The sequence below is a fragment of the Stenotrophomonas sp. YJH_SMC_91 genome, assembly GCF_059368495.1.
Window position 1 is genome coordinate 1 of the sequence record NZ_JCAFRT010000020.1, and the last position, 56,246, is coordinate 56,246.

At 66.8% G+C, this 56,246-nt stretch carries 51 protein-coding genes (1 of these 51 running past the window's edge); 21 read left to right on the forward strand and 30 right to left on the reverse strand.

Going from position 1 to position 56,246, the window contains the following annotated elements; all coding sequences use genetic code 11:
* Positions 1-302 precede the first annotated feature (302 nt).
* Complete coding sequence (locus AC5P5X_RS18350) at positions 303-2,075, reverse strand: EAL domain-containing protein (RefSeq protein WP_495216022.1); 1,773 nt, start codon at positions 2,073-2,075, stop codon at positions 303-305.
* A gap of 4 nt (positions 2,076-2,079) precedes the next feature.
* Positions 2,080-4,182: a sensor histidine kinase gene (locus AC5P5X_RS18355; RefSeq protein WP_495216023.1), complete on the reverse strand. Its 2,103-nt coding sequence runs from the start codon at positions 4,180-4,182 to the stop codon at positions 2,080-2,082.
* A 131-nt stretch (positions 4,183-4,313) separates the two neighbouring features.
* On the opposite strand from AC5P5X_RS18355, the gene AC5P5X_RS18360 reads away from it, so the two are divergent.
* Positions 4,314-7,073 carry a bifunctional diguanylate cyclase/phosphodiesterase gene (locus AC5P5X_RS18360; protein WP_495216024.1) on the forward strand — a complete coding sequence of 920 codons (2,760 nt, stop codon included), beginning with the start codon at positions 4,314-4,316 and terminating at the stop codon, positions 7,071-7,073.
* Positions 7,074-7,215: 142 nt separating this feature from the next.
* Here the strand turns inward: AC5P5X_RS18360 and AC5P5X_RS18365 are convergent, their stop codons facing one another.
* The 7 genes from AC5P5X_RS18365 to AC5P5X_RS18395 all read right to left on the reverse strand — a co-directional run bounded on the left by AC5P5X_RS18365 (position 7,216) and on the right by AC5P5X_RS18395 (position 12,211).
* Positions 7,216-7,722: a hypothetical protein gene (locus AC5P5X_RS18365; RefSeq protein WP_005413277.1), complete on the reverse strand. Its 507-nt coding sequence runs from the start codon at positions 7,720-7,722 to the stop codon at positions 7,216-7,218.
* A gap of 137 nt (positions 7,723-7,859) precedes the next feature.
* Complete coding sequence (locus tag AC5P5X_RS18370; RefSeq protein ID WP_111189493.1) at positions 7,860-8,075, reverse strand: hypothetical protein; 216 nt, start codon at positions 8,073-8,075, stop codon at positions 7,860-7,862.
* Between the two features lie 98 nt (positions 8,076-8,173).
* Entirely contained in the window at positions 8,174-9,364 is a 1,191-nt protein-coding gene (locus tag AC5P5X_RS18375) for a methyl-accepting chemotaxis protein (RefSeq protein ID WP_005409587.1), read from the reverse strand.
* Between the two features lie 163 nt (positions 9,365-9,527).
* On the reverse strand, positions 9,528-10,142 hold the full coding sequence (gene hflD, locus AC5P5X_RS18380) for a high frequency lysogenization protein HflD (protein ID WP_005413279.1): 615 nt from the start codon (positions 10,140-10,142) through the stop codon (positions 9,528-9,530).
* On the reverse strand, positions 10,139-11,281 hold the full coding sequence (gene mnmA, locus AC5P5X_RS18385) for a tRNA 2-thiouridine(34) synthase MnmA (protein ID WP_180856049.1): 1,143 nt from the start codon (positions 11,279-11,281) through the stop codon (positions 10,139-10,141). Before mnmA ends, hflD begins: the two co-directional genes overlap by 4 nt.
* On the reverse strand, positions 11,278-11,739 hold the full coding sequence (locus AC5P5X_RS18390; protein WP_005409590.1) for an NUDIX hydrolase: 462 nt from the start codon (positions 11,737-11,739) through the stop codon (positions 11,278-11,280). The genes mnmA and AC5P5X_RS18390 overlap by 4 nt, the downstream gene beginning before the upstream one ends.
* Before the next feature lies 1 nt (position 11,740).
* Complete coding sequence (locus AC5P5X_RS18395) at positions 11,741-12,211, reverse strand: hypothetical protein (RefSeq protein ID WP_005409591.1); 471 nt, start codon at positions 12,209-12,211, stop codon at positions 11,741-11,743.
* 112 nt (positions 12,212-12,323) lie between these two features.
* Between AC5P5X_RS18395 and clpS the strand changes: the two genes are divergently transcribed.
* Complete coding sequence (gene clpS / locus AC5P5X_RS18400; protein ID WP_005409592.1) at positions 12,324-12,650, forward strand: ATP-dependent Clp protease adapter ClpS; 327 nt, start codon at positions 12,324-12,326, stop codon at positions 12,648-12,650.
* Positions 12,651-12,729: 79 nt separating this feature from the next.
* Here the strand turns inward: clpS and AC5P5X_RS18405 are convergent, their stop codons facing one another.
* Positions 12,730-13,542: an APH(6) family putative aminoglycoside O-phosphotransferase gene (locus tag AC5P5X_RS18405; protein WP_111189495.1), complete on the reverse strand. Its 813-nt coding sequence runs from the start codon at positions 13,540-13,542 to the stop codon at positions 12,730-12,732.
* A gap of 138 nt (positions 13,543-13,680) precedes the next feature.
* Between AC5P5X_RS18405 and clpA the strand changes: the two genes are divergently transcribed.
* A complete protein-coding gene (gene clpA, locus AC5P5X_RS18410) occupies positions 13,681-15,966 on the forward strand; it encodes an ATP-dependent Clp protease ATP-binding subunit ClpA (RefSeq protein WP_005409594.1) in 2,286 nt (761 codons plus the stop codon).
* A 78-nt stretch (positions 15,967-16,044) separates the two neighbouring features.
* On the opposite strand, the gene AC5P5X_RS18415 is transcribed toward clpA, so the two are convergent.
* The 3 genes from AC5P5X_RS18415 to aat all read right to left on the reverse strand — a co-directional run bounded on the left by AC5P5X_RS18415 (position 16,045) and on the right by aat (position 17,674).
* The gene (locus AC5P5X_RS18415; protein WP_032966709.1) at positions 16,045-16,428 is read right to left on the reverse strand and encodes a hypothetical protein; all 384 of its coding nucleotides are present in this window, start codon (positions 16,426-16,428) and stop codon (positions 16,045-16,047) included.
* Between the two features lie 200 nt (positions 16,429-16,628).
* On the reverse strand, positions 16,629-16,847 hold the full coding sequence (gene infA / locus AC5P5X_RS18420) for a translation initiation factor IF-1 (protein ID WP_005409596.1): 219 nt from the start codon (positions 16,845-16,847) through the stop codon (positions 16,629-16,631).
* A gap of 86 nt (positions 16,848-16,933) precedes the next feature.
* Positions 16,934-17,674: a leucyl/phenylalanyl-tRNA--protein transferase gene (aat, locus tag AC5P5X_RS18425; protein ID WP_032966047.1), complete on the reverse strand. Its 741-nt coding sequence runs from the start codon at positions 17,672-17,674 to the stop codon at positions 16,934-16,936.
* 72 nt (positions 17,675-17,746) lie between these two features.
* On the opposite strand from aat, the gene AC5P5X_RS18430 reads away from it, so the two are divergent.
* Positions 17,747-19,015, forward strand: a complete 1,269-nt coding sequence (locus AC5P5X_RS18430) for a hypothetical protein (protein WP_111189496.1) — start codon at positions 17,747-17,749, stop codon at positions 19,013-19,015.
* Positions 19,016-19,138: 123 nt separating this feature from the next.
* Here the strand turns inward: AC5P5X_RS18430 and AC5P5X_RS18435 are convergent, their stop codons facing one another.
* Both AC5P5X_RS18435 and trxB read right to left on the reverse strand, forming a co-directional pair.
* Positions 19,139-20,263: a GNAT family N-acetyltransferase gene (locus AC5P5X_RS18435; RefSeq protein WP_111189497.1), complete on the reverse strand. Its 1,125-nt coding sequence runs from the start codon at positions 20,261-20,263 to the stop codon at positions 19,139-19,141.
* A 102-nt stretch (positions 20,264-20,365) separates the two neighbouring features.
* Entirely contained in the window at positions 20,366-21,337 is a 972-nt protein-coding gene (gene trxB / locus AC5P5X_RS18440) for a thioredoxin-disulfide reductase (RefSeq protein WP_005409600.1), read from the reverse strand.
* Between the two features lie 233 nt (positions 21,338-21,570).
* Between trxB and AC5P5X_RS18445 the strand changes: the two genes are divergently transcribed.
* The 5 genes from AC5P5X_RS18445 to AC5P5X_RS18465 all read left to right on the forward strand — a co-directional run bounded on the left by AC5P5X_RS18445 (position 21,571) and on the right by AC5P5X_RS18465 (position 28,878).
* Positions 21,571-23,931: a DNA translocase FtsK gene (locus AC5P5X_RS18445; RefSeq protein WP_005413288.1), complete on the forward strand. Its 2,361-nt coding sequence runs from the start codon at positions 21,571-21,573 to the stop codon at positions 23,929-23,931.
* Positions 23,932-23,970: 39 nt separating this feature from the next.
* Positions 23,971-25,914, forward strand: coding sequence for a DUF3857 domain-containing protein (locus AC5P5X_RS18450; RefSeq protein WP_005409602.1), 1,944 nt, complete (start codon positions 23,971-23,973; stop codon positions 25,912-25,914).
* 111 nt (positions 25,915-26,025) lie between these two features.
* The gene (gene lolA / locus AC5P5X_RS18455; protein WP_024958744.1) at positions 26,026-26,664 is read left to right on the forward strand and encodes an outer membrane lipoprotein periplasmic chaperone LolA; all 639 of its coding nucleotides are present in this window, start codon (positions 26,026-26,028) and stop codon (positions 26,662-26,664) included.
* 364 nt (positions 26,665-27,028) lie between these two features.
* Complete coding sequence (locus AC5P5X_RS18460; protein WP_005413290.1) at positions 27,029-28,327, forward strand: replication-associated recombination protein A; 1,299 nt, start codon at positions 27,029-27,031, stop codon at positions 28,325-28,327.
* 161 nt (positions 28,328-28,488) lie between these two features.
* Complete coding sequence (locus tag AC5P5X_RS18465) at positions 28,489-28,878, forward strand: DUF805 domain-containing protein (protein ID WP_005413291.1); 390 nt, start codon at positions 28,489-28,491, stop codon at positions 28,876-28,878.
* A 73-nt stretch (positions 28,879-28,951) separates the two neighbouring features.
* On the opposite strand, the gene AC5P5X_RS18470 is transcribed toward AC5P5X_RS18465, so the two are convergent.
* On the reverse strand, positions 28,952-29,326 hold the full coding sequence (locus tag AC5P5X_RS18470; RefSeq protein WP_111189498.1) for a hypothetical protein: 375 nt from the start codon (positions 29,324-29,326) through the stop codon (positions 28,952-28,954).
* Positions 29,327-29,606: 280 nt separating this feature from the next.
* On the opposite strand from AC5P5X_RS18470, the gene AC5P5X_RS18475 reads away from it, so the two are divergent.
* The 9 genes from AC5P5X_RS18475 to AC5P5X_RS18515 all read left to right on the forward strand — a co-directional run bounded on the left by AC5P5X_RS18475 (position 29,607) and on the right by AC5P5X_RS18515 (position 39,758).
* On the forward strand, positions 29,607-30,635 hold the full coding sequence (locus AC5P5X_RS18475; RefSeq protein ID WP_111189499.1) for an alpha/beta hydrolase: 1,029 nt from the start codon (positions 29,607-29,609) through the stop codon (positions 30,633-30,635).
* Positions 30,636-30,757: 122 nt separating this feature from the next.
* Entirely contained in the window at positions 30,758-32,134 is a 1,377-nt protein-coding gene (locus tag AC5P5X_RS18480; protein ID WP_111189500.1) for a YncE family protein, read from the forward strand.
* Between the two features lie 51 nt (positions 32,135-32,185).
* Positions 32,186-33,235, forward strand: coding sequence for a heme/hemin ABC transporter substrate-binding protein (locus tag AC5P5X_RS18485; protein ID WP_044570091.1), 1,050 nt, complete (start codon positions 32,186-32,188; stop codon positions 33,233-33,235).
* Entirely contained in the window at positions 33,232-34,275 is a 1,044-nt protein-coding gene (locus AC5P5X_RS18490; protein WP_062606998.1) for a FecCD family ABC transporter permease, read from the forward strand. Before AC5P5X_RS18485 ends, AC5P5X_RS18490 begins: the two co-directional genes overlap by 4 nt.
* A complete protein-coding gene (locus AC5P5X_RS18495; protein ID WP_495216025.1) occupies positions 34,272-35,033 on the forward strand; it encodes a heme ABC transporter ATP-binding protein in 762 nt (253 codons plus the stop codon). Before AC5P5X_RS18490 ends, AC5P5X_RS18495 begins: the two co-directional genes overlap by 4 nt.
* 64 nt (positions 35,034-35,097) lie before the next feature.
* On the forward strand, positions 35,098-35,847 hold the full coding sequence (locus AC5P5X_RS18500) for a hypothetical protein (RefSeq protein ID WP_111189502.1): 750 nt from the start codon (positions 35,098-35,100) through the stop codon (positions 35,845-35,847).
* Positions 35,848-36,330: 483 nt separating this feature from the next.
* Positions 36,331-38,367, forward strand: a complete 2,037-nt coding sequence (fusA, locus tag AC5P5X_RS18505) for an elongation factor G (protein WP_111189804.1) — start codon at positions 36,331-36,333, stop codon at positions 38,365-38,367.
* A gap of 252 nt (positions 38,368-38,619) precedes the next feature.
* Entirely contained in the window at positions 38,620-38,892 is a 273-nt protein-coding gene (locus AC5P5X_RS18510; protein ID WP_005409616.1) for a hypothetical protein, read from the forward strand.
* A 110-nt stretch (positions 38,893-39,002) separates the two neighbouring features.
* Positions 39,003-39,758 carry a SapC family protein gene (locus tag AC5P5X_RS18515; RefSeq protein ID WP_005409617.1) on the forward strand — a complete coding sequence of 252 codons (756 nt, stop codon included), beginning with the start codon at positions 39,003-39,005 and terminating at the stop codon, positions 39,756-39,758.
* On the opposite strand, the gene AC5P5X_RS18520 is transcribed toward AC5P5X_RS18515, so the two are convergent.
* From AC5P5X_RS18520 to AC5P5X_RS18570, 11 genes are all read right to left on the reverse strand, one after another.
* Positions 39,759-42,065, reverse strand: a complete 2,307-nt coding sequence (locus AC5P5X_RS18520) for an ATP-binding protein (protein ID WP_111189803.1) — start codon at positions 42,063-42,065, stop codon at positions 39,759-39,761.
* Between the two features lie 2 nt (positions 42,066-42,067).
* Positions 42,068-42,814 carry a LuxR C-terminal-related transcriptional regulator gene (locus AC5P5X_RS18525; RefSeq protein WP_258391122.1) on the reverse strand — a complete coding sequence of 249 codons (747 nt, stop codon included), beginning with the start codon at positions 42,812-42,814 and terminating at the stop codon, positions 42,068-42,070.
* A gap of 33 nt (positions 42,815-42,847) precedes the next feature.
* Positions 42,848-43,381, reverse strand: a complete 534-nt coding sequence (locus tag AC5P5X_RS18530; RefSeq protein ID WP_111189801.1) for a lipocalin family protein — start codon at positions 43,379-43,381, stop codon at positions 42,848-42,850.
* Positions 43,382-43,389: 8 nt separating this feature from the next.
* Positions 43,390-44,463, reverse strand: coding sequence for an SAM-dependent methyltransferase (locus AC5P5X_RS18535; RefSeq protein ID WP_111189800.1), 1,074 nt, complete (start codon positions 44,461-44,463; stop codon positions 43,390-43,392).
* Positions 44,460-45,245: a DUF1295 domain-containing protein gene (locus tag AC5P5X_RS18540; protein WP_111189799.1), complete on the reverse strand. Its 786-nt coding sequence runs from the start codon at positions 45,243-45,245 to the stop codon at positions 44,460-44,462. The genes AC5P5X_RS18535 and AC5P5X_RS18540 overlap by 4 nt, the downstream gene beginning before the upstream one ends.
* Positions 45,242-45,787, reverse strand: coding sequence for a DUF2878 domain-containing protein (locus tag AC5P5X_RS18545; protein ID WP_049397271.1), 546 nt, complete (start codon positions 45,785-45,787; stop codon positions 45,242-45,244). The genes AC5P5X_RS18540 and AC5P5X_RS18545 overlap by 4 nt, the downstream gene beginning before the upstream one ends.
* 1 nt (position 45,788) lies before the next feature.
* Positions 45,789-47,048 (reverse strand): SAM-dependent methyltransferase, encoded by a 1,260-nt coding sequence (locus AC5P5X_RS18550; protein ID WP_012480156.1) that lies wholly within the window; start codon positions 47,046-47,048, stop codon positions 45,789-45,791.
* Positions 47,045-47,812, reverse strand: coding sequence for a DUF1365 domain-containing protein (locus AC5P5X_RS18555; RefSeq protein ID WP_012480157.1), 768 nt, complete (start codon positions 47,810-47,812; stop codon positions 47,045-47,047). Before AC5P5X_RS18555 ends, AC5P5X_RS18550 begins: the two co-directional genes overlap by 4 nt.
* Complete coding sequence (locus AC5P5X_RS18560; RefSeq protein ID WP_099473155.1) at positions 47,809-49,086, reverse strand: NAD(P)/FAD-dependent oxidoreductase; 1,278 nt, start codon at positions 49,084-49,086, stop codon at positions 47,809-47,811. Before AC5P5X_RS18560 ends, AC5P5X_RS18555 begins: the two co-directional genes overlap by 4 nt.
* A 1-nt stretch (position 49,087) precedes the next feature.
* Positions 49,088-50,038 carry an acyl-CoA desaturase gene (locus tag AC5P5X_RS18565; RefSeq protein ID WP_111189797.1) on the reverse strand — a complete coding sequence of 317 codons (951 nt, stop codon included), beginning with the start codon at positions 50,036-50,038 and terminating at the stop codon, positions 49,088-49,090.
* A gap of 80 nt (positions 50,039-50,118) precedes the next feature.
* Positions 50,119-50,886 carry a hypothetical protein gene (locus tag AC5P5X_RS18570; protein ID WP_111189796.1) on the reverse strand — a complete coding sequence of 256 codons (768 nt, stop codon included), beginning with the start codon at positions 50,884-50,886 and terminating at the stop codon, positions 50,119-50,121.
* Between the two features lie 134 nt (positions 50,887-51,020).
* Here AC5P5X_RS18570 and AC5P5X_RS18575 point away from each other — a divergent pair, with 134 nt between their 5' ends.
* From AC5P5X_RS18575 to AC5P5X_RS18585, 3 genes are read left to right on the forward strand one after another with little or no spacing between them, the layout of a single operon-like run.
* The gene (locus AC5P5X_RS18575) at positions 51,021-51,644 is read left to right on the forward strand and encodes a sigma-70 family RNA polymerase sigma factor (RefSeq protein ID WP_005409629.1); all 624 of its coding nucleotides are present in this window, start codon (positions 51,021-51,023) and stop codon (positions 51,642-51,644) included.
* Positions 51,641-52,315, forward strand: coding sequence for a ChrR family anti-sigma-E factor (locus AC5P5X_RS18580; RefSeq protein WP_495216026.1), 675 nt, complete (start codon positions 51,641-51,643; stop codon positions 52,313-52,315). The genes AC5P5X_RS18575 and AC5P5X_RS18580 overlap by 4 nt, the downstream gene beginning before the upstream one ends.
* An 11-nt stretch (positions 52,316-52,326) precedes the next feature.
* Positions 52,327-53,019 (forward strand): Rossmann-fold NAD(P)-binding domain-containing protein, encoded by a 693-nt coding sequence (locus AC5P5X_RS18585; RefSeq protein WP_099473174.1) that lies wholly within the window; start codon positions 52,327-52,329, stop codon positions 53,017-53,019.
* Between the two features lie 2 nt (positions 53,020-53,021).
* On the opposite strand, the gene AC5P5X_RS18590 is transcribed toward AC5P5X_RS18585, so the two are convergent.
* The 3 genes in view from AC5P5X_RS18590 to AC5P5X_RS18600 are tightly spaced (each overlapping or abutting the next) and all read right to left on the reverse strand, a layout consistent with a single transcriptional unit that may run on beyond the window.
* Positions 53,022-55,421, reverse strand: coding sequence for a response regulator (locus AC5P5X_RS18590; RefSeq protein ID WP_495216027.1), 2,400 nt, complete (start codon positions 55,419-55,421; stop codon positions 53,022-53,024).
* Complete coding sequence (locus AC5P5X_RS18595) at positions 55,414-55,881, reverse strand: response regulator (protein ID WP_495216028.1); 468 nt, start codon at positions 55,879-55,881, stop codon at positions 55,414-55,416. The genes AC5P5X_RS18590 and AC5P5X_RS18595 overlap by 8 nt, the downstream gene beginning before the upstream one ends.
* A protein-coding gene (locus AC5P5X_RS18600) for an ATP-binding protein (RefSeq protein WP_495216029.1) crosses the window boundary here: on the reverse strand, positions 55,878-56,246 show its 3' end. It continues 1,869 nt past the right edge of the window; only the last 369 of its 2,238 coding nucleotides appear in the window; its start codon lies beyond the right edge, outside the window; the stop codon is at positions 55,878-55,880. The genes AC5P5X_RS18595 and AC5P5X_RS18600 overlap by 4 nt, the downstream gene beginning before the upstream one ends.

The following is a 56,246-nucleotide window of genomic DNA, read 5'->3' on the forward strand; positions in this document are numbered from 1 at the left end:
CTTCGGGTAGTGCCGGCCGCTGGCCGGCAACCTCATTGAATCCAGCATCGAGAGCAGCCGGCCAGCGGCCGTCTCTACCAGGGCTTGTCCCCGGCCTGGATTCGCGCTTCGGGTAGTGCCGGCCGCTGGCCGGCAACCTCTTTGAACCAGGCATCGAGAGCAGCCGGCCAGCGGCCGGCTCTACCAGGGCTTGTCCCCGACCTGGGTTTGCGCTTCGGGTAGTGCCGGCCGCTGGCCGGCAACCCCTTTGAGCCAGGCATCGAGAGCAGCCGGCCAGCGGTCGGCTCTACCAGACGGGATCGTTACCGCAGCGGGCGATCCTCGCCGCCATCCCCGCTCTCGGCAGGCGCCGGACCGGCGTTGCTGCGACGCTGCTCCTCATAGGTGCGGAATGCCTGGTGGATGTGCTTGCGCAGCTCATCGTCGTTCCACGGTTTGGTCAGGAAGCGATAGATCGCGCCGCGGTTGATCGCGTCGGTCACCGTGTTCAGATCGGTGTAACCGGACAGCACCAGGCGGATCGTATCCGGGTACAGCATCTTCACCCGGCCCAGGAACTCGGTGCCGCTCATGTCGCTCATGCGCTGGTCGGACAGGATCACCTGCACGTCGTTGATCGCCAGCAGATCGAACGCATCGCGCACGTTGCCGGCGGCCAGAATGCGGTAGCCATCGCGGCGGAACAGGCGCACCAGCGATCGCAGCACGTTCTCCTCGTCGTCCAGCAGCAGCAGTGTGCGGTCCGGGCGGGTCTCGGCGAAGGCTTCCGGGCGCAGGTAGCGGCGGCGCAGGGTCATGCCGGCGGCATCGGCCGACATCGGTTCGCCGAACAGGTAGCCCTGGAACACGTCGCAGTCGTTGCGGCGCAGGAAGCCCAGCTGCGCCTGCGATTCCACGCCGTTGGCAATGACCGTCATGCCCAGCTGGTGGCCCATGGCGATGATCGCGCGTGCGATGGCTGCCTCGCGGTTGCCGGCTGGTGCACTCTTGATGAAACTGCGGTCGATCTTCAGCTTGTCCACCGGGTAACGCACCAGCGCACTGAGGCTGGAATCGCCGGTGCCGAAGTTGTCCAGGCTCAGGCTGACGCCTTCGTTGCGCAGGTTGGCCAGTGTCTCGTGCACGAAATTGACATTGTTGGTCAGCGCGCTTTCGTTGATCTCCAGCGTCAGCATCTGTGCCGGCACGCCCGCGGCCTGGATCAGGCCCATCACTTCAGCGAAGAAGTTCGGCCGCAGCAGCTGCAGGGTGGAGACATTCACGGCAATGGTGAAGTCGTCGAAGCCCTGGTCGCGCCACAGGCGGGCCTGCTTGAGCGCGCCTTCCAGCACCCAGGTGCCGATCTGCACGATGATGCCCAGCCGCTCGGCGGTGCGCATGAAGCGCTCCGGCACCAGCATGCCCAGCGTGGGGGACTGCCAGCGCAGCAGCGCCTCCATGCCCACCACATGGCCGTCGCGGGCACTGACCAGCGGCTGGTAGCGAAGTTTCAGCTCGCCGTTGGGGATCGCGTCGACGATCTGGCGCGCGATGATGCTCTCGCTGTGCGCGCTCGGCGGGGTATCCACTGCATGGATGCGCACCGCGTTTCCACCTTCGCGGGCCGCCTGGTACAGCGCATCCTCGGCGTGGTCGAGCAGTCGCGAGGCGTTACTGGCGTGTTCCGGGCACAGGCTCACCCCCAGCTTGCCAGTCATGAACAGCGTGTACGGCAGCACCGACAGGGGCAACTCCATCTGTTGCCGGATCTCCTCGGCGAAGTCCTCCGGCAGCGGCACGTCGGCGTTGCGCGGGACTGCGATCAGGAACTCGTCGCTGCCATGCCGCCACAGTTTGCCGCGACCCCGCAGGTAGGACTGCAGCCGCTGCGCCACCAGCACCAGCGCCTGGTCACCCACCTCGGCGCTCATGTTCTCGTTGACGGAAGCGAAGTGGTCGATGTCCACGTGCATCAGCATCAGCGCGGTGCCGCCGGAGGCCGCTTCGGCGACCATCGCCTGCAGCTCGGGGTTGCCGGCACCGAGGCGATCGGGTGCATCATCGATGCTGACCGGCGGCTGGTTGGGATTCCACATAGGCTCAGTATTCCGGTGACTCAACGGCGGCCATGCTGGCCGCCTGGTAGGGGAGGTGAACGTCGATCAGGGTGCCTTCGCCATGTGCGGACTCGATGCGCACATGGCCGCCGACACTCTGCGCGCGCTCGCGCATCACGATCAGACCCAGGCCGCGCGGGCCGTCCGGGTCGAAACCTTCGCCGTCGTCGCGGATCTGCAGGTGCAGGCTGCGCTTGCCGATGTCGCGCAGCTGCAGGTGTACCTGGCTCGCGCGCGCGTGCCGCAGCACGTTGGTCAGGCTCTCCTGTGCGATGCGGAAGCAGGCCTGTTCGATGCTGTTGTCGGGGCGATGCGGCAGGGGCTCGATCTCGGCCAGCAGCTCCACCTGCGAAGAACGGAACAGCACCCGTGCCTGCCAGCTGAGGGCCGCTTCCAGGCCCAGCGCGTCCAGCTGCGGAGGGCGCAGCAGGGTGGAGATGTCGCGCAGCTTGGCTACCGTGGTGTCGGCCAGGCTGACGATCTGTGCCAGGTCCTCGGCGCGGCGTTGCGGATCGTGCTCGTCCTGCGCGGCATGGGCGGACAATTTGATCGCCGTGATCGCCTGGCCGATGTCGTCGTGCAGATCGCGCGAGATCGCGCGGCGCTCGTCTTCCTGCAGGGAGAACAGGCGGCCGGCCATCGCCTGCAGTTCGCGGTTGCTGGTTTCCAGTGCACTGCGCGTCCGTTCGGAATCACTGAGGTCGCGCACGATCAGCAGCTTGCAGTCGCGGCCACCATAGCGAACCTCGCCCACCGCCAGGCCGGCATGGAAGCTGCGGCCGTCGGCGCGCTGCATGGCCACCACGCTGCTGTGGCCGGGGCCCAGGTGTGGCTGCCCTGCACGCAGCTGGCCGCGGACGCGGGCCAGATCACCGGCAGCGACCAGCGCCGACAGCGGCTCACCCAGCAGGGTATGGCTGCCATAGCCGAACAGGCTGGCCGCCCAGGCGTTGGTGTACAGCACGTGCTCGTCGGAGAGGATCACCACGCCATCGGGCAGCACCCGCACCAGTTCGCGGAACTGCTCCTCGCGCTCGCGTAGCAGGCGCCGCGATTGCTCCCGCTCGGTCACGTCCTGCAGGGTGCCCAGCACGCGGCTGCGGCCGGACTCATCGACACCACTGGCGGCACGCAGGTGCACCATCAGGGCGCGTCCGTCCATCGACAGCAGGGGCAGCAGTACGTCCACCTGCACCGGATCACCCGAGCAGAGGTCGGCCAGCAGCTGTTCGGTCTGGGTGGCGGTGGCAGGGTCGGCGGGAACCAGCAGCTCGTCGAAGCGGTGCCAGCGGCGGGCTTCCGGCGGCCGGCGGCCAAGCAGGCGGTAGACCTGGTTGGAATAGCGGCCCATGCCGGTGGACGGGTCCAGTTCCCAGGCGCCGATGCGCGCCAGTTCTCGGGCTTCTTCCACCCGCGCAAGCGCCTGGTCACGGCGCAGCTGGGCCAGGTCTTCGGCAGTGCGGTCGATGGCAATCAACAAGCGGGCGTTGTGGCCGTCATAGCTGATGGCGTTGGAGCGCAGTTCCATCTGCCGCAGCGAGCCGTCACGCAGCTGCAGCTGGGCACGCAGGATGCACAGTTCCTCCGGCGCCTCGCGGATCGCCTCCAGCTTGGTCTGCAGCGCCTGGTCCTGGCCTGGCGGCCACAACGCGTCGATGGTCTGCTCCAGCAGTTCGTCACGCTCCCAGCCGAAGGCGATACAGGCAGCCGGATTCGCATCGAGGATCGCCAGCGTGTCCAGGTCGTAGACCAGGATCGGGCCGGGGTTGCCCTCGAACATCTGCCGCAGGCGCAGCTCCGAGGCCTGCTGGCGCGCATGGGTGTGCAGCACATGCTCGGCCAGCGGCCGCAACAGCAGATACAGCAGGCCGGCACTGGCCAGTGCGAAGAACGAGCCCTTCACGCTCTGCCACATCGCCGCCTGCTGCGGATCCGGCACCAGCGCCTGCACGGCACTGTCGGAAGCGATCATCCAGGCCAATGCCATCACCAGGTAGCTCAGGACCACCCGTCGCCGGTCGCGGCTCAGCGCCTGCGCCATCCGCGGATCGGGTACAAGGGCGGTGCCGGTCGGTTCTGCAGGCATGGACGGGCTGGTTGAAAGGGGCGCCGGCCATCTTACCGCGCAGGTGCGCCCAGACCACTCAATTATCCGCCGCAGGCGCCGTTAACCACTGCGTGCCCCGCTGACGGGCGTGTCATCCGGAGCAAGATCGCGTGGACCAAGGGATCATCGCCAGCCTGCTGCAGCACCCGCTTGCGTCGGCGCTGGTCATCGTCGACCGCACGGGTCGCCCGCTGGCGGCCAATCCGGCTGCGCGCGAGCATGGCCTGCCGGCCACCGTGGCTGCGTATGCGCCGATGCTGGAAGATCTGCGCCTGATGGCTGCCGATGGCGGCATCGTGGCCTGCACGCTGCCGGGTGGCCCGCACGGGCACTACGATGGCCACCTGCGCGCCGTGCACGATGGCGCCGGCAACCTGCTGGCCTTCACGTTGAGCATTCCCGAACCGGTGCCGCTCGGCGGCGGTGGGCGCTGGGAGCTGGCGCTGGACAGTGCCGGCCACAGCCTGTGGGACTGGGACATTCCCAGTGACCGTGTGGTGCGCACCCCGGCAGTGGGCGATGAAACCGCCACCGAGATGCTGGCCCGCGTGCACGGCGAGGACATCGCCCAGGTGCGGGCCGCACTGGAAGAGCATCTGCGTGGCTTGAGCGAGCAGTACAGCGCGCAGTTCCGTTTCCGCCAGGCCGATGGCCAGTGGCGCTGGGTACTGGACCGGGGCCGCGTGGTCGCGCGCACCGCCGATGGCCAGCCGCTGCGCATGGTCGGTACCCATACCGATATCGAACAGCAGAAGCAGCTGGAAGGGCTGCTGCAGGAACAGCAGCTGCACCTGAGCGAGGCCCAGCGCATCGCCAGCATGGGCAGCTGGTCGTTCGACCCCAACAGTGGTGACTTCTGGTGGTCGCCGGAGCTGCGTTCGATGCTTGCGCTGGAGCAGGGCGCCGTACCCGGCCAGCGGCGCTGGCTGAAGCAGCTGCACCCACGTTCACGTGGCGCATTGCGTGCGGCGTGGCGGCGGTTGTGGCGCGATGGCCGTGCCGCCAATCTCGAACTGGAACTGACCCGGGGCAATGAGCCGTCGCAGCACCTGCGGCTGTGGATGCAGCCGTTGCTGGACATGGACGGACAGCCCAAGCGACTGCTCGGACAGGTGCAGAACATCACCGAGCAGCACCAGACCGACGCGTTGATCCGCTGGCGCACCGAGTTGCTCAACCGCGTCTCCGCGCTGGGCCGCATCGGCGGCTGCGAGATCGAGGTGAAGACCCGGCACATGCAGTGGACCGAGGAGTGCTATCGCATTCACGGCCTGCGCAAGGAACCGATCACCCTCGACCAGGCGCTGGCGTTGTACACCGAGGACTCACGCAATGCCTTCGAAGCGGCGTTGGCGCGCATCGCCAACGGCGGGCTGCCCGAGCAGCTGGACCTGTGCTTCTACCGCCAGTCCGGCCTGCGCGTCTGGGTGCAGGTGCTGATCGAGCTGGACCGCCGTGACGGCCTGCCGCCGCGCTTCGTGGTGCTGTTCCGTGACATCACCCGCGAGCGCGAAGCCAACGAGCGCATCGAACTGCTGGCCCACTACGATCTGCTGACCGGCCTGCCCAATCGCGTGCTGCTCGGCGAGCAGACGGCAGAGGCCATCGAAGAAGCACGTGACCGTGGCACATCGCTGGCGATGCTGTTCATCGACCTGGATGGCTTCAAGACCATCAACGACAGCTTCGGCCACGCCACCGGTGATGCGCTGCTGAAGGCCGCTGCGACGCGCCTGCACCAGAACCTGCGCAACAACGACCTGTTCGGCCGCTTCAGTGGTGATGAATTCATCGTGGTACTGCGCGACCTGGCCGAGCCGGAAGACGCCGGCCACGTCGCGCGCAAGCTGATCGCTTCGCTGGCCGAGCCGCTGCGTCGTGGCGAGACCACGTTGAAGGTCGGCGCCAGCGTCGGCATCGCGATGCTGGGCGATGCACAGACCGATTTCGATTCATTGCTGCGTGCCGCCGATGCCGCGATGTACGCGGCCAAGGAAGCGGGGCGCAACACCTACCAGTACTACAGCCAGGACGCATTGGCCCGCATCCAGCGCAAGCTGGAGCTGGAGCATGCCCTGCACGGCGCCATCGAGCGCGAAGAGTTCAGCCTGGCCTACCAGCCGCTGCTGCACGCCCACCACGGCGAGCCGCCGGCGATCGAGGCACTGTTGCGCTGGCACCGCCCCGGGATCGGCTACTGCAGCCCGGCCGAGTTCATCCCCATTGCCGAAAAATGCGGCGAGATCGTGCGGATCGGCGACTGGGTGCTGAATGAGGCCTGCCGCCAGGCAACCGCCTGGGACCGTGCCGGTCTGCGTTTCGACCGCATTGCGGTGAATGTTTCTGCGGTACAGCTGCGAGACCGCGGCTTTGCCGAGCGTGTGATCGAAATCTGCCACGCCCATGGCTGGCCACCGCAGCGGCTGGAGCTGGAACTGACCGAGTCGGCGTTGATCCGTGACACCGACATCCTGCGCCATTGCTTCGACGTGCTGGAACGGCACGGCGTGCCGCTGGCGGTGGATGACTTCGGTACCGGCTTCTCCAATCTCAACTACCTCAACCGCTTCCCGGTGGGGCGCCTGAAGATCGACCGCAGTTTCGTGCAGGGCATGCTGCACGATTCGGGTACGGCCGAAGTGACCCAGGCCATCGTGCACCTGGGCCACGCGTTGGGCATCAAGGTGGTGGCCGAGGGCGTGGAAACGCACCAGGAAGAAGACATGCTGCGCCGCCAGGGCTGCGACGAGATCCAGGGCTACCTGTACTCGCGACCGCTAAGCCCGCGCGACCTGGCGCAGTGGCTGCGCCAGCCACAGCCGGTTTCGCTGCGCACCGATGCCAGTGGGGAAGTGATGCTGGTGCGGTGATCAGCTGCACTGGTTGGAACTGACCCTGGCTGCTGTGCCTATCCACGCATGGCGTGGATCTACCGCAACCCGCTTTGGTGGGGGCCGACCGTTGGTCGGCACGGATGCCTGTGCCTCTCGATCATCCACGCATGGCGTGGATCTACCTCGGAAAATCCGCCCTCAGCTGCACGCGCAGCGCTTCTACAATGGCCGCATAGCGCCGCTTCTGGACCAGATAGCTGGCCAGGAACAGCGGAAGCACCAGCAGCATCGGCGCCACCACCGGGCGCATCGCCACCAGTGGCAACAGCAACAGCGACAGGATCGCCACGAACCAGCTGCACAGGCCGATCACCCGCACTTCGTGCCGTCGCGCGTTGAGTACGATGCGACCGCGCATCACCGGGAAGTAGCGCAGGCCGAAGCTTGGCGCGAAGCTCTCGCGGAACGCCATGCTGCCATCGGGCAGCGCATGGAAGGCCAGTTGCAGCCATCTGTCCTGCGGCAGGTCACGTTCCAGGCTGCCCAGCGAGAGCCGGGCCTGCATGGCCGGTGACGCCGCGATGCGTTCGTTGAACAGGGTGATGCCCCAACTGAAATAACCGGCCACCCAGGCCATCAGAAGGACGGTCTCGATCAGCAGGAGTGCGATCAGGGTGATGGCCATCGGTCTTCCATGAACGGGATCGGTGGATCATGCCACAACGATTTCGCCACCCCGGTAGATCCACGCCATGCGTGGATGTTGCGGCGAGGGCCAGGCGTCACACCGGCGGATGAAAGCCGTCCACGCACGGCGTGGATCTACTTCAGCGCTTCCCCGTCCAACCCCAGGTCCCAGGCCAGTCCCAGCAGCGCCTCGTCCGCCCGCGGCGGGGCGGGGCGCGCGTCCGCCAGCTGCTGCAGTTCGCGGATCTCTTCGCGGGCGACCTCTTCCAGCTGCTGCAGCTGCTCACGCACGCTCGCGTTGTGCGGGCGCTCGGTATCGGTGAGGGAGGGCAGGGCGCGGATCAGGGTCATGGTGCGGGTACAGGATGCATCCAACGGCGGGTTACAGGCAAAGGCCCCGGTCGAACCGGGGCCTTGCGGGCTGCCGGCGAGGGCAGCGGACATCAGGATCAGAACAGCTCGACGGTGCCGGCGCCCATGCTCTGCTGGGCAACCGGCTTGTGCGGCGGGCGCTCCCATTCGCTGCGCAGTTCGCGCAGGCGGCTGCCGGTGCGCTGCAGGGCGGTGGCGATCTCTTCGTCGAATACGCCGCCATTGCGGTGCAGCAGTTCCTGCAGGGCCACCGCTTCGCGGTTGATCGCGGTCAGGCGGTCCAGGTGGGTGTGCACGCCGCCCAGCGCTTGGGTGGCGATGTCTTCGAACTGCAGGGCGCGCACGGCTTCGGCTACGCTGCCATCGATCGAACGGGCGCACTCGGACACTTCGCGCATGCCGTCACCCAGCGAGGCGTTGATCTGCGCGACGTTGTCGAGCATCGCCGCCGCTTCCTGGCGCGCTTCGCGGGAGCGGTCCATGTCACGCGAGGCCATGTGCGAGACCGTCTCGCGCACCTTGGCGATGGCGTCCTTGGAGCTGTGTGCCAGCTTGCGGATCTGCTCGTTGAAGGTGGTCGAGCGCTCGGACAGGTTGCGCACTTCGTCGGCGACCACCGCGAAGCCACGACCGGCTTCACCGGCACGTGCCGCTTCAATGGCAGCGTTCAGGGCCAGCAGGTTGGTCTGGTCGGCGATCGACTTGACGTCCTCCAGCAGCGCGAAGATGCCATCAAGGTGCTGCGCCATCTGGTCGATGTGCTGCACGGTGGTGCTGCTCTGGCCGCTCACCTGTTCCAGCGCTTCGACCAGCTGTTCCATGCGGTGGCTGGCGTGCTGGGCGAAACGGGCAACGTCGAGGCCGGCATTGCCTTCGTCACCGGCGCGGTCGACGATGCGCGACAGGGCCTGGCTCTGCTGGCGAGACTTGCGGTTCATCGCATCGAAGCTGCCACCGAGGCTGGAGACGGCCTGGCGGATCAGGTCACGGGCGCGTTCCACTTCGCCGCGCGAACCCTCGATCTCGTTGCCGACGAAATTGCGCAGTTCGGTCAGCAGCTGGTCCTGCTCACGCAGGACACGGGCGTGTTCCGGGGAACGGTGTGCCTGGGCGCGGGTGGTCCACCACGCAAAGCCGAGCCAGCTCAGCGTCATCGTGGTCAGGATCGCCCAGCGCAGGGCGGCCGGCCATTCGAAACCGATGGCGAAGGGGAGCAGCAGGGTCAGAGCCAGGGGGGCGGCCAGACGGATGAAAATGCGTGAGTACATGGACGTTCTCGGGAGGTGCACGGAGGATGTATCGGCCGTACCCCCTTTCTCTTTAACGTCGATGTGCCTCGAAGTGCATCCTGAATGCGCCGGTTTTCCGGCGCCTTGGCGGCTTCGGGGTCAGAGCCCTTTCCGTGCCGGAAAGGGATCCGACCCCACACCCTCAGGCCAGCTGCCGGTCCACGGCCTCGATCATCGCCTTGCGGCTGAACAGGAAGTCCCAGTAGCTGCCGCCCAGCTGCCGCCACAGCACCGCAGCGCGCACCGCGGCCAGCAGCAGGGCGCGGATCTCGGCCACCACGCCAGCCTGGCCCAGGTAGTGCGGGTTGCCCTGCACCATGACCCGCGGCTTGAGGTGGCTGATGGTGTCGGCGTAAAGGCCTCCCAGGTTGGCCAGCACGTCCGGGTGGCCGCTGTCGCCCAGTTCGGTGGCCTGGCGCTGGGCCCGCTCGATGCCCGAGGCGACCTTGTTCACGGTGGCGCCATCCTGAACGAAGCGACGCTCCAGCTGCAGCACCGACAGGGCCAGCTTGGGCAGGATCGGGTCCTGGCCCTGGCTGCGGAAGTAGTTGTGCAGCAGGCGCAGTCCGGACTTCAGTGCATGGCGGTCACCGAACACCTCCTGCGGCGAGGAGGCATCGACGCGGAACACGCTGTCCACGGCGGTGCGCACGGCGGCGGCGTCGGAATGGCCGGTATCGGCGATACGGCGTACCTGCTGCAGGGCCTGGGCAATGCCGGCCAAGGCCAGGACGCGGTCGTCGACAGTGAAACTCATGCAGCGATTACCTCAAAAGGGGAAGGGGTGGTGCGCAGGCGCTGTTCCAGCGGCGCATCGGTGGCGGCGATCACTGCGCCACCCAGGCACACGTCACCGTCATACAGCACCAGTGATTGACCGGGGGTAACGGCGCGCTGCGGGCGCGCGAAGGTGACCAGCACGCTGCCATCGTCCAGCACCTCGACCGTACATGGCTCGTCGGGTTGGCGGTAGCGGGTCTGGGCGGTGCATTCGAAGCGCCGTGCCGGCGGCGAACCGGCGATCCAGTGCGCGGTTTCCGAGCGCAGGCGCTCGGACAGCATCCACTTGCTGTCACGGTCCTGGTCCACGTACAGCACGTTGCTGGCCACGTCCTTGCCAACCACGTACCACGGCGCGGCCGGGCGGCCACGCACGCCGCCGATGTTCAGGCCCTCGCGCTGGCCCAGGGTGAAATAGAACACGCCCGGATGCTCAGCAATCACGCTGCCGTCGGCCGGGTCGAGGATCTGGCCCGGCTTGGCTGGCAGGTAGCGGCCGAGGAATTCACGGAAGTCGCGCTCGCCGATGAAGCAGATGCCGGTGGAGTCCTTCTTGGCGTGGGTCGGCAGGCTGACGTCACGCGCGATCCGGCGCAGGTCGGTCTTTTCCAGGTCGCCGATCGGGAACAGGGTGGCCGCCAGCTGCTCCTGGCCCAGCTGGTGCAGGAAATAGCTCTGGTCCTTGGAACGGTCGGCGCCGCGCAGCAGCAGCCACTGGTGGCCGCGCTGGGTCACCCGTGCATAGTGGCCGGTGGCGATGCGTTCGGCGCCCAGCTCGCGGGCGGCATCCAGGAAGTGCTTGAACTTCACTTCGCGGTTGCACAATACGTCCGGGTTCGGGGTGCGGCCGGCCGCGTACTCGGCCAGGAAGTGCTCGAACACGCCCTGCCAGTACTCGCTGGAGAAGTCGCGGAAGTGGAACGGGATGCCCAGCAGGCCGCAGACGGCCACCGCGTCGCGGCGGTCGTCCTCGGCGCGGCAGTCGCCGCTGCCATCGTCGGCCCAGTTCTGCATGAACAGGCCGGCCACGGCTTCGCCCTGCTGTACCAGACGCCAGGCGGCGACCGAAGAGTCGACACCTCCGGAGACGCCCACCATCACGCGCGGAGTGCTCATGCGACCTCCCGGACCAGCGAAAGCGGATGGCGCTGGCCACCCAGGTAATCAGCCACCACCTGCCAGACCAGCGGGCTGCGCTGGCGCTCGCCGGCGGCCTGCAGTTCGGCCGGGGTCAGCCACAGCGCGCGGTCGATGCCGGTGTCCAGTGGCTGCGCCGGGTCGTGCGAGACCGGGCGCGCCGCGTAGCAGAAGCGCAGGAAGGCGGTGCCGTCGCCGGCAGTCCACTGGTAGCAGCCGATGAAATGGGTCAGCTGCACCGTCCAGCCGGTTTCCTCGCGGGTCTCGCGCAGGGCTGCCTCGGCCAGGCTTTCGCCCGGCTCGAGGTGGCCGGCCGGCTGGTTCAGCACCTGCCGGCCATCGATGGTCTCTTCAACCAGCAGCACGCGGCCGCCGTCGACCACCACCGTGGCAACGGTGGCGTGCGGTGCCCAGCGCGGGTCCGGCGTGGCGTTCAACTCAGAACTCGTCCTTCTTGGTCAGTTCCAGCTCCATGGCGTCGGCGGTGCGGATGGCCGCATCGATGGCGTCGCTGAGCTGGTCGGCAGTGGCATCGGCGTCGATCTTGACCACGAACATGGCGGTGGTGTCCTGCTTTACCCAGCCGCCCATCTTGGCATCCTGCGAATCTTCCAGCAGGCGGTTGGCCACGGCCACCGGGAACTGCTTGGTCTTCGCGTTGTAGGCCGGCGACCAGATCTCGCGGATGTTGTGGGTACCGAAATCTTCCACCGACGAACGCACGTAGACCATCTGGGTGCGGTCACCCTCGACGTCGAAGACCATGCGGTAGTCGCCGTCCTCATCGACTTCGTAGGTGTAGCCCAGCTTGTCCAGATGGCGGGCCACGGCCTTGTCGGCGTCTGCGGCGGCAGCGGAACCGGTGGCAGCCAGAGCGATCAGGAGGGCGGGGAGAAGCGTCCTTTTCATGAAGATCCTGTGAAACAGTGTTGAGAGAGGGTGCAATTGTGACGGTGGGCGTGCGTGCCGTCCAATCTGCGGCAGGCCGACGCAGGCGCGCCCGAGCCTCTATAATGGCCCGATGCCCCATGAGTCTTCCCCCGATTCCCAGCACGAGCACGGCGTCGCCGTAGAGGCCGCGCGCCCGGAAGTGGCGCCGCCGCCGTTCTACCAGGTGATGCTGCTCAATGACGACTACACCCCGATGGATTTCGTGGTGGATGTGCTGCAGCAGTTCTTCAGCATGGACCTGGACAAGGCCACGCAGGTGATGCTGCACGTCCATACCCGCGGCCGCGGCGTGTGCGGGGTGTTCACCCGCGAAGTGGCCGAGACCAAGGTCGCCCAGGTCAACGAGTACTCGCGGATGAACCAGCACCCGCTGCTGTGCACGATGGAAAAGGCCTGACCGGCTGCCGGTTCTCGTCCGGGCACATCAATCCCGGATGGGTGTGCCCGCCAAGGTGCGCACCTGCCAAGCGCGGGTCTCACCTCTCCGCCAGCGCCTCCAGGGCCATCCGGGCGACTGTCTCGTCGATATCGGCCGGGTCGCCGTCATCCCTGAACCACACCGCCGACAGCGCAGTGCTGGCCGCGATCCAGCGCAGCAGGCGCGTGCGTTCCAGTTCGGCCAGCGCACAGACCTGCTCAAGGCGGATCGCAAACCGCTCGGGCCGCGTCGCAACGTGGATGCCCGGACCACAGAGGTCCGGGTTGCTGAACATCGTCGTGTAATCGAACGCACGGTCCCCCAGCAGTCGCTTCGGGTCGATCGCCAACCAGCCGCGCGGGCCGAAATCCAGCACGTTGTCGTGGTGCAGGTCGCCGTGCAGCGGCCGGATCTCCTGTTCGTCACGCAGCAGCCCCTCCGCCAGTGATCTGCACTGTTCCAGCAGTGGCGGCAGCACAGCCCTTGGCTGCAGCAGGTCGGCGAACCATGTACGCAGGCAGACCAGTTTCGCTGGCGGTGCGCTCCGTGGCCGGTGCAGCCGCTGCAGGACCTGGCACAGGATCGCGGTGCAGGCGTCATCGTCGCCCTCGATCGAGCGTTGTCGCAGCGAGTCACCGCGGGCACGCTCGATCAGGATCGCAGGCCCCTCGTGGGCCAGCAGGCGGGCGGCGCCATCGCCGTTCCACCAGCGTAGCAGGCGATGGCTGTTCTGCTCCTCGGTCTCGCTGCTGATCTTCAGCATCGCTGGCTCGCCCGCAGCGGTCAGCACCGGCCAGAGCCGGGCGTGGGGCGTACGGAGGGCCGGGCCATCACGCCGCAATCGCCAGCGGCTCAGGTAGGGTTCGCTCATGCTGGGTGGGCTGTCCTGGAGTGAATGAAGATCAAGCGATCTGTACTGCTAACGCCATCTGAACGCAGCAATCCGCTAGGGTGATGGAAATCGCGTAGTCAGGCCGCATATTGTCCCCATCTGCCGCCGGAGTAATCCATGTTCAGCAAAGACCTCGAACACACCATCGGCCAGTGCTACAAGCGCGCCCGTGAGGCCCGGCATGAGTTCATGACGGTCGAACACCTGCTGCTGGCACTGCTCGACAACCCGTCAGCCCAGGCCGTACTGAAGGCCTGTGGTGCCGATGCCGACCGCCTGCGCCAGGAGCTGGAGCAGGCCATCGAGGCCTCCGTGTCCCGCCTGGCGGAAGACGATGGCCGCGACACCCAGCCGACCCTGGGCTTCCAGCGTGTGCTGCAGCGGGCCGTGTACCACGTGCAGTCCTCGGGCAAGAAGGAGGTCACCGGCGCCAATGTGCTGGTCGCCATCTTCGGCGAAAAGGACTCCCACGCCGTCTATTACCTCAACCAGCAGGATGTGACCCGGCTGGATGTGGTCAATTACCTGTCCCATGGCATCGCCAAGCTGGGCGATGAAGGCGAGCAGTCGTCTTCGTCCCCGGAGGGCGAGAGCCGCATGGAAGGCGGGGAGGGCGAGCCCAAGGGAGATGCCCTGACCGAATTCGCCAGCAACCTCAACGACCAGGCCCGGGCCGGTCGCATCGACCCGCTGGTCGGCCGTGCCGACGAGATCGAGCGCACCATCCAGGTCCTCTGCCGCCGCCGCAAGAACAATCCGCTGTACGTCGGTGAGGCGGGCGTAGGCAAGACGGCCATCGCCGAGGGCCTGGCCCGCCGCATCATCGAAGGCTCGGTGCCCGACGTGCTGGCCGACGCGGTGATCTACTCGCTCGACCTGGGCGCACTGGTGGCTGGTACCAAGTACCGTGGCGACTTCGAGAAGCGCCTGAAGAGCGTGCTGACCGCGCTGAAGAAGGTGCCCAACGCGGTGCTGTTCATCGACGAGATCCACACCATCATCGGTGCCGGTTCGGCGTCGGGCGGCACCATGGATGCGTCCAACCTGATCAAGCCGGCGCTGGCGTCGGGCGAGCTGCGCTGCATCGGCTCGACCACGTTCCAGGAATACCGCGGCATCTTCGAGAAGGACCGGGCGCTGGCGCGCCGCTTCCAGAAGATCGACATCGTCGAGCCGACGGTGGGCGAGACCTACGAGATCCTGCAGGGCCTGAAGTCCAAGTACGAGCTGCATCACGGTGTGACCTACTCCGACGAGGCCCTGCAGGCCGCAGTGGACCTGTCGGTGAAGCACATCGGCGACCGCCTGCTGCCGGACAAGGCCATCGACGTGATCGACGAGGCCGGTGCCCGCCAGCGCCTGCTGCCCGAGGAGCAGCGGAAGGAGCTGATCGACGTCGAGGAGGTCGAGGCGATCGTGGCCAAGATGGCGCGGATCCCGGCCAAGCAGGTCAGTGCCACCGATAAGGATGTGCTGCAGCACCTGGAGCGCAACCTGAAGATGGTGATCTTCGGCCAGGACCCGGCCATCGAGACGCTGTCCTCGGCGATCAAGCTGGCCCGTTCGGGCCTGGGCAACCCGGAAAAGCCGATCGGCAATTTCCTGTTCGCCGGCCCGACCGGTGTCGGCAAGACCGAAGTGACCAAGCAGCTGGCGTTGCAGCTGGGCATCGAGCTGGTCCGCTTCGACATGTCCGAGTACATGGAGCCGCATTCGATCAGCCGCCTGATCGGCGCGCCTCCGGGTTACGTCGGCTTCGACCAGGGTGGCCTGCTGACCGAGAAGATCGTCAAGACGCCGCATTGCGTGCTGCTGCTGGATGAGATCGAGAAGGCGCATCCGGACATCTTCAACATCCTGTTGCAGGTGATGGACCGCGGTGTGCTGACCGATACCAACGGTCGCGAAGCGAACTTCAAGAACGTGGTGCTGGTGATGACCACCAATGCCGGCGCCGCGCAGGCCTCGCGGCGGTCGATCGGCTTTACCAAGCAGGACCATGCCACCGACGCGATGGAGACCATCCGCCGCAGCTTCACCCCGGAATTCCGCAACCGTCTTGACGCGGTGGTGCAGTTCCAGGCGCTGGGCTTCGAGCACATCCTGCGCGTGGTCGACAAGTTCCTGATCGAGCTGGAGATGCTGCTGCAGGACAAGCACGTCAGCCTGTCGGCCACCCCGACCGCGCGCGACTGGCTGGCCCACCATGGTTTCGACCCGCTGATGGGTGCCCGTCCGATGGCCCGCGTGATCCAGGACAAGATCAAGCGTCCGCTGGCCGACGAGCTGCTGTTCGGCAAGCTGGTCAACGGCGGCAAGGTCAGCATCGACGTGCGCGACGACGAGCTGGTGGTCGAGACCCAGGCCGAGCCGGAGCGGCTGCTGCCGGTCACGGTGGAATGAGCTGACGCCGCAGGCTTGGCGTGAAAGATTGGAAATGACAAGGGCGGCTTCGGCCGCCCTTGTCGCATGCACTGCAACTCAACGCCCCTGCTGCGCCAGCCGCCTGAAGGTCGCCGCATCGATCGGTTCGATCCGGGTCACGGTGCAGTGGTTGCTGTCGGTTTTCAGTGTGCTGCGGGCATCGCCGCAGATCCGTTCAGGGGTGCTGGGCGTGAAGAAGACATAGCTGGCCGAGGCGGCAGCGCCCAGGCAGCGCTTCTGCAGGTGCACCCGATAGTGGTTGTCACCGTCGCGCAGCAGCACCTCGCGTTCCGTGCTGGAGGGGCGGATATCGCGATTGGCGCCGAGGGCAATGCACTCGGACGCGTTGGAGGGCTTGCTGGGTTCAGCGGCGAATGCCGCCAGGGGGAGGCTGACCAGCAGAACTGCCGGCAGCAGGACGTGCGGGAGCAGGGCGTTCATGATCGGGAGGGGGTGGCGATCCGGACTGGATCGGATCCCACGATGCCGCGGCGGCTGCAGGCGCGAATCTGCCGCAAGCGGGGCTGACCGACGCCACGGTGAGCTCGGTCATGGTGACCTCCGGCAGGGCCGGATTCCGGGCATGACAAAAGGCCAGCAACCAGGGCTGGCCTTGTCGAGTGGCGCCAGGCGCCGACCGCTTACTTCATGCGGTAGGTGATACGACCCTTGGTCAGGTCATACGGGGTCATTTCAACCTTGACCCGGTCACCGGTGAGGATGCGGATGTAGTTCTTGCGCATGCGGCCGGAGATATGGGCAATGATTTCGTGCCCATTTTCCAGGCGAACGCGGAAAGTGGTGTTCGGCAGCGTCTCGCTGACGGTGCCCTCGAACTCGATGGAATCGTCTTTCGACATGTAGTCCTGTGCGGTTCAGAAAACGGCCACGCTGGGCCTAAGGCGCGGTATTTTACGCGTGACGGCGCCAGCTTGCAAAGTTTGTGTTAACCCCCGGCCAAACGCCGTGCTGGCAAGCGTCCAACCGCCTGGGTCCATGGGCCTTCCCGGCCGTCACCGCGCACGGCGCGGCGCACGTGCTGCAGGAATTCCGCGCGCGGCAGGTGCTCGGCGCCCATCCGCAGCAGGTGCGGATTCTCCACCTGGGCATCGATCAGTTCCCAGCCCCAACCATGCAGGGTGGATGCCAGGGCGGCCAGGGCGATCTTGGAGCCGCCGCTGGCGCCACTGAACATGCTTTCGCCGAAGAACATCGACCCGATTGCCACCCCGTAGATGCCACCGACGAGGGTCTGCCGGTCCCAGACTTCAAACGAATGGGCGAAGCCCAGGTCGTGCAGCTGGCCGTAGGCCTCGACCATCGCCGGGCTGATCCAGGTGCCGTCCTGGCCGGGCCGCGGTGCTGCCGCACAGGCGCGCATCACGCGGCTGAAGGCGGTGTCGGCGGTGACCTCCCACGTACTGCTGCGTAGCTGGCGGCGGAACCGGCTGGACAGATGCACGCCCTCGGTGCGGAACACCATGCGCGGGTCCGGCGACCACCACAGGATCGGCTCGCCCTCGCTGAACCACGGAAAGATGCCGCCAGCGTAGGCATTGAGCAGGCGCACCGGGTGCAGGTCACCGCCGACGGCGAGCAGGCCATCGGGCTGGCGCAGCGCGGTCTCGGCTGGAGGAAAGGGGGCGTCCGGCGCATCAGCCAGGCGCCAGGGCAGCTGGCGGGTCATGCCGCCATTGTATTCGCCGTGGTGACCGCTGATGTCTGGCACCATCAGCGTCCAACGGCAAGGAGCCCACGCATGAGTGACGCGATCACCGCCATCCTCGATGTGCACGACAACCCGCGCACGTGCAACGACAGCCAGAGCATGCTGCTGGCGTTGGCGACTGAGCAGCCGGGCCAGCTCGGTGCGCTGATGCGGCTGACCCTTGCCCGGCGTTCACCCAGCTCGGCCTTTCTCGACATGGCGCTGGATCTGCTGCCCGACGAAGCGGTTGCGCCGGTCTGTGCCGAGGCCTGGCATCGCTATCGTGATGGTGAGCGCGGCGAGCTGCTGGCCAGCGTGATCGAATTCGCCAGCTACCAGGCGCCGCAGGTGCTGCAGGACGACTGGGAGGCCTTGCTGGCGATTGCCAGTGAGAATGAGCTGCAGCTGGCTTCGCAGGTGTGGCGGGGCCTGCCGTCTGCCACTGCCGTGCAGTGGGCGCAGATTCTGGCCGAAGCCGATGACGATCGCGAAATGGCGCGGGCCAGGGCGCTGCTGCTCGCGGCGCAGCCCGAGAGCTATGCCGTTGCCCGCGGCTACCTCGCTGACTGGGGCGCGCTGGCTGCTGAGGTCTGGGCGCATTGGGCCGGCGTGGCTGATGGGCCGCTGCCGCGCCGCCTGCATGGGGAGCGGCCGCTGCACATCCGCTTTGGCCGCGAGCAGCATCGCGCGCAGCAGGCGGACGAACCGAGCTGGCGCAAGCGTATCTGGCGCCTGCACCCAACCTGGAATGGTGGGCAGGTGCACCATGCGGGGCAGATGGGAGGGCCGCTGGAAGCGTTGTGTGGCAGCTGCCATGCACCGCTGCAGCGCCTGATGCGAACTGACGCTGCCGCGCTGCAGCCGGGCGCGGCGGGTGAGATCACGCTGGGCCTGTGCCTGGACTGCTGCGGCTGGGAAGACCCGCCCGTGCGCTTCTATCGCCACGATGCCGTCGGCCTGCCCAGCTGCCACCCCAGCCAGCGTCTGGAGGTGCCGGCCACGCCGACCGACAGCGGTGACCTGATGCGTGCCGAGATCGGCCTGGTCGCCATGGATACCATGCGGTGGCAGCAGCAGGACTGGGGCCAATCCAACCATCGGCAGAACCTGTCGCGCGTGGGCGGCGCGCCCAGCTGGGTGCAGGGTGCCTGGTACCCGGCATGCATCGATTGCGGCGAGGAGATGCCCTTCGTGATGCAGCTGGATTCGACACTGCCGACCACCAGTGGAGGCGCGCTGCTCTGGGGTAGTGGCGGCATGCTCTACACGTTCTGGTGTGCGAAGTGCCGGGTGAGCGGGCACTTCTGGCAGTGCACCTGAGCACAGCGCCCTCGCCATTGTCCTGATAGGTGCCAACGTTGGTTGGCGCGCCCCACTGCCCTGGTAGGTGCCAACCTTGGTTGGCACGCTTCTCGGCGCCGCGCCAGTCGAGCAAGCCCGACTCTACGGCTCTACGCGGAACGGCCCATGCCCCTGCAGCTCCTGCTGGTAGCGCCGCACATCGCGCCGCTCCTGCCGGCACCAGTCCTGCAGCGCTTCTGCGAATTCCGCATCAGCCACCCAGTGCCGGCTGCGCACCAGCGTCGGCAGGAAACCGCGCGCCAGCTTGTGCTCGCCCTGTGCACCCGGTTCGAATCGGGTCAGCCGTTCGCGCAGGCAGTATTCGATTCCCTGGTAGTAGCAGGCCTCGAAGTGCAGGCCGGGCAGGGTGGCGCCGCCCCAGTAGCGGCCGTACAGCGTGTCGCCACCGCGCAGGCACAGCGCGCCGGCAATCGGCTCGCCGTCCTGTTCGGCCAGGAACAGCACCAGCCCCCGGCCCAATGAAATGGCCAGATGGCGCAGGAAGGCCTCGGTGAGCGCCGGGGCGTTGCCGTACTCGAGGAACGTCTGCAGGTAGAAGCGATACATCGCCTGCAGGTCGGCACGGCGGGCTTCATCGCCGTGCACCACGCGGAAGGTGATGCCCTGGCGGGTGACCTTGGCCCGTTCCTGGCGGATGTTCTTGCGATGCTTGTGGTTCATCGCACCGAGGAACTGGTCGAATGTCGCCCAGTCACCCGGGTTCTGCCACTGGAACTGCACGTCTTCGCGCAGCAGCCAGTCATCGCCGAACAGCGCCTCGTCCCCTGCGGTGTGGAAGTTGATATGGGCCGAGGACACGTCCAGTGCCGGCAGCGCCTCGCGCAATGCCGACAGCAAGGTGGCGCGATCTGAATCGTGACGGGCCAGCAACCGCGGGCCGGTGACCGGTGAGTACGGCACCGCGCCCAGCCACTTCGGATAGTAGTCGCGGCCATGACGGGCATACGCGTTGGCCCACGCATGGTCGAACACGAACTCGCCGTGCGAATTGGTCTTCAGGTAGCCCGGAATGGCGCCGACCAAGCTGTCGCCTTCCCAGAGCGTGAAGTGCCGGGGCTGCCAGCCCCAGTCCTCGCGCAGGCAGCCGTGCTGTTCAAGGCCTGAGAGGAAGGCGTGGCTGACGAAGGGGTTCTGCCCGTCGTGCAGGGCATCCCAGTCGGTGGCGGGGATGGACTGCAGGGAGTCGAGGAAGCGGGGGGAAGGCATGAGGGAAGGATAGGGCAGATGAAACAGAAAGGCCGACGTACTCGCGTCGGCCTTTCATCCGGAGTCGGGCGTGGCTCGGCCCTACCGGAGCGGGTCAGCCTCTCAGCTGGCCTTGCCCTGTGCGTCCAGGTAGCGCTCTGCGTCCAGTGCGGCCATGCAGCCGAAGCCGGCCGAGGTGATCGCCTGGCGGTAGTGCTGGTCGGCCACGTCGCCGGCGGCGAAGACGCCTTCCACCGAGGTCTGGGTGGCATTGCCGCCCAGGCCCGAGCGGATTTCCAGGTAGCCGTTGTTCATCGCCAGCTGGCCGTCGAACAGGGTGGTGTTCGGGTGGTGGCCGATGGCCACGAAGAAGCCGTGGGCGTCGATGTCGCGGGTGCTGCCGTCCAGCGTGGACTTCACGCGCACGCCGGTCACGCCGGCGTCGTTGCCCAGCACTTCTTCCACCTGGTGGTGCCAGACGGTCTCGATCTTGCCTTCGGCCACCTTCTTGAACAGCTTGTCCTGCATGATCTTTTCCGCCTTCAGTGTGTCGCGGCGGTGGACCAGGTAGACCTTGCGGGCGATGTTGGACAGGTACAGGGCCTCTTCCACGGCGGTGTTGCCGCCACCGACCACGACCACGTCCTGGTCGCGGTAGAAGAAGCCGTCACAGGTGGCGCAGGCGGACACACCGCGGCCCTTGAACTCGTCTTCGGTCGGGATGCCCAGGTACTTGGCGGTGGCGCCGGTGGCGATGATCAGCGCATCGCAGGTGTACTCGTGGCTGTCGCCGATCAGCTTGAACGGACGCTGCGACAGGTCGGCGGTGTGGATGTGGTCGAAAATGACCTCGGTCTCGAAGCGCTCGGCATGGGCCTGCATGCGCGCCATCAGGTCCGGGCCCATCAGGCCGTGGGCGTCACCCGGCCAGTTGTCCACCTCGGTGGTGGTCATCAGCTGGCCGCCCTGCTGCAGGCCGGTGATGACGACCGGCTTCAGGTTGGCGCGAGCGGCGTAGACGGCGGCGGTCCAACCGGCCGGGCCGGAACCGAGGATGACGAGGCGCTGGTGGCGGGAGGGCAGGCTGGTGCTCATGTAAACTCGCGAAAAGGTAGATGGGACAAGGCGCTGGCGATGTTTGCGCAGCATCCTTGGCTGGTCATAGAGTGGCGGCTGGGGCAGGGCGATTCAAGCCGATGAACGGAACGCCGTCATCCAGCAGTGGTTTCGGCCCCCGGATTGGCCTGCCGGACGTCGCATAACTGAAAACTGACGCCGTCTCATTTATTATCAATCACTAACAGCGCATTCCAAAGGTATGGTCTAAGGTGGCGAAGCAGGTCCCCGAACGCTCCAAGTCCGACGACAGCAAGGCGTCACGTCGCACGGCCGCGGCGGCGACGACCGACAATCCACGCCGCCAGCGTCTCTGGCGCGATCTGGGCCTGATCGCCATCGCGCCGGCCCTGCTGTACCTGGCGGCCAGTCTTTTCACCTATTCAGCGACTGATCCGGGCTGGTCGCATACCGGCAGCGTGGTCGCGCCGGTGCACAACCTGGGTGGCCGCGCCGGGGCCTGGATCGCCGACGTTCTGCTGCAGCTGTTCGGCTACATCGCCTTCCTGCTGCCGGTGGTGCTCGGCGCGCTGGCGTGGATCGCCATGTTCGGGCTCAAGCGCGAGAGCAAGGGCGAGAACGACCTGGATCCTGCGCTGCGCCTGGTCGGCCTGGTCGGTTTCCTCATCGCCGGCACCGGCTTCCTGCACGTGCGCCTGTTCAGTGGCGACGTCTCCAGCGCCGGCGGCATCCTCGGCAAGCTGGTGGGCAATTCGCTCACGGTGGGCTTCGGCGCGCTGGGCGCCAACCTGTTCGTGCTGGTGCTGCTGCTGGCCTCGATCACGCTCGCGACCGGGCTGTCCTGGTTCACGGTGATGGAGAAGATCGGCCGCGGCGTGATGTCGCTGGCGCCGTTGCTGGAACGCAAGAAGGAAGAAGTCACCGAGTGGAAGCAGACCCGGGTGATGCGCGAGGAGCGCCAGGAAGTGCGCAAGGCCGACGCCGAGGTGCGCGCCAAGCGCGAGCCGGTGAAGATCGAGCCGCGTCCGGAGCCGGTGATCGAGAAGAGCGATCGCGCCAAGCGCGATACCCAGATTCCGATGTTCCGCGGCGTCAACGGTGATGGCTCGGACCTGCCGCCGCTGGCGCTGCTGGATGATCCCAAGCCGCAGCCCAAGGGCTACGACGAAGAGACGCTGGAGACCCTGTCGCGGCAGATCGAGTTCAAGCTGAAGGACTTCCGCATCGATGCGCAGGTGGTCGGCGCCAATCCCGGCCCGGTCATCACCCGCTTCGAGATCGAGCCGGCACCGGGCATCAAGGTCAGCCAGATCAGTTCGCTGGACAAGGACATCGCGCGCGGCTTGTCGGTGAAGTCGGTGCGCGTGGTCGACGTCATTCCGGGCAAGTCGGTGATCGGCCTGGAAATCCCCAACGTCACCCGCGAGATGATCTTCCTGTCCGAGCTGCTGCGCTCGAAGGAATATGACAAGTCGGCCAGTGTGCTGACCCTGGCGCTGGGCAAGGACATCGCCGGTCGCCCGACCGTGGCCGACCTGGCACGCATGCCGCATCTGCTGGTGGCCGGTACCACCGGTTCGGGCAAGTCGGTGGCGGTCAACGCGATGGTGCTGAGCCTGTTGTTCAAGGCCTCGCCGAAAGACCTGCGGATGCTGATGATCGACCCGAAGATGCTCGAACTGAGCGTCTACCAGGGCATCCCGCACCTGCTGGCACCTGTGGTCACCGACATGAAGGAGGCCGCGAACGGCCTGCGCTGGTGCGTGGCCGAGATGGAGCGCCGCTACAAGCTGATGAGCGCAGTGGGCGTGCGCAACCTGGCCGGCTTCAACAAGAAGGTGAAGGAAGCCCAGGACGCAGGACAGCCGCTGATGGACCCGCTGTTCAAGCCGAACCCGGAACTGGGCGAGGCGCCGCGCCCGCTGGAAACGCTGCCGTTCATCGTCATCTTCATCGACGAATTCGCCGACATGATGATGATCGTCGGCAAGAAGGTGGAAGAGCTGATCGCGCGCCTGGCACAGAAGGCACGTGCGGCCGGCATCCACCTGATCCTGGCCACGCAGCGCCCGTCGGTGGACGTGATCACCGGCCTGATCAAGGCCAACATCCCGACCCGAATCGCCTTCCAGGTCAGCTCCAAGATCGACTCGCGCACCATCCTCGACCAGTCCGGCGCGGAAACACTGCTGGGCCACGGCGACATGCTGTACCTGCCGCCGGGCACCGCGCTACCCGAGCGCGTGCATGGTGCGTTCGTGTCCGACGATGAAGTGCATCGCGTGGTCGAGCACCTCAAGGCGATGGGCCCTGCCGACTATGTCGACGGCGTGCTGGACGAAGTGCAGACGATGGGCGACGGCGTGGTCGTCGGCGCCACCGGCCTGCCCGAGAACAGTTCGTCCGGCGACGAGTCCGACCCGTTGTATGACGAAGCGCTGCGGGTGGTCACCGAGACCCGCCGTGCATCGATTTCCGGCGTGCAGCGCCGGCTGAAGATCGGCTACAACCGTGCAGCGCGACTGATCGAGGCCATGGAAGCGGCCGGCGTGGTCAGCCCGCCCGAGCACAACGGCGACCGCACGGTGCTGGCACCGCCGCCGCCGAAGTAGGACCCGACGTATCCCCCACGACGTCCAAGGAACCGACGCATGCTTCACCCCGTACCAAGCGCGCTGGCACTGGCGCTGGCAGCCTTCCTGGCTGCCGGCCCGGCACTGGCAGACACCGCCACCTCCGCGCCCGCCACGGCGCCGCCTTCCACCAGCGGCGATACCGAAGCCAGCAATAACTTCAGCATTGTCCGTTACCGCGCCGACTACCAGGTGCGGCCGGATGCCGGCAATGTGCAGACCGAAACCTACGAAGTGCTGCTCAAGACCAAGGCCTCGGTCGAGCAGTTCAGCCAGGTGCGGCTGAGCTACAGCGAGAAGATGGAAACCCTGGAGGTGCTTGGCGCCTACACCATCACCGCCGACGGCCAGCGCCGTGACGTGCCGGCCGACCGCATCTACACCCAGGAAAGCTACTCCAGCGCCTCGGCGGCGATGTATGCCGACCGCAAGGTGCGGGTGATCGTGTTCCCGAACCTGGCCCCGGGCACCCGTCTGTACTACCAGGTGCGCCGCACCCAGGCCACGCCGTACTTCCCGGGCTATTTCGGCCTGTGGGAGACCTTCAATGTGTTCACCGAGTACGAGGACGCCGAAGTCACCCTGAGTGCGCCGGCCAACCTGCCGATGTTCATCGACAGCCGCGGCGTGCAGGGCAGCGATCGGCCGACGGTGAAGAACGGCCAGGCGCAGTGGCGCTGGCGCTACCAGCGTCGCGAGGCGATGCCGGCGCAGAACTGGTCGGCGGCGGGCTGGGAGTTCGGCCCGAACATCATGGCCAGTACCTATCGTGACTGGTCGCAGATGGGTCGCGCCTACCAGCTCAAGGCGGGCCCGGCGGCCGAGGTGACCCCGGCGCTGCAGGCGCTGGCTGATGAGATCACCGCGGGTATCAGCGACCGCCGCGAGCAGGCTGATGCGCTGTATCGCTGGGTTGCGCAGAACATCCGCTACGTCGCGGTGTACCTGGGCAATGGCGGGCTGGAGCCGAACAGCGCGCAGAGCATCCTCGACAACCACTACGGTGACTGCAAGGACCACGTGACGATCCTGGAGGCGCTGCTGGCAGCCAAGGGCATCGCCAGCTCGCCGGTGCTGATCGGTGCAGGTGGCGGCCCGACGTTGCCGAAGATTCCGGTGCTGGGCCGCTTCAACCACGCCATCACCTACATTCCCGAGTTTGATCTCTACCTGGATTCGACCACCGCGTGGGCGCGCTTCGGTCAGCTGCCGGAAGGTGATCTGGGTGCGCCGGTGATGCGTACCCGCGACGCCACGCTGGCACGCACCCCGGCCAATACGCCGGAGCGCAATGCCACCTCGATGGAGGTGCGTTTCACCTTCGACGCCAACGGCAACCTGCGCGGCGAGACGATTCCGAAACTGGGCGAGAACGCCGAGATCGGCATGCGCGCCCAGTTCTCCCAGCTCAACGCGCAGAACCGTGCGCGCGCTGAAGAGCAGATCATGGCCGCCTCAGGTTTCGATGGGCGAGGGCAGCTGCAGATCCAGGGCGTGCCGGTCGATCTGACCCGGCCGTTTGGCTATCGCATGGCGTTCCAGGCCGAGGACTACGCCGACTTCAGCGTGGCCGGCGGCATGGCCGTGCCGGACCCGCCGGGTGGCGAGTCGGTGCGTGGCTTGTACGCCACCGCCTCAGCGCCGGCCAACGAGACACCGTTCTACTGCAATGCCAGCCTGCGCGAGGAAACCTATCGCCTGCAGTTCCCGGCCAATGCGCCGATCATCGCCATCCCGGCCAGCCAGCGTTTCGCCAATGCCGCCGGCGAGTACCGGGTGGACTGGAGTCGCGAGGGCCAGGAGGTGATCGTGCACCACCGCTTGCAGCAGAATGCAGTGCGTGGGCCAGAGGCGTTGTGCCAGCCGCAGGACTATCCGGCGTTCCGCGCGCTGTATCGCGAAGTGCGGCGTGGCTTCCGCGGCCAGGTGCTGTACGGCAAGCTGCCGGGATCCGGTGGCTGAATCGCCGATGGACGTTCAGGGCGGCATAATGTCGCCCTGATCGCCCATTCATCTTTCCCCGGGCACACTGGCAACCACCTTTCCTGGCGCCCGCGCCCACAGGATTCCCGCATGAACTTCCGCTTCCGCCGTTTCCTTGCCACCACCACCCTGGCCGTGGCCTGCGCCGCCGCCGGCAGCGCCTGGGCTGGCGCCCGCGATGACCTGAAGACCTTCACCAGCGGCCTGAAGGGCCTGGATGGCCAGTTCAGCCAGCAGGTGTTCGACAGTCGCGGCAAGGTGAAGGAATCAACCAGTGGTCGCGTGGCCCTGTCGGCGCCGCGCCTGTTCCGTTGGGAATACGTGCGCCCGCACGAACAGCTGATCGTGGCCGACGGCAGGAAGGTCTGGATGTACGAGCCGGACCTGGAGCAGGCCACCGTGCGCGAGCAGGGCAAGGAAGAGCAGAACAGCCCGCTGACCGCGCTGATCAACCCGGCGCTGCTGGAGCAGCAGTACGACGTCAGCGAAGAGGCCGCGCAGCGCGACGGCCTGCAGTGGCTGTCGCTGTCGCCGAAGCGCGAGACCGAAGCCAGCTTCCAGTACGCCGCGCTGGGCTTCAACGCGCAGGGGCTGGCCAAGATGGAAATCACCGATGCGGTTGGCCAGCGTACCGTGATCAGCTTCAGTGGCTGGAAGCGCAACCCGGGCTTCGCCGCCGGCACCTTCAGCTTTACGCCGCCGAAGGGCACCGACGTCATCGGTAATTAATGGTGGTCGCCGGGCATGGCCTGGCGCTACCTGCTCTGGTGGGTGCCAACCGGCACCGCCTTGGTGGGTGTCAACCTTGGTTGACACGCTTTTGATCTGCCGGCCAGCGGCCGGCACTACCGAATCCTGTGGCCCGGCGCCAACCGCTCTGGTGGGTTTCAACCGGCACCGCTTTGGTGGGTGTCAACCTTGGTTGACATGCTTTTGATCTGCCGGCCAGCGGCCGGCACTACCAGACATCGCGTCCCGCCCGCCGGGCACGGTCCGGCGCTACCGTTGGGCGGCGCGGTACAATGACCGGGTGCCAAGACATCGCTCCACTTCATTCCCCGGACCCGATCTGCTGAGCGTCGATCGGGAACACATGCGCCCGCTGGCCGAGCGCATGCGCCCCCGCACCCTGGACGAAATGGTCGGGCAGAAGCGCCTGCTGGCGCCGGACAGTGCGCTGCGCCGCGCGGTCGAATCCGGTCGCGTGCATTCGATGATCCTGTGGGGGCCGCCGGGCTGCGGCAAGACCACGCTGGCGCTGCTGCTGGCCGAGTACGCCGATGCGGAATTCCGCGCCATCTCTGCCGTGCTGTCCGGCCTGCCGGAGGTGCGCCAGGTGCTGGCCGAGGCCGCGCAACGCTTCGCCGAAGGCCGCCGCACCGTGTTGTTCGTGGATGAGGTGCACCGCTTCAACAAGGCGCAGCAGGATGCGTTCCTGCCGCATATCGAGCGCGGCACCATCCTGTTCGTCGGTGCCACCACCGAGAATCCATCCTTCGAGCTGAATTCGGCGCTGCTGTCGCGTTGCCGCGTGCATGTGCTGGAAGGCGTTTCGCCCACAGACATCGTTGAGGCGCTGGAGCGTGCGCTGGGTGACCGCGAACGCGGCCTGGGTGAAGAGCACATCGAGGTCGCTCCCGAGCTGCTGCTGGAAATTGCGACCGCCGCCGACGGCGACGTGCGCCGTGCGCTGACCCTGCTGGAGATCGCCGCTGAGCTGGCGGGCGGGGAGGGTGGGCGCATCACGCCGCAGACCCTGACCCAGGTGCTGGCCGATCGTACCCGCCGCTTCGACAAGGGCGGCGAGCAGTTCTACGACCAGATCTCGGCGCTGCACAAATCCGTGCGCAGCTCCAACCCGGACGCCGCGCTGTACTGGCTGACCCGCATGCTCGATGGCGGCTGCGATCCGTCTTACCTGGCGCGCCGGCTGACCCGCATGGCCATCGAGGATATCGGCCTGGCCGACCCGCGTGCGCAGAGCATGGCGCTGGAAGCGTGGGACATCTATGAGCGGCTGGGCAGTCCGGAGGGAGAGCTCGCGTTCGCCCAGCTGGTGCTTTATCTGGCCAGCACGGCGAAGTCGAATGCCGGCTATGCGGCCTTCAACCAGGCCAAGTCCGATGTGCGCGAGAGCGGCACAGAAGAAGTGCCGCTGCACCTGCGCAATGCGCCGACCAAGCTGATGAAGGAACTGGGCTACGGCGCCGAGTACCAGTATGACCACGATGCGGAGGGTGGCATCGCGCTCGACCAGACCGGTTTCCCGGATGCGATGGGCGAACGGGTGTACTACAACCCGGTGCCGCGCGGGCTGGAAATCAAGTTGAAGGAAAAGCTGGATCGTTTGCGCGCCGAGCGCGAGGCTGCGCGCGCCGCGAAGGGCCGCTGACCCGGTTCATGTGGCGTCGAGCCATGCTCGACTTCGCTCTTGGCAGGCTTGTTGGCATATTCGGTAAGGCAGTCGAGCACGGCTCGACCCTGCAGTGGCAACATTGTTCCCGGCACGTTCATTTGGCACACTGCGCGGCTACTTTTTCAAGGATCGATGCCGTGCAGGAAATGATTCTGCCGTTGAAGCGCTACGCCCAGTTCGAGGGCCGCGCGAACCGCCGCGAGTACTGGATGTACCAGCTGTTCCTGTTCCTGGTCGCAACGGCAGTGATGCTGCTGGCCGGCGTGCTGGCGATCCTCCTGCGCAACAGTGCCGAAGCGCTGGCCGGCATCCTGATCGGCATGGTGGTGCTGCTGTGTGTGATGTGGCTGGCCACGATCGTGCCGCTGATCGCAGTGACCGTACGCCGCCTGCATGACTGCAACCAGTCGGGCTGGCTGTTCCTGCTGGCGCTGGTACCGGGTGGCGGGATCGTGATCATGATCTTCTCGCTGCTGCCGGGCACGCCGCAGGAGAATGTGTATGGTCCGGTGCCTACGGGGCCGTGATGATGCATGAGTCGAGCATGGCTCGACGCTACAGAGGCAAAGAAAAGAAGCCGGCATTTTGCCGGCTTCATCTTTACTTGATGGTGCAATCGCCGAAGGACAGGTAATCGGTGCCCGAGCTGAACTGCAGCGTGCAGCTGGCGGTGAAAGTCGCGCCTTCTTCCAGTGCGCCCAGCTTGGCCGCCTGCTGTTCGTCGTCGCTGGTCAGCCGGGCCAGGACATTGCCCTGGTCATCGCCGGCCTCGATCAGTGGCTCGCCCGCCAGGTTGCTGGAAACGCTCAGTGCTACGGCAGTGAATGTCACCGTCTGGTTGAGTTGGTCCATGCTCAACGTCGAGTTGCCGGCCTCTTCAAAGGCCTGGTAAAGCGTTGGCAGATCCTGCGCGGCATGGGCAGCCAGCGGTGCAAGCAGGCCGAGGGTAAGGGCGATCAGTGCGGTGTGCTTCAAGGGTTCTCACAATCATGGGATCCAATCCCATGGCGGTTGTGTGCAGATGAACGCGCCCCGGATGGCGGCAAGTGCCCGCCATCCATGGCTGCGCTGGAAGCGGGGCGATCCAATGCCCCGATGGGCGGCAAAATAGGGGAACTGCTGCCCCTCGTGCAACCCGGGCATGCGCGCGCGTGATACACAGCGTGACGTTTGATCGATGTGATAATCATTCGCGTTTGAGGTAGACTGCGGTCCCTTGTGAACCGGCGGCCCTGGGCCGCTTCTGCCGCCGCTGATGAAGCATTTCGTCCCGCCTACGCGCCGTGGCCCGCTGGCCTGCGGCCTGGCTGCCTTGATGATGGGTCTGCTCCTGGCCACCCCGTACGCCCATGCCCAGCAGCGCAATCCGCTGCAGAAGATCGGCCATACCGTGCTCGACGAGCCAGCGGTCAGCTACCGTTTCGAGCAGTTCGTGGTCGACAGCCCGGACCAGCAGCGCCGCTGGCGGGTGAACCTTGCCCTCCCGGCAAAGGCCAGCAAGGCCCCGTTGCCCGTGCTGTACGCCCTGGACGGCAATGCCGTGGCGATGGTGCTGGACCAGCCGCTGCTGGCCGAGCTGGCCGCGCGCAAGGTGCCGCCGGTGCTGGTGCTGATCGGCTACGACAACGACCTGCGCATCGATTCCAAAGCGCGCACCCACGACTACACCGCTTGGATCGACCGTGCCGACGATGAGAGTGGCACGACCCAGGCGGTCGGCGGTGGCGCCGCAGCCTTCCTGGATGTGATCGAACGCCGCATCAAGCCGGAAGTCGAGCGCCGCGCATGCATCGATGCGCAGCAGCAAGCGCTGTGGGGCCACTCGCTGGGCGGTTTGTTCGTGCTCAATGCGCTGTACACCCGTCCCGCCGCCTTCCAGTCCTACCTCGCGGCCAGCCCGTCGCTGTGGTGGAGCCAGGGCGCGGCGCTGGGTGATCCGGAACAGCAGTTCGTGCAGAACGTGCATGGCCAGCCGGCAAAGCTCTGGCTGATGCTGGGCGGCGCCGAGCGAGTCGGTGATCGTGGCAAGCGCGACATGAACAACCCGCGCGTGGTCGCGCACCTGCGTCGCATCGGCGGCGCCACCCCGGATGCGGCGATGCGGCTGTCCGAGCGGCTGGGCAAGGTGCCGGGCCTGAGCGTGCAGTACCGCGAGTTCCCGGGTCTGGGGCACGGCCCGATGCTGCCGGCCTCGTTCCATGCCGCGCTGCATGAACTGTACGGCGTGACCGACCGCAGCGCCGGCGATGGCGTGCCCAATGGCGGTGACAACGCCGCTGAGTGAATCCCTTCGCACGCGATGCCGTGCGACCCCACTACCCAGGCGAGGCTGCCGACGTGCAGCGGCCCAGGCAACCGATGAATCCCGCGCCACGTGGCGCGGCCTACGTGTGCAAGGAGCCTTCCATGTCGTTCCGTCCGTCTTTCCATCTCACCTCTCTCGCCGCCGGCCTGTTGCTGGCGGTGACCGCCACCGCGCAGCCGGTGTTCGACCAGCCGGCCAACGCCACCTTCAAGGGTGAAGTCGTCTCACGCGGTGAGAACGTGGTTCCCGGCAGCACTGCCGACGTGGTCGGCCGTGGGTTCGTGCCGGGCCAGAAGGTCAGCCTGCTGCGTGGCGACAGCGTGCTCAACGCCCAGCCGGTGGTGGTCGATGCCGATGGCAACTTCAAGACCCAGCTGAGCATTCCGGCCGACGCGGTGCCGGGCACCCATCCGGTGGTGGTGCGCGCCAGCCAGCCGGCTGCGGCCACGGTGCTGAAGCTGCGCGTGTCGCCGCAGCTGCCGCTGTCCGGCCAGGCGCAGTTCGCCACCCAGTCCAACAAGCTGGTGCCGGGCCTGTACCAGTCCGCGTACAGCGCGGCCAGCAATGCCGTGTTCGTCACCTCGGCCGTGGGCCGCCCGCCGGTGACCCAGTCGCAGCTGCTGAAGCTGGACCCGAAGTCGCTGAAGGTGACCAAGGCGATCACCCCGGCGCAGGTGCCGGGCAGCACCAATGGTGCGGTCTATGCGGTCTACGGCGTGGGCGTGGATGACACCAACGGCAATGTCTGGGTCACCAACACCCGCCAGAATTCCATCGCGGTCTATCGCCAGAAGGACCTGTCGCTGGTCCATCAGTTCCCGGTCGATGCCGTGCCGCACGCGCGCGACGTGGTGGTCGACGGCACGCGCGGCAAGGTGTTCGCTTCTGCCACCGGCGAGGACCACCTGTCGGTGTTCGATGCGAAGACCTTCAAGGAACTGCCGCAGGTGACGCTGGAATCCGGCGTGGACGACGGCAAGTTCACCCCGATGAGCCTGGTGCTGGATGAGAAGGGCGGCAAGCTGTTCACCGTCAGCATCGGCACCCCGGAGGCGGCAGTGATCGATGTGGCCAGCGGCAAGGTCGAGAAGGTCATCGATCTGGGCAATTCGATCAGTGCCTCGGGCGTGGCCTTCGACGCGGCGCGCAACCGCCTGTACGTGGCCTCGCAGGGCACCGACAACCTGCTGATCGTCGACGTGGCCGCCGGCAAGGTGCTGCACGATGTGCCGGTCGGCGCCGGCGCGCTGAACGTCGCCTTCGATGATGCCTCCGGCCTGGCCTACGTCAGCAACCGTGGCGCTGGCACGGTCACCGTGGTGAACGGTGACGGCAAGGTGGTCGCCAATCTTGATGGCGGCACGCTGCCGAACCACGTCCGCGCCGATGGCAAGGGCAACGTGTTCGCGGTGAACAAGTCGCGCGGCGCTGAAGACCCGAAGGGTGACCGCATCACCCGCATCACCCCGAAGCAGTAAGTCACACGGTGGGGCGGCGTGCGCGTCGCCCTGCCAGCAAGGAGAATGTGCATGAACATCGCGTCCCGTCTGCGCCTGTGTGCGCTTCCGTTGGCTGTTTCGCTGGCGTTGGCTGCCTGTGGCGGCTCGTCGGCTCCCTCTGATGCCAATACGCCTGCCGAGTCGCCCGCAGCAACGGCGGCCGCTGCGGAAACCGCGCTGCCGGCAGGCTGGCAGCGCGTGGCAGGAGCCGAAATGCCGGCCGTGCACGGCCAGAAGGCGGTGCTCCCAGCCAAGGTGCATTCCGATGATGGCGCCGATATCGAAGTGGCCGATACCAGCCGGATCATCGCCGGTGGCGACGACGTCATCGCGGTGATCGAAGCACTGGGGCTGGGCAAGCAGGTATTTGCCGCGCCGACCAACACCACCACCCAGGCCGGCCTGGCCGCGCCGCACCAGTTCCTGTTCAACCGAACCACTGGCGTGGAGGGCGTGCTGAGCCTGCAGGGCTCGCTGTTCCTCGGCAACAGCCTGCGCCGCCATACCGAACTGGCCAAGAAGCTGCGCGAAGTGGGCGAGCCGGCGGTAGTCATCGATGACCTGCAGCCAGCGCCGGACAAGGTGCGCAAGGTCGCTGCTGCACTAGGGCTGGCCGAGGCAGGGCAAGCACTGGCCACGCAGGTGCAGCGTCAGCTCGACGAGGCTGCAGCGATTGGCAAGGGCCTGGGCCATGCGCCACGACTGATCCACGTGTCGGCCACCGGCGCTGGCGGCTCACCGACTGTTGCCGGTGCCGACAGCGCCTCGGCGCAGCTGATCGCGCTGGCTGGCGGCGTCAACATCGGCACCGAGGCGGGGGTGAAGAACTACTCGCAGCTGAGCAATGAAGGCGTGGTCGCCGCAGCGCCGGAGGTGATCCTGGTGACCGAGCATGACCTGCAGCTGTTCGGCGGTGCCGAGGGCCTGTGGAAGGCGTACCCGACGCTGAAGCAGACCCCGGCTGGGCAGGCCAATCGGGTCTGGGTGATGCCGGACGTGCAGCTGAAGTACACCAGTGTCGGTTCCGGTGCTGGCGCGCTGGCGCTGGCCAAGGCCCTGGCGGCGTTGCCGAAGGCATGAGTCCGGCGGATCGGCGCCGCCGTCGCGGGCGGACGATGTTGCTGGTGGCGTTGCTGGCACTGCTGGGTGCGGTGCTGGCCTCGTTCGCCGTGGGCCCGCTGCGGCTGCCGCCGCTGGAGGTGATGCAGGCGTTGGCGGTGAAGCTGGGGCTGCTCGATCCGCAGGCGGTCAGCGGCCGCGACCTGGCCGTGGTCTGGCAGCTGCGCATTCCGCGTGCCCTGCTGGGTGCGATGGTCGGTGCGTCGCTGGCGATGGCCGGTGCCAGTCTGCAGGGCCTGTTCGGTAACCCGCTGGCCGATCCCGGCATCGTCGGTGTCAGCCAGGGTGCTGCGCTGGGGGCAGTGGCTGCCATTGTTCTCGGCGCTGCGGGCGCAGCCGGCTGGCTGGTGCCTGTGGCCGCGTTCGTTGGCGGTGCGCTGGCGATCGGCCTGACCTATGCGCTGGCGCGGCCCGGGAAAGGCAGTGGCAATGCCACGCTGCTGCTGGTCGGCATCGCGATGGCCGCGTTCTGCTCGGCGCTGATCGGTTTCCTCACCTACATCGCCAGCGAAAGCGAACTGCAGTCGCTGGTGTTCTGGCAGATGGGCTCGCTGGCGCGTGCCAACTGGGCCGATGTGGCGGCGGTGGTGCCCCTGTTTGCCATCGGCGTGTTCGCGTTGCAGCGGTTGGCCACGCCGCTGGACATGCTGGCGCTGGGGGAGCGCCAGGCACAGCACCTCGGGCTGGACGTGACCCGCACGCGGCGTCGCCTGGTGGCGTTCAGTGCGCTGCTGGTGGGCGCAGCGGTGGCCTTTGCCGGCTCGATCAGCTTCGTTGGCCTGGTGGTGCCGCACGTGGCGCGCCTGCTGGTCGGCCCCGGGCATCGCTGGCTGCTGCCGTTGTCCGGCCTGCTCGGTGCGCTGCTGATCGTGGTGGCCGATACCGCCGCGCGCACGCTCGATCCGCCCGCGGAGATTCCGCTGGGCCTGTTCTCCGCCGCGCTGGGCGCGCCATTCTTCCTCTGGCTGGTGCTGCAGCAGCGCCGCAAGGCGGCCCCATGAGCGTGCTGCTGAAGCTGCACGAGGTGGTGGTGCGCCGCCAGCAGCGCGAGATCCTGCATGGCATCTCGCTGGCGTTCGAGCCGGGCACGGTGACTGCCCTGGTTGGCCCGAATGGCGCAGGCAAATCCACGCTGTTGGCGGTGGCTGCCGGTGATCTGCGTGCCGACGTGGGTGAGGTGAGCCTGCTGGGCAAGCCCTTGGCCAGCTACAAAGCGGGGCCACTGGCACGCGAGCGCGCGGTGATGCCGCAGGAGCACGGCGTGCGTTTCGCCTTCATCGTGGAGGAGGTGGTGGCGATGGGGCGGTTGCCGCATCCGCCGGATCCGCGTGTGGATGACGCGCAGGTGGAAGCTGCAATTGATGCTGCCGAACTGCAGGCCCTGCGCCTGCGCGAGGTGCAGCAGCTGTCCGGTGGTGAGTCCGCCCGCACCACGTTCGCGCGTGTGCTGGCGCAGGACACGCCGCTGCTGTTGCTTGATGAGCCGACGGCCGCGCTGGACCTGCGCCACCAGGAGCGCACATTGCGTAGCGTTCGTGCCGTTGCCGAAGCTGGTGCGTGCGTGATCGTGGTGCTGCACGATCTGAACCTGGCGGCTGGCTACGCCGATCGCATCGTGCTGCTGGAACATGGCAGGGTGGCGGCCGATGGTACGCCGCTGCAGGTGCTGACCGAAGACAACCTGCAGCGGGTCTACCAGCAGGACGTGGTGGTGCTGGAGCACCCAAGGCGCGGGGTGCCGCTGGTGGTGGTGACCTGAGCGAGGGCCCGCCAGGTTGCTCCGGGTATCATGATCGTTTCGTTTTCTTCAATGGACTGATGTCATGTTCCGTACCGTTACCCGCAGCGTGCTGCTTGCCGCGATGATTGCTTCCGCTTGCGCTGCCAATGCGGCTTCGACCTCTCAGGTTTCGCTGACCGACGCGGCCGAAAACGCCTCGCTGATCGAGACCCGGCATTCCAGTAGCGACGGTGCCGCTGTGACGTCGATGAAGACGCAGTACTTCGCCAACGAGGAAATGTCGGTGAGCTGGGACGACCAGCAGGTGCTGGTGCTATGCAGGGAGACGGCGTACCTGAAGATTCCTGCGACCAAGCTCAAGGCCGGTGCGTTGACCTCCGAACAGCGGCAGATGATCGTCTATCAGGCGCTGATGTCAGGCCTGGGGGCTGTCGCGGGCGTCATCGGGCCGGCAGGCGAGGTGGTGACCGTGGCCGATGACGGCAGCGAGACCCGCAGCGTTGGCGAAAGCAGCTGGGCGTATGGTGTTGAGCGATACGAGGTGATCACCCAGCGGCTGCCGGACGGTGCACTTCGGGTCCGGACCCGCAAGACGGAAACCGTCAATACCACGCCTCCGGCGGGCCCGGACGACATGTTCAGTACCGAGGACGATCAGGCGGCACGCCTGTCGGAACTGGCGCCGGTGGGCAGCTGGACCGAAGTGGTTGTCCACGGTGGCGCACGGCTGCCACACATGGACCCGGCGACGTCGCTGAAGGGGTGGATCTCGATGGGCGACGACCAGGCGGCGACCGTGGGTGAGGCGCGCAAGCTGCACGACTGCAAGTAGGGCATGGCAGGGGTCAGAGCCCTTTGCTTTGGGCAAAGGGACCCGACCCCGATGTCGGTCGGCTTCATCGTTCTATTAATGTGTGCAATATTCACTTGCGCGCCAGATTGGCAGGTCTAGAATGCGCCCCATGAACCGGATGCCGCTCCTGAAGTTTTTCACCCTGACCCGCGCAAGCGCGGAACGGGCGTGTCTGCCTGGAGCCCCACGAGGCCGTTGAAGCGGCCATCGCTGGACCTTCGACAGAGCGCCCTCCGGGGCGCTCTTTTTGTTTTTGTTTTTTGTGAGTCGACTAACAGTCGGCTCTACCCAGTCGACTCTACCCAGTCGACGCTACCCAGTCGACGCTACCTACTCGACTCTACCCAGTACTGCGAAGGAGAACGTGCCATGCACCAGATCGCCGAGACCGAACGCTAGCCGCGCACCCTGTCGCCAACCGGGGTGTGCGGCCCCTGAAGTTGGCTTTGCAGGAACCTCTTTATGAACACCCACGTCCTTTCCCGTCGTCGCAACCTTGGCATCATTGCCCACATCGACGCCGGCAAGACCACGCTGACCGAACGCCTGCTGTGGAAAAGCGGCGAGATCCACCGCGTCGGCGAAGTGCACGACGGCAATGCGACCACCGATTTCTCGGCGATCGAGCGCGAACGCGGCATCACCATCGGCGCTGCCGCCGTGCAGGCGCAGTGGGCGCCACGTGACCTGCCGCCGCATCGGCTGACCCTGATCGACACCCCCGGCCATATCGACTTCGCCATCGAAGTCGAACGTTCACTGCGCGTGCTCGACGGTGCCGTGGCCGTGTTCTCGGCCGTGGACGGCGTGCAGCCGCAGTCCGAGACGGTATGGCGCCAGGCGCGTCGCCATCGCGTGCCGCTGATCGCCTTCGTCAACAAGATGGACCGCGTAGGCGCTTCGTTCGAGCGCGTGCTGGAGCAGCTGCAGGACAAACTGCAGGCGCGACCGTGGGCATTGGGCGTGCCGCTGGGCAGCGAAAGCGGCTTCAACGGCTGGGTCGACCTGGTCGATGAACGCGTACTGCACTGGCAGGATGGCGCCGTAACCACGGTGACCCCGTGGGACGACGCGGCACGCGCGCAGTGGCAGGCTCAGCGCGATGCGCTGGTCGAAGCCGTGGCCGATCACGATGAACAACTGGCCGATGCCTGGCTGGAAGGTCGCGTGATCGATGCCGAACAGCTGCGCGCGGCGATCCGCCGGGCGACGCTGGCGGGTGCGGGCGTGCCTGTGCTGGCCGGTGCTGCGTTCAAGGACAAGGGCATCGAGACGCTGCTGGATGCGGTGGTCGACTACCTGCCGTCGCCGCTGGATCGCCCTGCCGTCAGCGCTGAAAGCGATGAGGGCGAGGTGGTGCTGCCGCCGGATCCGGAGGGGCCGCTGGCCGGCCTGCTGTTCAAGATCACCCACCAGCAGCACGGCGCGCTGAGCTTCGTGCGGCTGTACTCGGGCACCTTGAAGGTGGGCGACGCCGTGGCCAGTTCGCAGCATCCGCAGGGTCGGCGCGTCAGCCGGCTGGTGCGGGTGCAGGCCGACCAGACCCACGACATCGAGCAGGCCGTGGCCGGTGACATTGTCGCGGTGCTGGGCTGGAAGGATGCGGTCAGTGGCGAAACGCTGAGCGGCCGTGCGCAGCCGCTGCGCCTGGAGAATATCCAGGCCCAGGCGCCGGTGCTGGCGTGGCGCCTGGAGCCGGCGCGTGCGGCCGACCTGATCCGGATGGCGCAGGGCCTGGCCAGCCTGGCCCAGGAAGACCCGTCGTTCCGCGTCGAAACCGATCGCGACACGGCGGAAACCCTGGTCTGGGGCATGGGTGAGCTGCACCTGGAGGTGATGGTCGAGCGCCTGCGCAGTGAGTGGAAGGTGGACGTGGGCGTAGGTGCGCCGCGCGTGGCCTACCAGGAGACGCCGCTGCGTGCGATGACCGGCGTCGTCGGGCGACTGGTCAAGCAGACCGGTGGACAGGGCCAGTTCGCGCACGTGGTGCTGGATGTGTCGCCGCGTGAGGACGACCAGGTGGTGTTCAACGACCGCATCGTCGGTGGCGTGGTGCCGCGCAGCTTCATCGCTGCGGTGGAGAAGGGCGTACGTGCCGCGCTGTCGGAAGGGCCGCAGGGTCATCCGGTGGTCGGCATCGAGGTCAGTCTTGTCGATGGCCAGACTCATGCCAAGGACTCTTCGGAGATGGCGTTCCATCGCGCGGGTGCCGAGGCGATCAAGGCCGCGCTGGCTGAAGGTGGCACGCAGTTGCTGGAACCGGTGATGGCGGTGACGGTGCATTCGCCGTCGGCGTCGGTGGGCGATGTGGTCGGCGACCTCAACCGGCGCCACGGTCGCATCGCCCGCATCGAGGACCAGGACGGTCGCGCTGAGGTCAGTGGTTTTGCGCCATTGGCGCAGCTGGTGGGTTACACCACGTCGTTGCGTTCGCTCAGCCAGGGGCGGGCGAGTAGCGAGGCGCACCTGCACGGCTACGAGGCGGTACGCGCTGCATGAGGAAACTTGGGGGGGAGCCCGTTCGCGGGCTCCCCTTTTTTGTGTTCGGGGCGCGCATCCACGCATGGCGTGATCTACAGGGTGATCGGGTCGCGAGCTCTGCAGTAGATCCACGCCATGCGTGGATGGGGCCCTCGGGATGCGATTTTTTTGCATTGCATCGCAACAAAGCTGCAGAAAAGGCTGGATTAAAGTGATGCCTCACGATAAATTGCGCACCCCCCGTTGCTCGCCGCCGCCCGCACCCTTCTCATGCGTGATGACAAAGACCCCGGAACCCTGGAGCTGACCCTGCCGCGAAAGCGCGGCCGTCCGCCCAAGTTCGGGTACGCCATGAGTGACGCGCAACGGGCCGCGCGCTACCGCGCGCGCCGGGCAGGGCAGGCCAACCACGCGGATGTGCGCTCCTGTTCGGACATGGTGCTGCTGGACAAGATCCGCGCAGCGGTCAGCGCGCGTGACACCGAACTGGCCGGTTTCCTGGTCCATGTGCTCTGGCAGCGGTACCCCCTGCAGCTGAAATAGGCCGACGATGGGGTGGCCGTTGTCATCGAGCTTGTTGATAATGCGGGATTCAGGTTGTTCCCGCTGGCGCGCCCGGGATGGCAGGCGCGCATGATCGAACGGTTCCCAAGATGACCACCACCAGCGACACCACCACCGAAGCGGCGCCGAGCAACGCCCCCCTGTTCTACACCCGTCCGGTGCCGCTGCAGGCCGATGTGCACGCCGACCTGCGCATCCTGCCGGGCAGGCTCGAGTTTGCCGCGGGCAACAACGCCATTCCGCTGGTGCTCGGCGAGTTCTCGCTGGCGCTGCACCACTTCCCGATCCTCTTCGCTGGCCCGACCGCAGTGCCGATGGCTGCCGTTGGCGTATCCGACCAGAACCTGTTCATCAAGGATGGCCTGTGGGAAGACGAGGCCTATATCCCGGCCTACCTGCGTCGCCACCCCTTCATCTTCATCGACACCGGCTCGGACAATGATTTCCTGCTGGGCATCGACGAAGAGAGCTCGCGCGTGGTCAAGGGCGGTGACGAAGGCCAGCCGCTGTTCGTCGATGGCAAGGCCACCGACATGGTGCAGCAGGCGCTGGAGTTCTGTGGCCAGTTCACCCGTGAGCACGAACAGACCCAGGCCTTCTCCAAGGCCCTGATCGACAACGGCCTGCTGGTCGAGCGCAACGCCACCGTGCGTACCCCGGATGGCCGTGAATTCAACCTCAATGGTTTCCAGGTCGTCGACGTCGAGAAGTTCGTCGCGCTGCCGGAAGCCACTGTGATCGAGTGGCATCGCAGTGGTTGGCTGGCGCTGATCCACCAGCATCTGATGTCGCTGGGTCGCTTCAACGACCTGACCCGTCGCCAGGTCGAGCGTCTGGCGGCCTGATCAGGCCCCGGGCATGGCTTCCGCAGCGCGGGAGCCATGCCATTGCTGAAGGACGCGCAACAGGCGTCGCGCATCGGCCCAGTCGGGTGTGGCGTCGCGACCCAGCTCCCACAGGTCGCCCGCCGTGTCCGCCTCTGGGGCCGCCCCGTATATCTGCAGGGCCCCCTGAAGCCGATGCGCGTGATGGCATAGGTCAGTGGCACTGGCGTCATCGATGGCCTGTTCGATCCGCAGCAGCTCGTGGCCGATGTCCGTGATGTAGGCGGGGTCATCTGCCGCTGTGCCCGTTGCGATGGCCTGTCCGGTCGCCGGCAGCTCCAGCGCCCGCAGCAGTGACTCAAGCTGGAGTGGCTTGGTCAGGGTGGCGTCGAACCCTGCTTTCCGGCAGCGCGCCACATGCCGACGATCACGGCGTGCCGACAGTGCGATCAGTCGCAGCGGGGCGCGCGCCTGCCTGCGCAACTGCATGGCCAGCGCATAGCCATCCATGTCCCCGAGCCCGATGTCGAGCAGGATCACGCTGCGCGGTCTCACGGCCTGCTCGGCAAGCGCGCTGGCGGCGTCGCCAGACGCGTGTACATCGGCACCCAGGCGGCGCAGCTGCTCGCTGATGACCCGGCGATTGAGGGCATGGTCCTCCACCAGCAGCAGCTCAAGCCCGCCCAGCGGCGTTCCCGCGCCGGCGCTGGCGGCTGACGTGACCTTGGCCTTGGCCGGGCGTACCGGCAGGCGCAGGGTGAAGCGACTGCCGCGCCCGGGGACGCTGTGTACTGACAGGTTGCCGCCCATTGCGCGGGCAAGCGCATGCGCGATCATCAGTCCCAATCCGCTGCCTCCGCGCTCCTTGCCGTCTTCGCCCTGCTGGAATGGCTGGAACAGCACGGTGAGTTGCTCTGCAGTGATGCCGATTCCGCTGTCGATCACATCCAGCATGAGCTCACGAGGGTGGTTGCCTGGCGTCAGTTGAAGGCGCAGCTCGATGCCGCCGACGTCGGTGAACTTGAGTGCGTTTCCCAGCAGGTTGTCGATGATCTGGCGCAGTCCTTCCGGATCGATGGCGACAATGGGGCAGGGCTCGGGGAGGCAGTCGAAGCGAAGCGCCAGCCCGCGCTGCCGAGCCTGGGGACGAATTGCATCCAGCGATTGGCGGCAGAGTCGTGCAATGTCGCAAGGTTCTACGTGCGGCTTGAAGGTGCCGCTGGCCAGGCGTGAGAACTCCAGCGAGCGGTTGAGCAGGTTGCGCAGCGAGGAGCCCGCGGCATGTGCAGCCGCCAGCGCATCTCGCTGCCCCATGGGCGCCGACGGCTGGCTGAGCAGGTCGATCGAGGCAAGGACTGCCTGGGCCGAATTGCGCACCTCGTGGCTCAACATGCCAATCGCGCGGGCGCGGGCACGGCCTTCAGCACGCAGGCGCCTGTGCCAGGCATGCCACAGGAACGGGGTGACTGCCAATGCGGCAGCCAGGGCCGGCAGCCACTGCGGGGGCAGCTGACGCATCCAGTCCAGGACGTGCTCCAGCGAGGCGGGGGCCGCCTGTTGGGCCCATAGCTGCAACAGGCCGGCATGTTCCTCCAGCGTAATGTCGTGCAATGCCCGCTCGATGCGCTCCAGCAGCTGGCGATCTTCGTGGCGCGCAAGCAGGTGCAGGTCGGTGGAGAAATCGCTGTCGAAAGGCTGCAGGTGCAGGTGCCCGGCGAAATGCCGACGGATCAGGGGCCGCAGGGTCGTTTCCAGGCCGATTGCCAGATCGGCGGTGCCGTTTTCAACAGCTGCCAGCGTGGCGTGCCGATCGGCCAGGTGCAGCAGGCGGACGTGCGGATGGCGCGCGGCCAGCCATTCCGCATACGGCCCCCCTTCGAGCACGGCCAGGACCTGGTGGTCCAGTTCCGTGATATCGCGTGGCAGGCGCTCGCCGCTGCGGCCGGCGAGCATCGTCTTGCCACCGCGGAACGTGCTGGATGCCACCAGGCCGGGGCAGGGTGGCTGCAGGTGGTTGCCAATCACCAGTACCAGATCCGCTTCGCGTCTGCAGACGGCAGCCACCGATGCGCCGGTGCTGGGATGCTGGTGCTCCTGGAACTGCAGCTGCGAACGCCGTGCAACCAGATTGGCGTAGCCATGGGCCAGGCTTGGCAAACTCGTGCCGCCAGCGAGTGCAGCGGGTACCGGGTGCAGCGACGGCGTGGTCGCCACCCGGACTTCGCGCCCCGGCCCCCATTCAAGTGATGACGCATCCTCGGCCGACGCGGCGGGAAGCAGGATGAGCGCCAACAGCAGGAGGGTGGATGTACGCATTCGATCGCGCATCTTCACGGTGATTCCAGCTGCTGCCGCATGGCGTAGATCTCGGCATCGTTGCGCAGCCTGAGCTTGCGCAGGGCCGCAACCTTCTGTGTGCTGACGGTCTTGATGCTGCGATGGCGGCGGAGCGCGATTTCCGAAACGGTCAGGCCCGCCAGCAGGAGCTCCAGTACTTCGCGCTCGTTGCGGCTGAGCTCTTCGCAGTCTCCCGGCAGCGTGCAATCGGGTGGCAGTCGCGGAAGGCCCTGCGATACGCGCACGATTGCGTCCGAGAGCATCGGCAGTGGTTCGGCCTTGCTGACCACGCCGCTGACACCCGTGGCGATGAGCTGGTTGATGTGGATCGAGGGTAAAAGGGTCGCAAAAGCGAGCAGGGTGACGCGAGGAAAGTGCTCGCGCAGCAGCGGGGTCAGCTCGGCCGCGCTGCGATCGTCGCGGGCCAGGGTCAGATCGATGATCGCGACATCCACCCGCATCTGCTGGAGGCTGTCAATGAGTTCGTCGCTGCGGGCGTGGCTGGCGACGATACGGAAGCGGGCGTCGCGGGAGAGGTGCAGGGCAGTGCCGCGACGGACGACTTCGTGGTCGTCCAGTAGTGCCAGTCGCAGCGGGCGCGGGGCAGGAAGTCCATTCATGCGCAGGGAGGTGATCGGCGCCCATGGGGCGTGATGACCATTCTGGCGCTGCTGTCGCGGCGAACATCGAAATTGCTTGATTTTTGCGAATATTCCTAAGAAGTGATTCGCTGCATCCATCGATTCGGAGCTGTCAATTGATGGGATCGAATGCTACCGGACGGATTGCGGCACGCGCCGCAGTCGCCGGATGTCGTAGCCCATCTCGGCGATGCGCTGCAAGGCCTTCTGGTAGTCGCCGTCGGACACCTGCGGCGTACGCGCCATGTACCAGACATAGTCGCGCTTGCTGCGCGCCACGATGGTCTGGCGGTAGTCGTCATCCCGCCAGGCGATCACGTACTCGGCCTGGATCGGCCAGATGAACTGCATGCCCCAGATCGCGCCATTGCCTTCCTTCTCGACACGGCCAATGGGGTGCATCGACTTCTGCGGCGCATCGAAGCTGCCCTTGCGATAGGTGAAGGTGGTCTGGATGCGCCCGTCGGGCTTCAGGGCATAGCTTTCCACCGCATCGTAGGCATTGCGTTCGGGCCAGGACGGAATATGGGCGATCACGTACCAGTCGCCCATGAAGCGTGGCACATCCACCGAAGGCGCACGCGGAAGCGGCCGGGTGTCGCTGGAGGAGCAGCCCGAGCCGAACAGGCCGACTGCGATCAGCGGAAGCAGCGAGAACATGCGCATGGGGCACCTCAGCGGGGTCGGAACAGATAGTGGGCGACCAGCCACTGCTGGCCGTCGTCGTAGCCGAACAGCTCGGCGCATGCCATCCAGAACATCCGCCAGCGCTGCCACCAGACCTTCGCTGCAGCCTGGCCGTAGGTGGCGATCAACACCGGCATCACCTGCTCGCGGGCGGCATCCTGGTTGGCCAGCCAGTGGTCGGCCGTGCGCCGGTAGTGGGTGCCGTCCAGCAACCAGCGTTGATCCAGGCGCAGGTCGCGCTGGAAATGCAGCAGCGTGTCGGCGGCCGGCATCAGGCCGCCGGTGAAGAAGTGGCGGCCCATCCAGTTGTCGCCGCCGTCTGTCTCGAACGGGTACATCAGTGTGCGATGGGCGAAGATGTGCACGAACAACGCGCCATCCGGTTTCAGCCACCGTGCGATGCCTGCCAGCAGGCGCTCGTAGTTGCGTACGTGCTCGAACATCTCCACCGAGACACAGCGGTCGAACCGGGCTGTCGGTAGATCAAGTTGGTTGACGTCACAGGTCAGCACCTTGACGTTGTCCAGGCCGCGCGCCTGGCACTGCGCCATGATGTGCTGGCGTTGGCTGTGCGAGTTGGAGACGGCGGTGATATGCGCCTGCGGGTAGCGTTCGGCCATCCACAGGGTCAGTGAGCCCCAGCCGCAGCCCAGCTCAAGAATCTGCTGGCCATCGGCCAGTCCGGCGCGCTGGCCGTACAGTTCCAGCATGGCGTCCTCCGCCTGGTCCAGCGTTTCGCGCCCGGTGGGGTAGTAGCAGCTGCTGTACTTCAGTCGCTTGCCCAGGCAGGCCTGGAAGAAGGCTGCCGGCACTTCATAGTGTTGGCGGTTGGCTGCGTCGGTATGCAACGCGAGCGGGCTGTCGGCCAGCTCGGCGATGCGCCGGCTGAAGCGTGCCGATTGGCCTTCGATGCCACCCTCGCTTTCCTCATGCAGGCGCTGCGCGCACAAGCGGCGGATGCCCGCACGCAGCGCCGCATCGGGGACCAGCCTGCGTTCGGCCCAGGCGATCATCCCGGTTTCCGCATCTTCGGCTGGGTTCAGTGACGGGATCGCGCTCATGCGGAATGCTCCTTGGAAGAACGGGGAAACCAGGGAAAGAACATCGGTGTACTGCGCTGGTAGGCGCGATAGTCGTCGCCGCGGCTGCGCAGCGCCTGTTTCTCGGTGAATGGAATGCCGCTCAGATAGCGCAGGAACACGTACATCAGCAGCGGGCCGGCCCAGGCCAGCCACCACAGTGGCGAGCCGACCGCGAGCAGGACATAGGTGAACCAGTGCAGCCACTCGAAGAAGTAGTTGGGGTGGCGGGAATAGCGCCAGAGTCCGACGCGGCAGGTGCGGCCCCTGTTCGCCGGGTCGGCGCGGAAACGCGCCAGCTGGCGGTCGGCCAGGCTTTCGCCGCCGACGCTCAGCAGCCAGACCAGCGCTGCGGCCACCACCCACAGGGTCAGGTCGGCCCGAGGATTGGCAGCCACCGCCACGAAGGGCAGGGCGAACAGGACGATCAGCAACGCCTGCGCCATGAAGAAGCCGAAGATCTTGCCCTGGTGGCCGTGCCAGTATTGGCGCAGGTAGCGGTAGCGTCCGTCCTCTTCTTCGTGACGGACCCGGTGCCACAGGTGCAGGGCGAGTCGACTGCCCCACAGGCCGCCGAGCACGCCCAGCGCGATCCGCGGCATCACCGCACCGTCGCCCAGCAGCGCCAGCAACAGCGCCGAGGCGCCCACGCCCTTTGCCCAGAGCACATCGACCACGCCGATGTTGTGGTTGCGGCGCTGCCAGGCCCAGCCCCAGCTCATCACCAGTACGGCGTACAGCAGGACCCACATCAGATTGATCATGACGACGCTCCTGCGAAGGGCGGCTGCGGGATGTGCATGCCGCGACGGGCGGTCCGGCACAGCAGGGAAAGCGCAATGCTCCAGCCCGCGCCCAGTACCAGCAGTCCTGGCCATACGGGATCTGCGAACCGCACTGCGTCGAAACCGCGTGCGGCAGACAGATAGGCCAGCGGTGCCAGCAGCAGGCCGAACAGGGCCGGCAGGGCCGGGTGGTGCTGCAGGAAGCGCATCGACGTGGTCAGCGTCATCGCGAACGCCGCCCACAACGCCATGATCCACGGCGGTGGCGCCCAATCCAGTGGGGCCGCCGCGTAGCGCACCGTGCCGCTGGCGGCGGCACTGGCGTCGACCAGCCATGCGCAGGCCAGTGCCAACATCAACAGCCGCAGATCCAGCCGGGGGCGCGGTGAGGTCAACAGCTGGCTGCCGATGTAGAGCGACGCGGCCAGTAGCGCGGGCCACTGCCAGCCGCGGCCCGCGCCGGCCACGGCACACAGCCAGACCAGCTGGTTGCCGAGCAGATTGGCCCAGAAGCGATGCATGTCAGTGGCTGTCGGTCGCAGCGAAAATGGGCCGGTGGTCCGGACGGGCCAGCAGCAGATGCGAGACGCCGATCGAACGTTCCAGGAAGCCACCCTCGCAATAGGCCAGGTAGAATTCCCACAGCCGGCAGAAGCGCGCGTCAAAGCCCTGCGCCTGCACTGCCGGCAGCTGGGCCAGGAAACGTTGGCGCCAGGCGCGAAGGGTCAATGCGTAGGAGTGGCCGAAATCCTGCTGGGCGATCAGCTGCAGGTCGCTGGATCGGCTCTTGGCGGCCATGATCGCGTTGATCGATGGGATGAAGCTGCCCGGAAACACATAGCGCTTGATGTAATCGACGCTGCGCCGGGCCTGTTCGTAGCGGTGGTCCTCGATGGTGATGGCCTGCAGCAGGGCAACGCCATCAGGCTTGAGCAGGCGCTGCAGCGTGGCCATGTAGGTGTCCAGGTATTCGGCGCCGATCGCTTCGATCATCTCGATCGACACCAGCTTGTCGAACTGGCCCTGCAGGTCGCGGTAGTCCTGCATCAGCAGCGTGACCTGGTCCTGCAGGCCCGCCTCCCGTACGCGCCGGGCGGCCAGCGCATGCTGTTCCGCAGAGATGGTGGTGGTCGTGACATGGCAGCCGTAGTGCCGGGCGGCATGGACCGCGAAACCACCCCAGCCGGTGCCGATTTCCACCACGCGGTCGCCGGGTTTGAGCTGCAGCTGCTGGCAGATGCGGTCCAGCTTGCGCCGCGAGGCCGATTCGAGTGGTTCGGACTCACTGGCGAACAACGCCGACGAGTACATCAGGTCCGGCGACAGGAACAGGGCAAAGAAATCGTTGCCCAGATCATAGTGCGCGGCGATGTTGCGGCGGCTGCCCTCACGGCTGTTGCGGCGCAGGCGGTTCCAGCCCCGCAGCAGCCAGCCACCCACGCGGGCCGGGCCACGCTCCATGCCGTCCAGCAGGTCGCGATTGCGTACCAGCAGCCGGATCAGTGCCACCAGATCATCACAGTGCCATTCGCCCTGGATGTAGCTTTCACCTGCGCCCACACTGCCTTGCGCTGCAACCTTGCGATAGAACCCCGGGTCATCGATGGTGACGGTGACATGCAGTTCGCCACAGGCATCGCCCAGCCAGACCTCGCCCAATGCGTCACGTACGCACAGGCGACCGTCGCGCATGGGGGCAAGCTGGGCCAGCAGGCGGCGGCGCAGGAACGCATCCAGGGCGCCGGGGCGCGGCAGGGCGACCAGAGGGGTCATCGAGTTCATCGTGGTTTCTCGGCAAGAGCAGGGTGGTCGTGCACGGGGTTGCGTTTCATCCACAGCCGAAGTGCATGCCAGTGGATGGCGGCCACCACCTGGGTGGTCATCAGCGGATAGCAGGCCAGCACCCGGGCCAGCCCACGGCCGTTCAAGGCATGTCGCTGCATGGCCTGGGTGGCATCAAACTGGCGCACCCCGTCGCGCCAGACCTGCATGTGTACGCGCAGGTCCTGGTCCGGGCGGTTGAAGCGCCAGTCGTAGCGGCAATCCATCGGCATGAACGGCGAGACATGGAAGCGCTTGTCGAACTGCCAGCGCAATGACGCCCCTTCGTGGAGGGCCGTGGCGACCGGCAGCACATAGGCGTGCCGTTCCTTCCAGGGGGTATTGGTGATCTCGGCCACGATGCAGTCCAGCGTGCTGCCATCGGCCTGGTAGCAGTAATAGAAGCTGACCGGGTTGAAGACATGCCCGGCGAAGCGGAGATGGGTGAGCAGGCGCACCGGACCGGTTGGCCGGTAGCCAAGCGTGCCCGCAGCGTGGTCGCGCACCGCATCGGCCAGCGGCCGCGCGGGATCACCGAAGTAGTCGCTGCGGCGGAACTCGGCCAGGTTGCGGCGATTGACCGACCACAACCAGCGCCCGGCGAACACCGTGTCGAGTTCATCCAGGTCGAGCAGCAGCTGCGCGATGGGGTAACGGAATGCATGCGGATGCGGATGATGCCGGCGATGCATCACCTGCCCGATGTAGAGCGCGCTGGCACTCATGCCGCCACCTCATCCGAGGCGGATACGTTCCGATGTGGAGCGCAGGCCTGCAGGGCATCGACCACGTGGCGGGCACTGCGGATGCCATCCTCGTGGAATCCCCAGCCCCAATAGGCGCCAGCAAACCATGTGTGGCGGCGGCCCTGCAGTTCCGCCCAGCGCTGCTGTGCGCGCACTGCAGCGTGGTCGTGTACCGGGTGCGCGTAATGCAGGGTCCGCAGCACCTTGGCCGGATCGATTGCCTCGCTGCGGTTGAGGGTCACTACCAGGGGGATGTCGCCCGGCAGGCCCTGCAGCAGGTTCATGCAGTAGCTGACCGTGCAGGGCGCCGCGCGATCCTGTGGTACGTGCGCGTTCCAGGCCGCCCACGCCTTGCGGTTGCGCGGCAGCAACGACGCATCGGTATGCAGCACCGCTTCGTTGGACTGATAGCGGATGGCGCCGAGGACCTCACGCTCGACGGTATCTGCGTCGGCAAGCAACGCCAGTGCCTGGTCGCTGTGGCAGGCCAGGATCACTTCGTCGAAGGCCTCCACGCCGGCGCTGCTGTGCACGCGTGCACCCCAGGGCATGCGCTCGACCCTGCTGACCGGGCATTGCAGCCGCTCATGCACGCGCCAGCGGCGACGCAGCGCATCCACGTAGCGCGTCGATCCCCCGCTGACCACCCGCCAGCTTGGCCGCCCGGTCATCTGCAGCATCTGGTGGTTGGCCATGAACTGGGCCAGGTAGCGCGCCGGGAACGCCTGCACGGTGGCCGTCGGCGAGGACCACAGCGCCGAGGCCATCGGCAGCAGGTGCTCGTCGATGAATGCCTCGCCATAGCGCTGGCTGCGCAGGTAATCGCCGAGCGTGGGGCCGTCTTCTTCGGCCAGCAGCAACGGCGCGTCGCGATAGAACCGGCGCAGGTCGGCCAGCATGCCCCAGAAGCGCGGCGATACCAGGTTGCGGCGCTGGCAGAACAGCCCATCCAGCGAGGTGGCGTTGTACTCCACGCCGCTGCGCTCACTGTGCATGGAGAAACTCATCGTGGTCGGTTGCGAGGCCACGCCCAACTCGTCGAACAGCGCCGACAGCAAGGGATAGTGCTGGGGGTTGAAGACGATGAAACCGGTATCCACCGCCATGCCTCGGCCCGCCACCTGCACGTCGTGGGTATGGGTGTGGCCGCCGAGGTAATCGTTGGCCTCGAACAGCGTGACGTCGTGCTGGCCATCCAGCCACCAGGCACTGGCCAGCCCCGCGATACCCGAGCCGATGACCGCGATGCGCATCTCAGTACCTCGCCTTGGCCAGAACCCACTCGGGGATGGGCTTGAGCCCTTTGACCAGGCCCAGCGCCGCCATCGCGCGCAGCCCGTACCAGGTCAGGTCCACCTCCCACCAGCGGAAGCCCTGGCGCACGGTGCCGGGGAAAAAGTGATGGTTGTTGTGCCAGCCCTCACCGAAGGTGAGCAGCGCCAGCCACAGGTTGTTGCGGCTGTCGTCGCGGGTCTCGAAGCGGCGGCGGCCGAAACGGTGGGCCAGCGAATTGATGGTGACGGTGGCGTGGAACAGCACGATGGTGGAGATGAAGAAGCCCCACACCAGCAATTGCGGGCCCGTGGTGTGCAGGCCAGGCGCCCAGCGTTCCAGTGCTGCACCCAATGCATACAGTCCGACGGCCAGCAGCACGGGAATGGCGGTATCGAAACGGTCGAGCCAGCGCAGTTCGGGGAAGCGCGCCAGGTCAGGTACCCGCGACAGATCGGTCGCGAATGCCTCGCGGGTGAGGAACCAGCCCATGTGGCTGCGCCAGAAGCCGCCTTCGCGCGGCGAATGCGGGTCCCGTGGCTGGTCGGCATGCCGATGGTGGTGGCGATGATGGGCGGCCCACCACAGCGGGCCGCGCTGCACGCTGGACGCGCCGATGACTGCGAACACGAACTGCACCGGACGCGATGCCTGGAAGGTGCGGTGCGAGAAGTAGCGGTGATAGAACGCCGTGATGGCGAACATGCGCACGGCGTAGAGCGCCGTGGCCACGACGACCGCCGTCCATGACACGCCCACCCAGATCACCGCGATGCAGGCCAGGTGCATCAGTGCAAAGGGTACCGCGCGCACCCAGTCGATGCGTCCTGGCTGTTCGCCGGTGGTCTCTGTGGCGTTGCTGGTATCCACCCACCGCTGCAACGTACGCAGCAGGCGCCAGCGTCGACGGGGGAGGGGCGCTACAGAGGCCATGGCGGATCTCGGCGGGTGTCGTGTCTTCCTTTACGCAGCAGGGTGCGCAATGGATGCGCCACTTCGAACTGAATTTCGCTTCACCTGGGCGTCACGGCGCAACGCTCGGCCAGGGGCTGCGCCCACGCCTGTTGCCAGTCACCTGCCGGTCGCTCGGCAGCTGGCGAGCGGAAGCGTACCGTCACCTGCGGATAAGTGCCGCGCGCATCGCGCAGATTGCTGGTGCCGCGGAACTCCAGCAGGCGACGGTCGGCCGTGGCGTAGACCAGGGCCAGGCGCGGCGCGATGCCGCCGTACCAGGTGTCCAGGCTGACCTCGATGGCCTGGGCGTCGATGCCCTGCCAGCGTACCGGGCCGATGCGCCGCACCTGCACCGGGAAGTAGCGCTGGCGTGCAGGCACCAGGAACGGCAGTGTGATGCGCTCGCCGCGCAGCAGCGCCGGCCAGTGCAGGCGTACTGCGGCATCAAACCCCGCATCGATCACCGCGTCCGCCGGCTGTTCAAGCCGGCGCCTGCGCAGCTCACTGGCGGCATCCTCCTTCCATGCAATCGACACCGAGTCGCCAGCGGCGTCGACCTCGGCGGTCTGGCCGCTGCGGCGGTCCTCCAGCGAATATCCCCGTGCCTGTGGGCGGGCGCTGGCGGGCAGATGCTTGCGGGCGAAGGGTTGGCCATCCGGGCACTGGTACAGCACCCAGCGCTCGGCGCCCTCCGTTGCCTCGCGTCGCCAGTGCACTTCACGGTAGAGGAGGTCGCCCTGCGCGGAGGTGGCCACGCCCTCGCTTCGCAACCAGGGTGCCGCCAGCGCGGCTTGGGGCAGGTACAGCAGCAGCCAGGCAGTGCGCATGGGTCTTCATCCGGAAGAGGAGGGCCCAGGTCATACGGCGGGGGCGGCCGGTTGGATGCGTCGTGCCGTCTGCATCCAATTGCTGCCCCTGCGCGTACAGAGGACAGACCTTCACCCGCCCGCCGCGAACCCGGATGTACCCTGACGCCGCCAGCACACTCCTCAACTTCGATAGCGCACGCACCGTGTCCAGTTCCCAGCAGCCGAGCAGCGAGCCGACGAACTGGGCCGGTGACATGGACGGCGTGGCGCGCCTGCGCGACCGCGACTGTTTCATGCGGATCTATGACTACTTCATGCCGCGGCTGTGCGTGTACCTGCGCGGCCTGGGTGCACCCGACGGCGTCGCCGAGGAACTGGCCCAGGAATGCCTGCTGCGCCTGTGGCTGCGGGCCGCCGACTACGACGCAGCCCAAGGCGCCCTCAGTACGTGGCTGTACCGGATTGCGCGAAACCTGCATATCGATCGCATCCGTCGCGAGCGCAGCTGGATGCAGGTGCAGGCAGCGGTGGAGGACGCTGCCACACTGGATGTGATCGAGCGCAGCAGTGCCGAGCAGTTCGCCGACCAGGCACGTCTGCGTCAGCGCATCAACGAACTGCCCGCGGTACAGGCGCGGCTGGTGCGGATGTCCTATTTCGAGGCCAAGAGCCACAGCGAGATCGCAGAGGCGCTGGGCATGCCGCTGGGAACGGTCAAATCGCACCTGCGCCGCGCCTTTCTGCAGCTTCAGGCCAAAGTGGGAGGTGCGCTGTGAACCCGCACCACCATCTGCACGAATCGACCCTGATGAGCTATGCCGCCGGCGCGCTGCCGGCGCCGTTGAGCATCGTCGCCGGTGCCCATCTGGAGCAGTGCCCGCATTGCCGACAGCGCCTGCGCGACGCCGAAGCGATCGGCTCGGTGCTGCTGGAGCAGACCCAGCCACCTGCAGCGGAGACGCGACGCGAACAACTGCGCGAGGCAATGCTGATGCAGCTGGCCGCGGAAGCGCCGGTGCCCATGGCTGGGGTCGCACGCTCCGTGCCGAAGGAGCGCCCCGAGGCCAATCCGGACCATCTGCCTGCATCGCTGCATCCGTACTTCGGCGCCTCGCTCAGCGACCTGCGCTGGCGCTGGATGGCGCCGGGCGTGCACTGCATCCGTGCAGAGCAGATGCCTTCGCTGATCATGCTGAAGATCGCCCCGGGCAAATGCCTGCCCATGCACAGCCATGCCCGCAGCGAACTGACCCAGATCCTGCGGGGTTCTTACAACGATGCGCTGGGGCTGTTCGCACCGGGTGACGTGGCAGATCTGGACGAAGACGTGGAACATCAACCGGTGACCGCGCCCGGTGTCCCCTGCATCTGCGTGTCAGCGCTGGATGCGCCGCTGGTGTTCAGTGGCTGGCTGGCGCGGAAGATCCAGCGTTTCGTGAAACTCTAGCGGGGATGACGATGGCCGGGACGGGCGCATTACGGATTCTGTTGACCGGTGCCGCAGGCCTGGTCGGGCAGGGTGTGGCGCTGGCCTGCCAACGCTCACCACAGGTGTCCGGCCTGACAGCGCTGGTCCGCCATCCGGGAAGTCTGAGCGGCGCCGGCAGCGAACTGATCGTTCCGGACTTCCTGCGTATCCAGGACCGGTCGGATGAACTGGCCGGGTTCGATGCCTGCTTCTACTGTGCCGGGGCGCCTCCGGTTGGCACGGCAGAGGCCGAGTACCGACGCGTGACCCTGGATACCACCCTGGCGGTGGCCCGTGCCTGGGCGGCTGCGAATCCCGAAGGGTGCTTTTTGTATGTATCCGGTGCCGGCGCGGACCCTCGGAGCCGGCTGATGCCGTTGACGATCAAGGGCGAGACCGAGGTCGCATTGCAGGGCCTGCCGGTGCGCACCGTGATGCTGCGCCCGGGCGGTGTCAGGCCGGTCCCGGGCACCGGCACCCGTCATGCCCTGTTGAAGCCCCTGTACTGGAGCGGTGCGCCGTTGATGAAGCTGGCCAGCGCGATTGCGCCATCGCTGATGACCAGCAATCTGGCTCTCGGTCAGGCGATGATTGCACTGGCCGGCAGGGAGCATCCGCCGGCCACGGTGGAGTGCGCGGACATCAACCGGATCGCCGCTGGCGCAGGCGACCCGGCCTCCTGAGCTCAGTGTGGCGCGGCCTCCAGCGCAGTGCGTACCGCCAGCGCCAGGTCACTTCGCGTAAACGGCTTCGGCAGCAGGGCAACCGCGCGTCCCTGGCTCCCCGCCTGATCGTGGTCACGTGGATAGCCCGACGTGAACAGGACGGCCACTTCCGGCCAGCGTTCGCGGACTTGACGGACCAGTTCCCAGCCCGACATGCCGGGCATCACCACGTCCGAAAACAGCAGGTCCACCCTGGTATCGGGGCGCTCCAGCAACCGCAGTGCGGAGGGGCCGTCGTGGGCTTCCAGCACGCGGTAGCCGAGCAGCCGCAGCGAATCCACCGTGTGGGCGCGGACATCGTCGTTGTCCTCGGCCACCAGGATGGTTTCCTCGCGCGATGAGTAGCCGGCCAGGCCGGTCTGCGGGATGTGTGCTTCGCGGGGCAGGGCCAGCGGCGAGCGCGGGAACATCATGGTGATGCTGGTGCCGCCGCCTTCCACCGAATCGATCAGCACGTGGCCGCCGGACTGTTTGACGAACCCATGTACCATCGACAGTCCCAGCCCGGTGCCGCGGCCGACCTGCTTGGTGGTGAAGAACGGTTCGAACACGCGGGCCAGGGTGGCCGCGTCCATGCCATGGCCGTTGTCGCGCACCCGCAACATCACGTACTGGCCTGGTGTTGCATCCGGGAACAGGGCAGCGTAGTCGTGGTCGAGGTGGCTGTTGTCGACCTCGATCACCAACCGCCCGCCGTGCGGCATCGCATCGCGGGCATTCACCGCCAGGTTCAGTACGGAGGCCTCCAGCTGGCTGATGTCGATCTCCACGCACCAGATGTCCTCGGCGCTGCGGATCTCCAGCTGCACCAGCTCACCCAGTGCACGCTGCAGCATGTCGTGCATGTCCAGCAGGCGCTCGTGGAGGTTGGCGGCCTGGCTGTGCAGCGGCTGGCGTCGGGCAAACGCCAGCAGGCGCTGGGTCAGGCTGGCGGCACGCCCGACACCCTTCAGCGCGTTGTCCAGGGCGCGGCTGACCGTCGCTCCGGCTTCGCCCGCGCGCTCGTTCAGCAGCATGGCGTGCTCGATGTTGCCGGAGATGACCGTCAGGATGTTGTTGAAATCATGCGCGATGCCGCCGGTGAGCTGGCCGACCGCCTCGATCTTCTGTGATTGGCGCAGTGCGTGTTCGGCCTGGAGGCGCGCCGTGGTTTCCACGGCCTCGGAGACCACGGCGGTGACCACGCCTTCGGCATCCAGCAGCGGACGGAACGAAAAATCGAAGCTGCGCGGCCCGGTCGGGAGTTCCAGCTCCAGTGAATGCAGCGAACTCCGGCCCTGCACGGCTGCAGCGACGGCCCGATCGATCAGCGCGCCGATGCCATCGGTTGTGGCGAACCAGAGCGATTCACCGAAGCGTTGGCCAACGACGTCCTTCTTGTCCGCCAGTACTGCGGCCAGTGACGCGTCATTGGCATCCACCACGCGCCCGGACAGATCCAGCAGCATCTGATGCTGGAAGCTGGATTCGAAGATCGCCTGCAGGCGCCGCTTGCTGGCGCGCAACTCGGCCGTGCGCGCCTGCACCTGCTGCTCGAGCAGCTGGTTGTCCTCGCGCAGGGCCAGCTCGGCCTGTTTCAGCTGCGAGACGTCGCTACCCAGGCAGATGTAGCCGGCCACGCTGCCATCGGCCGCATGCTCCGGCACGCAGTCCATCTGCACGAATCGTGATTGGCCGCTGCGGTGCACCAGTTCGACCTGGAAGCTGGTGCGTTCGCCCTGCAGCACCCGTTCCAGGCTCGGCAGGGCGTGTTCGAAGGCGGAAATGCCGCTGACATCGCGCGCTGTCCGGCCCAGCAACTCGGCCAGGCTGAATCCATGCCAGTCCAGGAACGCCTTGTTGGCGAACCGGTAGCGATGCGCGTTGTCGAGCTGGGCGATCAGCGCGGGTACGGCATCCGTCACCTGCTGCAGCTGCGCCTGGCTCTCATTCAGCGCAGCCTGCGCATGAAGCAGCTGGTTGCGCTCATGGGCTTCCTGACGGGCGCGACGGATCGCATCCGGCAGGCGCTGCAGGCGCTGCTTGACTACATAGTCGCGCGCGCCACGGGTCAGCGCCTGCACCGCCAGCTCTTCGGTCAGCGTGCCGGAGACGAAGATGAAAGGGGTCTGCGGAATCCGCTCGCGTGCCAGTGCGAGGGCCGCATCGCCATCGAATCCGGGCAGCACGTGGTCGGCGAGGATCACGTCGAACGCACGGCTGTCGATGGCCTCGATGAACGCATTGCGCGTCCACAGGCGCTCGACCTCGAACTCCAGGCCGGCACGCCGCAGCTGTGCGGTGATCAGCTCCGCATCAAGCGCGCTGTCCTCCAGCATGAGGATGCGCAGGCGCTCGCTGCGGCGCGATCCATCACCCATTGTGCTGCCCCGAGCCGCTGGGCCGGTGCGGTGGTGGCTGGTTGGTGATGCCCCAGAACATGCCCAGTCCTTGGATGGCGTCAAAGAACTCCTTGAAGTCGACCGGCTTGACCACGAATGCGTTGACGCCCAGTTCGTAACTGCGCACCAGATCCTGCTCCTCGCGCGAAGAGGTCAGCATCACAACCGGGGTGCTGCTCAGGTACGGGTCGCCACGGACCTGCTCCAGTACCTCCAAGCCATTGACTTTGGGCAGCTTCAGGTCCAGCAGCACCACCACCGGGCCGCCGTGCATGGCACCGGCGAACTTGCCTTCGCAGCGCAGGTAATCCAGCGCTTCGGCGCCGTCGCGTACATGGATGACATCGTTCAACAGCTGGCAGCGCTCAAGCGCGGCCATCGTCAGCTCTGCATCCTTGGGGCTGTCCTCTACCAGGAGGATCGGCCGCAGGTCCCTCATGGGTGTTCTCCTGGGGAGCGGGGTAGGGTGAAGTGAATGGTCGCGCCCTTGCCGGGCTCGCCCTCGGCCCAGGTGCGGCCGCCATGGCGGCCGATGATGCGGCGGACATTGGCCAGGCCGATGCCGGTGCCTTCGAACTCTTCGACGTGGTGCAGGCGCTGGAACACGCCGAACAGCTTGTCCACGTAGCGCATGTCGAAGCCGCAGCCGTTGTCGCGCACGAAGAAGTGGTCTTCCTCGTCGTTTCGCTCGTGACCAACCTCGATCACTGCATGTTCGCGCTCGCGGGTGAACTTGATCGCGTTGGCCAGCAGGTTCTGCCAGACCAGGCGCAGCATCGTCGGATCGGCTTCAACCTCCGGCAG

Coding starts and splice junctions, on each gene's coding strand:
- AC5P5X_RS18350 (WP_495216022.1), bottom strand. CDS start 2,075: ATGTGGAATCCCAACCAGCCGCCGGTCAGCATCGATGATGCACCCGAT.
- AC5P5X_RS18355 (WP_495216023.1), bottom strand. CDS start 4,182: ATGCCTGCAGAACCGACCGGCACCGCCCTTGTACCCGATCCGCGGATG.
- AC5P5X_RS18365 (WP_005413277.1), bottom strand. CDS start 7,722: ATGGCCATCACCCTGATCGCACTCCTGCTGATCGAGACCGTCCTTCTG.
- AC5P5X_RS18370 (WP_111189493.1), bottom strand. CDS start 8,075: ATGACCCTGATCCGCGCCCTGCCCTCCCTCACCGATACCGAGCGCCCG.
- AC5P5X_RS18375 (WP_005409587.1), bottom strand. CDS start 9,364: ATGTACTCACGCATTTTCATCCGTCTGGCCGCCCCCCTGGCTCTGACC.
- hflD (WP_005413279.1), bottom strand. CDS start 10,142: ATGAGTTTCACTGTCGACGACCGCGTCCTGGCCTTGGCCGGCATTGCC.
- mnmA (WP_180856049.1), bottom strand. CDS start 11,281: ATGAGCACTCCGCGCGTGATGGTGGGCGTCTCCGGAGGTGTCGACTCT.
- AC5P5X_RS18395 (WP_005409591.1), bottom strand. CDS start 12,211: ATGAAAAGGACGCTTCTCCCCGCCCTCCTGATCGCTCTGGCTGCCACC.
- clpS (WP_005409592.1), top strand. CDS start 12,324: ATGCCCCATGAGTCTTCCCCCGATTCCCAGCACGAGCACGGCGTCGCC.
- AC5P5X_RS18405 (WP_111189495.1), bottom strand. CDS start 13,542: ATGAGCGAACCCTACCTGAGCCGCTGGCGATTGCGGCGTGATGGCCCG.
- clpA (WP_005409594.1), top strand. CDS start 13,681: ATGTTCAGCAAAGACCTCGAACACACCATCGGCCAGTGCTACAAGCGC.
- AC5P5X_RS18415 (WP_032966709.1), bottom strand. CDS start 16,428: ATGAACGCCCTGCTCCCGCACGTCCTGCTGCCGGCAGTTCTGCTGGTC.
- infA (WP_005409596.1), bottom strand. CDS start 16,847: ATGTCGAAAGACGATTCCATCGAGTTCGAGGGCACCGTCAGCGAGACG.
- aat (WP_032966047.1), bottom strand. CDS start 17,674: ATGACCCGCCAGCTGCCCTGGCGCCTGGCTGATGCGCCGGACGCCCCC.
- AC5P5X_RS18430 (WP_111189496.1), top strand. CDS start 17,747: ATGAGTGACGCGATCACCGCCATCCTCGATGTGCACGACAACCCGCGC.
- AC5P5X_RS18435 (WP_111189497.1), bottom strand. CDS start 20,263: ATGCCTTCCCCCCGCTTCCTCGACTCCCTGCAGTCCATCCCCGCCACC.
- trxB (WP_005409600.1), bottom strand. CDS start 21,337: ATGAGCACCAGCCTGCCCTCCCGCCACCAGCGCCTCGTCATCCTCGGT.
- AC5P5X_RS18450 (WP_005409602.1), top strand. CDS start 23,971: ATGCTTCACCCCGTACCAAGCGCGCTGGCACTGGCGCTGGCAGCCTTC.
- lolA (WP_024958744.1), top strand. CDS start 26,026: ATGAACTTCCGCTTCCGCCGTTTCCTTGCCACCACCACCCTGGCCGTG.
- AC5P5X_RS18460 (WP_005413290.1), top strand. CDS start 27,029: ATGCGCCCGCTGGCCGAGCGCATGCGCCCCCGCACCCTGGACGAAATG.
- AC5P5X_RS18475 (WP_111189499.1), top strand. CDS start 29,607: ATGAAGCATTTCGTCCCGCCTACGCGCCGTGGCCCGCTGGCCTGCGGC.
- AC5P5X_RS18480 (WP_111189500.1), top strand. CDS start 30,758: ATGTCGTTCCGTCCGTCTTTCCATCTCACCTCTCTCGCCGCCGGCCTG.
- AC5P5X_RS18485 (WP_044570091.1), top strand. CDS start 32,186: ATGAACATCGCGTCCCGTCTGCGCCTGTGTGCGCTTCCGTTGGCTGTT.
- AC5P5X_RS18490 (WP_062606998.1), top strand. CDS start 33,232: ATGAGTCCGGCGGATCGGCGCCGCCGTCGCGGGCGGACGATGTTGCTG.
- AC5P5X_RS18495 (WP_495216025.1), top strand. CDS start 34,272: ATGAGCGTGCTGCTGAAGCTGCACGAGGTGGTGGTGCGCCGCCAGCAG.
- AC5P5X_RS18500 (WP_111189502.1), top strand. CDS start 35,098: ATGTTCCGTACCGTTACCCGCAGCGTGCTGCTTGCCGCGATGATTGCT.
- fusA (WP_111189804.1), top strand. CDS start 36,331: ATGAACACCCACGTCCTTTCCCGTCGTCGCAACCTTGGCATCATTGCC.
- AC5P5X_RS18510 (WP_005409616.1), top strand. CDS start 38,620: ATGCGTGATGACAAAGACCCCGGAACCCTGGAGCTGACCCTGCCGCGA.
- AC5P5X_RS18515 (WP_005409617.1), top strand. CDS start 39,003: ATGACCACCACCAGCGACACCACCACCGAAGCGGCGCCGAGCAACGCC.
- AC5P5X_RS18520 (WP_111189803.1), bottom strand. CDS start 42,065: ATGCGCGATCGAATGCGTACATCCACCCTCCTGCTGTTGGCGCTCATC.
- AC5P5X_RS18525 (WP_258391122.1), bottom strand. CDS start 42,814: ATGGATGCAGCGAATCACTTCTTAGGAATATTCGCAAAAATCAAGCAA.
- AC5P5X_RS18530 (WP_111189801.1), bottom strand. CDS start 43,381: ATGCGCATGTTCTCGCTGCTTCCGCTGATCGCAGTCGGCCTGTTCGGC.
- AC5P5X_RS18535 (WP_111189800.1), bottom strand. CDS start 44,463: ATGAGCGCGATCCCGTCACTGAACCCAGCCGAAGATGCGGAAACCGGG.
- AC5P5X_RS18540 (WP_111189799.1), bottom strand. CDS start 45,245: ATGATCAATCTGATGTGGGTCCTGCTGTACGCCGTACTGGTGATGAGC.
- AC5P5X_RS18545 (WP_049397271.1), bottom strand. CDS start 45,787: ATGCATCGCTTCTGGGCCAATCTGCTCGGCAACCAGCTGGTCTGGCTG.
- AC5P5X_RS18550 (WP_012480156.1), bottom strand. CDS start 47,048: ATGAACTCGATGACCCCTCTGGTCGCCCTGCCGCGCCCCGGCGCCCTG.
- AC5P5X_RS18555 (WP_012480157.1), bottom strand. CDS start 47,812: ATGAGTGCCAGCGCGCTCTACATCGGGCAGGTGATGCATCGCCGGCAT.
- AC5P5X_RS18560 (WP_099473155.1), bottom strand. CDS start 49,086: ATGCGCATCGCGGTCATCGGCTCGGGTATCGCGGGGCTGGCCAGTGCC.
- AC5P5X_RS18565 (WP_111189797.1), bottom strand. CDS start 50,038: ATGGCCTCTGTAGCGCCCCTCCCCCGTCGACGCTGGCGCCTGCTGCGT.
- AC5P5X_RS18570 (WP_111189796.1), bottom strand. CDS start 50,886: ATGCGCACTGCCTGGCTGCTGCTGTACCTGCCCCAAGCCGCGCTGGCG.
- AC5P5X_RS18575 (WP_005409629.1), top strand. CDS start 51,021: ATGTACCCTGACGCCGCCAGCACACTCCTCAACTTCGATAGCGCACGC.
- AC5P5X_RS18585 (WP_099473174.1), top strand. CDS start 52,327: ATGGCCGGGACGGGCGCATTACGGATTCTGTTGACCGGTGCCGCAGGC.
- AC5P5X_RS18590 (WP_495216027.1), bottom strand. CDS start 55,421: ATGGGTGATGGATCGCGCCGCAGCGAGCGCCTGCGCATCCTCATGCTG.
- AC5P5X_RS18595 (WP_495216028.1), bottom strand. CDS start 55,881: ATGAGGGACCTGCGGCCGATCCTCCTGGTAGAGGACAGCCCCAAGGAT.